45 protein-coding genes, 1 tRNA gene and 9 pseudogenes (2 of these 55 running past the window's edge) are annotated in these 57671 nt (G+C 63.9%); 29 read left to right on the top strand and 26 right to left on the bottom strand.

Features of this window, described 5'->3' with window-relative positions; genetic code table 11:
* The 7 genes and pseudogenes from murG to lpxC all read left to right on the top strand — a co-directional run.
* Positions 1 to 485, top strand: a pseudogene (murG, locus tag DRB87_RS20015) (undecaprenyldiphospho-muramoylpentapeptide beta-N-acetylglucosaminyltransferase) (it extends 597 nt beyond the left edge of the window).
* A 1-nt stretch (position 486) separates the two neighbouring features.
* Positions 487 to 1896 carry a UDP-N-acetylmuramate--L-alanine ligase gene (gene murC / locus DRB87_RS20010; RefSeq protein ID WP_130027184.1) on the top strand — a complete coding sequence of 470 codons (1410 nt, stop codon included), beginning with the start codon at positions 487 to 489 and terminating at the stop codon, positions 1894 to 1896.
* A 46-nt stretch (positions 1897 to 1942) separates the two neighbouring features.
* Complete coding sequence (locus tag DRB87_RS20005) at positions 1943 to 2881, top strand: D-alanine--D-alanine ligase (protein ID WP_240756339.1); 939 nt, start codon at positions 1943 to 1945, stop codon at positions 2879 to 2881.
* Between the two features lie 47 nt (positions 2882 to 2928).
* The gene (locus DRB87_RS20000; protein WP_130027181.1) at positions 2929 to 3765 is read left to right on the top strand and encodes a cell division protein FtsQ/DivIB; all 837 of its coding nucleotides are present in this window, start codon (positions 2929 to 2931) and stop codon (positions 3763 to 3765) included.
* A 22-nt stretch (positions 3766 to 3787) separates the two neighbouring features.
* A complete protein-coding gene (gene ftsA, locus DRB87_RS19995; RefSeq protein WP_017234751.1) occupies positions 3788 to 5020 on the top strand; it encodes a cell division protein FtsA in 1233 nt (410 codons plus the stop codon).
* Between the two features lie 106 nt (positions 5021 to 5126).
* Positions 5127 to 6317, top strand: a complete 1191-nt coding sequence (gene ftsZ, locus DRB87_RS19990) for a cell division protein FtsZ (RefSeq protein WP_017234750.1) — start codon at positions 5127 to 5129, stop codon at positions 6315 to 6317.
* A 538-nt stretch (positions 6318 to 6855) separates the two neighbouring features.
* Positions 6856 to 7770, top strand: a complete 915-nt coding sequence (gene lpxC, locus DRB87_RS19985) for a UDP-3-O-acyl-N-acetylglucosamine deacetylase (protein ID WP_130027179.1) — start codon at positions 6856 to 6858, stop codon at positions 7768 to 7770.
* 143 nt (positions 7771 to 7913) lie between these two features.
* Here lpxC and DRB87_RS19980 read toward each other — a convergent pair whose 3' ends face one another.
* Positions 7914 to 8381 (bottom strand): DciA family protein, encoded by a 468-nt coding sequence (locus tag DRB87_RS19980; protein ID WP_017234748.1) that lies wholly within the window; start codon positions 8379 to 8381, stop codon positions 7914 to 7916.
* A gap of 304 nt (positions 8382 to 8685) precedes the next feature.
* Between DRB87_RS19980 and secA the strand changes: the two genes are divergently transcribed.
* The 4 genes and pseudogenes from secA to DRB87_RS19960 all read left to right on the top strand — a co-directional run bounded on the left by secA (position 8686) and on the right by DRB87_RS19960 (position 14517).
* A complete protein-coding gene (gene secA / locus DRB87_RS19975) occupies positions 8686 to 11481 on the top strand; it encodes a preprotein translocase subunit SecA (protein ID WP_017234747.1) in 2796 nt (931 codons plus the stop codon).
* Between the two features lie 163 nt (positions 11482 to 11644).
* Positions 11645 to 12872, top strand: a pseudogene (gene argJ / locus DRB87_RS19970) (bifunctional glutamate N-acetyltransferase/amino-acid acetyltransferase ArgJ).
* Positions 12873 to 13079: 207 nt separating this feature from the next.
* Positions 13080 to 13959: pseudogene (locus DRB87_RS19965) on the top strand (ATP-binding protein).
* Positions 13960 to 14071: 112 nt separating this feature from the next.
* Positions 14072 to 14517: pseudogene (locus DRB87_RS19960) on the top strand (NUDIX domain-containing protein).
* Between the two features lie 155 nt (positions 14518 to 14672).
* On the opposite strand, the gene yacG reads toward DRB87_RS19960, so the two are convergent.
* The 9 genes from yacG to DRB87_RS19915 form a co-directional block, all read right to left on the bottom strand.
* Positions 14673 to 14867: a DNA gyrase inhibitor YacG gene (gene yacG, locus DRB87_RS19955; RefSeq protein WP_017234743.1), complete on the bottom strand. Its 195-nt coding sequence runs from the start codon at positions 14865 to 14867 to the stop codon at positions 14673 to 14675.
* Between the two features lie 4 nt (positions 14868 to 14871).
* Complete coding sequence (gene zapD, locus DRB87_RS19950) at positions 14872 to 15627, bottom strand: cell division protein ZapD (protein ID WP_130027177.1); 756 nt, start codon at positions 15625 to 15627, stop codon at positions 14872 to 14874.
* Positions 15628 to 15767: 140 nt separating this feature from the next.
* Entirely contained in the window at positions 15768 to 16382 is a 615-nt protein-coding gene (gene coaE, locus DRB87_RS19945) for a dephospho-CoA kinase (RefSeq protein WP_130027175.1), read from the bottom strand.
* Entirely contained in the window at positions 16379 to 17221 is an 843-nt protein-coding gene (locus DRB87_RS19940) for an A24 family peptidase (protein ID WP_130027173.1), read from the bottom strand. Before DRB87_RS19940 ends, coaE begins: the two co-directional genes overlap by 4 nt.
* Entirely contained in the window at positions 17218 to 18438 is a 1221-nt protein-coding gene (locus tag DRB87_RS19935; protein ID WP_130027171.1) for a type II secretion system F family protein, read from the bottom strand. The genes DRB87_RS19940 and DRB87_RS19935 overlap by 4 nt, the downstream gene beginning before the upstream one ends.
* A 117-nt stretch (positions 18439 to 18555) precedes the next feature.
* Positions 18556 to 19752: a GspE/PulE family protein gene (locus tag DRB87_RS19930; protein WP_130027169.1), complete on the bottom strand. Its 1197-nt coding sequence runs from the start codon at positions 19750 to 19752 to the stop codon at positions 18556 to 18558.
* A gap of 113 nt (positions 19753 to 19865) precedes the next feature.
* Complete coding sequence (locus DRB87_RS19925) at positions 19866 to 21158, bottom strand: HlyC/CorC family transporter (RefSeq protein WP_165385377.1); 1293 nt, start codon at positions 21156 to 21158, stop codon at positions 19866 to 19868.
* Between the two features lie 240 nt (positions 21159 to 21398).
* Positions 21399 to 21475 (bottom strand) — tRNA-Pro (locus tag DRB87_RS19920).
* A 23-nt stretch (positions 21476 to 21498) separates the two neighbouring features.
* Complete coding sequence (locus DRB87_RS19915) at positions 21499 to 22428, bottom strand: polyprenyl synthetase family protein (protein ID WP_083902357.1); 930 nt, start codon at positions 22426 to 22428, stop codon at positions 21499 to 21501.
* A gap of 328 nt (positions 22429 to 22756) precedes the next feature.
* On the opposite strand from DRB87_RS19915, the gene rplU reads away from it, so the two are divergent.
* From rplU to proB, 4 genes are all read left to right on the top strand, one after another.
* A complete protein-coding gene (rplU, locus tag DRB87_RS19910; RefSeq protein WP_010803930.1) occupies positions 22757 to 23068 on the top strand; it encodes a 50S ribosomal protein L21 in 312 nt (103 codons plus the stop codon).
* 28 nt (positions 23069 to 23096) lie between these two features.
* Positions 23097 to 23357, top strand: coding sequence for a 50S ribosomal protein L27 (gene rpmA, locus DRB87_RS19905; RefSeq protein WP_017234735.1), 261 nt, complete (start codon positions 23097 to 23099; stop codon positions 23355 to 23357).
* Positions 23358 to 23508: 151 nt separating this feature from the next.
* Positions 23509 to 24639, top strand: a complete 1131-nt coding sequence (gene cgtA, locus DRB87_RS19900) for an Obg family GTPase CgtA (protein WP_130027168.1) — start codon at positions 23509 to 23511, stop codon at positions 24637 to 24639.
* 112 nt (positions 24640 to 24751) lie between these two features.
* Positions 24752 to 25885, top strand: a complete 1134-nt coding sequence (proB, locus tag DRB87_RS19895; RefSeq protein WP_130027166.1) for a glutamate 5-kinase — start codon at positions 24752 to 24754, stop codon at positions 25883 to 25885.
* A 120-nt stretch (positions 25886 to 26005) separates the two neighbouring features.
* Here proB and DRB87_RS19890 read toward each other — a convergent pair whose 3' ends face one another.
* Complete coding sequence (locus DRB87_RS19890) at positions 26006 to 26584, bottom strand: CNP1-like family protein (protein ID WP_130027164.1); 579 nt, start codon at positions 26582 to 26584, stop codon at positions 26006 to 26008.
* 142 nt (positions 26585 to 26726) lie between these two features.
* A complete protein-coding gene (locus DRB87_RS19885) occupies positions 26727 to 27377 on the bottom strand; it encodes an RNA pyrophosphohydrolase (RefSeq protein WP_130027162.1) in 651 nt (216 codons plus the stop codon).
* A 213-nt stretch (positions 27378 to 27590) separates the two neighbouring features.
* Here DRB87_RS19885 and DRB87_RS19875 point away from each other — a divergent pair, with 213 nt between their 5' ends.
* Positions 27591 to 29330, top strand: coding sequence for a proline--tRNA ligase (locus DRB87_RS19875; protein ID WP_130027161.1), 1740 nt, complete (start codon positions 27591 to 27593; stop codon positions 29328 to 29330).
* Between the two features lie 111 nt (positions 29331 to 29441).
* Here the strand turns inward: DRB87_RS19875 and DRB87_RS19870 are convergent, their stop codons facing one another.
* Complete coding sequence (locus DRB87_RS19870; protein WP_130027159.1) at positions 29442 to 29990, bottom strand: hypoxanthine-guanine phosphoribosyltransferase; 549 nt, start codon at positions 29988 to 29990, stop codon at positions 29442 to 29444.
* A 109-nt stretch (positions 29991 to 30099) separates the two neighbouring features.
* Complete coding sequence (ffh, locus tag DRB87_RS19865; protein ID WP_130027157.1) at positions 30100 to 31464, bottom strand: signal recognition particle protein; 1365 nt, start codon at positions 31462 to 31464, stop codon at positions 30100 to 30102.
* A 112-nt stretch (positions 31465 to 31576) separates the two neighbouring features.
* Between ffh and DRB87_RS19860 the strand changes: the two genes are divergently transcribed.
* From DRB87_RS19860 to DRB87_RS19840, 5 genes and pseudogenes are all read left to right on the top strand, one after another.
* Positions 31577 to 32461 carry an inner membrane protein YpjD gene (locus DRB87_RS19860; protein WP_017234727.1) on the top strand — a complete coding sequence of 295 codons (885 nt, stop codon included), beginning with the start codon at positions 31577 to 31579 and terminating at the stop codon, positions 32459 to 32461.
* A 6-nt stretch (positions 32462 to 32467) separates the two neighbouring features.
* A complete protein-coding gene (locus DRB87_RS19855; protein WP_130027155.1) occupies positions 32468 to 32746 on the top strand; it encodes a PP0621 family protein in 279 nt (92 codons plus the stop codon).
* A gap of 178 nt (positions 32747 to 32924) precedes the next feature.
* On the top strand, positions 32925 to 33437 hold the full coding sequence (locus tag DRB87_RS19850; RefSeq protein ID WP_026132105.1) for a DUF1269 domain-containing protein: 513 nt from the start codon (positions 32925 to 32927) through the stop codon (positions 33435 to 33437).
* A 460-nt stretch (positions 33438 to 33897) separates the two neighbouring features.
* Positions 33898 to 34495, top strand: a pseudogene (gene ampD, locus DRB87_RS19845) (1,6-anhydro-N-acetylmuramyl-L-alanine amidase AmpD).
* Positions 34496 to 34870: 375 nt separating this feature from the next.
* Positions 34871 to 37824 (top strand): annotated as a pseudogene (locus DRB87_RS19840) (ribonucleoside-diphosphate reductase subunit alpha).
* 115 nt (positions 37825 to 37939) lie between these two features.
* On the opposite strand, the gene DRB87_RS19835 reads toward DRB87_RS19840, so the two are convergent.
* On the bottom strand, positions 37940 to 38902 hold the full coding sequence (locus DRB87_RS19835) for a hypothetical protein (RefSeq protein WP_165385376.1): 963 nt from the start codon (positions 38900 to 38902) through the stop codon (positions 37940 to 37942).
* A 533-nt stretch (positions 38903 to 39435) separates the two neighbouring features.
* Here DRB87_RS19835 and DRB87_RS19830 point away from each other — a divergent pair.
* Together DRB87_RS19830 and DRB87_RS19825 are read left to right on the top strand one after the other, a co-directional pair.
* Positions 39436 to 40587 (top strand): ribonucleotide-diphosphate reductase subunit beta, encoded by a 1152-nt coding sequence (locus DRB87_RS19830; RefSeq protein WP_240756338.1) that lies wholly within the window; start codon positions 39436 to 39438, stop codon positions 40585 to 40587.
* 705 nt (positions 40588 to 41292) lie between these two features.
* A complete protein-coding gene (locus DRB87_RS19825) occupies positions 41293 to 41904 on the top strand; it encodes a histone H1-like DNA-binding protein (protein ID WP_130027152.1) in 612 nt (203 codons plus the stop codon).
* Between the two features lie 114 nt (positions 41905 to 42018).
* On the opposite strand, the gene DRB87_RS19820 is transcribed toward DRB87_RS19825, so the two are convergent.
* From DRB87_RS19820 to DRB87_RS19775, 10 genes and pseudogenes are all read right to left on the bottom strand, one after another.
* The gene (locus DRB87_RS19820) at positions 42019 to 42498 is read right to left on the bottom strand and encodes a hypothetical protein (RefSeq protein WP_130027150.1); all 480 of its coding nucleotides are present in this window, start codon (positions 42496 to 42498) and stop codon (positions 42019 to 42021) included.
* A gap of 19 nt (positions 42499 to 42517) precedes the next feature.
* Entirely contained in the window at positions 42518 to 43453 is a 936-nt protein-coding gene (locus DRB87_RS19815) for a carbohydrate kinase family protein (RefSeq protein WP_130027148.1), read from the bottom strand.
* A gap of 176 nt (positions 43454 to 43629) precedes the next feature.
* A pseudogene (gene tpx, locus DRB87_RS19810) lies at positions 43630 to 44129 on the bottom strand (thiol peroxidase).
* Between the two features lie 32 nt (positions 44130 to 44161).
* Positions 44162 to 45133 carry a DUF3426 domain-containing protein gene (locus tag DRB87_RS19805; protein WP_130027144.1) on the bottom strand — a complete coding sequence of 324 codons (972 nt, stop codon included), beginning with the start codon at positions 45131 to 45133 and terminating at the stop codon, positions 44162 to 44164.
* Between the two features lie 64 nt (positions 45134 to 45197).
* Complete coding sequence (prmA, locus tag DRB87_RS19800) at positions 45198 to 46091, bottom strand: 50S ribosomal protein L11 methyltransferase (protein ID WP_130027142.1); 894 nt, start codon at positions 46089 to 46091, stop codon at positions 45198 to 45200.
* 39 nt (positions 46092 to 46130) lie between these two features.
* Positions 46131 to 47491: pseudogene (gene accC / locus DRB87_RS19795) on the bottom strand (acetyl-CoA carboxylase biotin carboxylase subunit).
* Between the two features lie 99 nt (positions 47492 to 47590).
* Positions 47591 to 48052, bottom strand: coding sequence for an acetyl-CoA carboxylase biotin carboxyl carrier protein (accB, locus tag DRB87_RS19790; protein ID WP_130027140.1), 462 nt, complete (start codon positions 48050 to 48052; stop codon positions 47591 to 47593).
* A gap of 67 nt (positions 48053 to 48119) precedes the next feature.
* Positions 48120 to 48566: a type II 3-dehydroquinate dehydratase gene (aroQ, locus tag DRB87_RS19785; protein WP_017231507.1), complete on the bottom strand. Its 447-nt coding sequence runs from the start codon at positions 48564 to 48566 to the stop codon at positions 48120 to 48122.
* A 132-nt stretch (positions 48567 to 48698) separates the two neighbouring features.
* The gene (locus tag DRB87_RS19780; protein ID WP_130027138.1) at positions 48699 to 49223 is read right to left on the bottom strand and encodes a TlpA disulfide reductase family protein; all 525 of its coding nucleotides are present in this window, start codon (positions 49221 to 49223) and stop codon (positions 48699 to 48701) included.
* A gap of 101 nt (positions 49224 to 49324) precedes the next feature.
* On the bottom strand, positions 49325 to 49981 hold the full coding sequence (locus tag DRB87_RS19775) for a UDP-N-acetylmuramate--alanine ligase (protein WP_130027986.1): 657 nt from the start codon (positions 49979 to 49981) through the stop codon (positions 49325 to 49327).
* Positions 49982 to 50101: 120 nt separating this feature from the next.
* Between DRB87_RS19775 and mpl the strand changes: the two genes are divergently transcribed.
* The 6 genes and pseudogenes from mpl to mtgA all read left to right on the top strand — a co-directional run bounded on the left by mpl (position 50102) and on the right by mtgA (position 57202).
* Positions 50102 to 51484: a UDP-N-acetylmuramate:L-alanyl-gamma-D-glutamyl-meso-diaminopimelate ligase gene (mpl, locus tag DRB87_RS19770; RefSeq protein WP_130027136.1), complete on the top strand. Its 1383-nt coding sequence runs from the start codon at positions 50102 to 50104 to the stop codon at positions 51482 to 51484.
* 49 nt (positions 51485 to 51533) lie between these two features.
* Complete coding sequence (locus DRB87_RS19765; protein WP_130027134.1) at positions 51534 to 52145, top strand: YqiA/YcfP family alpha/beta fold hydrolase; 612 nt, start codon at positions 51534 to 51536, stop codon at positions 52143 to 52145.
* A 77-nt stretch (positions 52146 to 52222) separates the two neighbouring features.
* The gene (locus DRB87_RS19760) at positions 52223 to 54301 is read left to right on the top strand and encodes a ribonuclease catalytic domain-containing protein (protein WP_130027133.1); all 2079 of its coding nucleotides are present in this window, start codon (positions 52223 to 52225) and stop codon (positions 54299 to 54301) included.
* 108 nt (positions 54302 to 54409) lie between these two features.
* Positions 54410 to 55369, top strand: coding sequence for an energy transducer TonB (locus tag DRB87_RS19755; protein WP_017231501.1), 960 nt, complete (start codon positions 54410 to 54412; stop codon positions 55367 to 55369).
* Between the two features lie 212 nt (positions 55370 to 55581).
* A pseudogene (gene aroE / locus DRB87_RS19750) lies at positions 55582 to 56453 on the top strand (shikimate dehydrogenase).
* Positions 56454 to 56461: 8 nt separating this feature from the next.
* Positions 56462 to 57202, top strand: a complete 741-nt coding sequence (mtgA, locus tag DRB87_RS19745; RefSeq protein ID WP_130027131.1) for a monofunctional biosynthetic peptidoglycan transglycosylase — start codon at positions 56462 to 56464, stop codon at positions 57200 to 57202.
* A gap of 58 nt (positions 57203 to 57260) precedes the next feature.
* Here the strand turns inward: mtgA and DRB87_RS19740 are convergent, their stop codons facing one another.
* Positions 57261 to 57671, bottom strand: partial view of a mechanosensitive ion channel family protein gene (locus DRB87_RS19740; protein WP_130027129.1) — the final stretch only. The gene runs 465 nt beyond the window's last position; the window shows 411 of its 876 coding nt (coding positions 466–876); the start codon falls outside the window, past its right edge; it ends in the stop codon at positions 57261 to 57263.

Genomic DNA, 57671 nt, shown 5'->3' with positions numbered 1-57671 from the left:
TCAACGAAATCGTGCCCAAGGCGCTGGCGAAGCTGGCGCGCGACGCGCGTCCGCAAGTCACGCACCAGGCGGGCGTTAAACATATTCAGACGCTGCAGGCCAATTACGCGGCAGCGGGCGTAACGGTCGATGCGGTGCCGTTCATCGATGACATGGTCGCGGCCTATGCGGCGGCGGATCTGGTGATCTGTCGGGCAGGGGCGATGACGGTGGCCGAAGTCGCGGCAGCGGGCGTGGCGGCGTTGTTCGTGCCGTTCCCCCATGCCGTCGACGACCATCAGACAACCAATGCGCGTTTCCTCGCCGACAAGGGCGCGGCAACGCTGATCGACCAGCGCGAGCTGTCGGTCGAGACCCTGGCCGAGTGGCTGCGCCGTCAGACGCGCGAATCGCTGCTCGCGATGGGAGAGAAAGCCAGGGCGCTCGCCAAGCCGGACGCCACCGAACAAGTGGCGCGCGTGTGCGCGGCTCTGGCCAAGGATTGAAATGAAACACATCGTCAAACACATTCACTTCGTCGGCATTGGCGGCTCGGGCATGAGCGGCATTGCCGAGGTATTGCTCAACCTGGGGTATCAGGTGAGCGGCTCCGATCTCGGCGACAACGCGGTGACGCAGCGCCTCGTCAGTCTTGGCGCGCGCGTCGCCCGCGGCCACGCGGCCGAGCACATCGAAGGGGCGGACGCCATCGTCGTGTCCACCGCCATCACGGCGGACAATCCGGAGGTGCTCGCCGGGCGTGCCCGCCAGATCCCCATCGTGCCGCGCGCGCTGATGCTCGCCGAACTCATGCGCCTGAAGCAGGGCATCGCCATCGCCGGCACGCACGGCAAGACAACCACGACGAGTCTCGTGGCGAGCGTGCTTGCGCAGGGCGGGCTCGATCCGACGTTCGTGATTGGCGGCCGACTGAACAGCGCCGGCGCGAACGCCAAGCTCGGCACGGGCGACTTCATCGTGGTCGAGGCCGACGAATCGGACGCCTCGTTCCTGAACCTGAATCCGGTCATCGAGGTCATCACGAACATCGATGCCGATCACATGGACACCTACGGACACGACTTCGCCCGTCTGAAGCAGTCGTTCGTGGCGTTCACGCAGCGCCTGCCGTTCTATGGCATCGCCGTGCTGTGCGTGGACGATTCGAACGTGCGCGAGATCCTGCCGTTCGTCTCCAAGCCGATCGTGCGTTACGGCCTGTCGGAAGACGCACAGGTGCGCGCCATCGATGTGCGTGCGGACGCCGGCCAGATGCGCTTCACCGTGCTGCGCCGGTTCGGTGCCGGTGCCGCACCCCTCGACATCACACTGAACCTGCCGGGCGAGCACAACGTGCGCAACGCGCTGGCGGCGATTGCGATCGCGACCGAACTTGAAGTGCCGGACGCTGCAATCCAGCAAGCGCTGGCCGAATTCAACGGCGTGGGCCGGCGCTTCCAGCGCTACGGCGACATCGCGCTGCCGAAGTCGAGCGGCGGCGGCACGTTCACGTTGATCGACGACTACGGACATCACCCGGTCGAGATGGCGGCAACGCTCGCGGCCGCCCGCGGCGCGTTCCCGGGACGTCGCATCGTGCTGGCCTTCCAGCCCCATCGATACACGCGTACGCGCGATTGCTTCGAAGACTTCGTGAAGGTGCTGTCCGACGCCGACGCCGTGGTACTCGGCGAAGTCTATTCGGCCGGTGAGGCGCCCATCGTGGCGGCCGACGGTCGCGCACTGTCGCGCGCCCTGCGCGTGGCGGGCAAGGTAGAGCCGGTTTTCGTGGAAGACGTTGCGCAACTGCCCGACGCCGTTCTGCAAGTCGCCCGTGCGGGCGACGTCGTTATCACCATGGGTGCCGGCTCCATCGGCGCGGTGCCCGGCAAGTTGCAAGTTCAGCAAGGAGTTTGAAGTGAGTGCTTTCGATCCGAAACGTTTCGGCAAGGTGGGCGTCCTGATGGGCGGGCGCTCGGCCGAGCGTCAGATCTCGCTGATTTCGGGCAATGGCGTGCTCGAAGCCCTGCGCTCGCGCGGGGTGAATGCGCATGCGTTCGATACCGGCATGCACGACCTCACGGCGCTCGCCGCGCAGAAGTTCGACCGGGTGTTCATCGCGCTGCATGGCCGCTATGGCGAAGACGGCACGCTGCAAGGCGTGCTCGAGCATCTGGGGGTTCCGTACACCGGCAGCGGCGTGTTGGCCTCCGCGCTGGCGATGGACAAGGAGATGACCAAACGCGTGTGGATCAACGAAGGGTTGCCGACGCCGCGCTTCGCGATGCTGAGCGCCGACAGCGACTTCGATGCCGTGGCCCGCGATCTCGGCCTGCCGCTTATCGTCAAGCCGTCGCGTGAAGGCTCGACGATTGGCCTGACAAAGGTCACCGAGGCGTCGCAACTGAAGGCGGCCTTCGAGAAGGCCGTCGCCCTGGATCCGGACGTCCTCGCCGAAGAGTTCATCGATGGCGACGAACTGACCGTGCCGGTGCTTGGCGTGGGCACGAAGGGCGCGGCGGCCGCGCGTGCGCTGCCGGTGATCCGCATCGTGGCGCCAGACGCGAACTACGACTACCAGAACAAGTATTTCAAGGACGACACGCGCTACGAATGCCCGCCGCCGCTATCGGTGTCGTTGCAGGAGGAGGTGCAGCGTCTGGTGCTGCGCGCCTATCTCGTGCTGGGCTGTCGCGGTTGGGCGCGCGCCGACGTGATGCTGCGCAAGCGTGACAACAAGCCGTTCCTGCTGGAGATCAATACCTCGCCGGGCATGACGGGCCATTCGCTGGTGCCGATGTCGGCACGAGCGGCGGGGCTGTCGTACGAAGACCTGGTTGTCGAAATCCTGGCCACCGCGACGCTCGATCTGCATCCGAACGCGCAGTGGAAACCCGAGTAAAACCTTGAACGCGTTGAAGAACGCCCCGATACGGAAAGCAAATCGCCATGTGGCAAAACGTACGCCTGCTCAACGCCATCGCGAGTGCGCTCGTCGCACTCGTCGTGCTGGCGGCGCTCGCTGCGGGCGGCCATTGGCTGATTCAGCGGCCGATCTTCACGCTGACGGCGGTGCAGATCGATGGGGACGTGTCTCACATCAACGGTCCGACCTTGCGCGCGAATGCCGTCTCGCGCCTGAAGGGCAATTTTTTCACGATCGATCTGGACGCCACGCGAGCGGCGTTCGAGGCCGTGCCGTGGGTGCGCCATGCAAGCGTGCGACGTGTGTGGCCGAACCAGCTCTCGGTCACGATCGAGGAATACAAGCCGCTGGCCACGTGGAACGACGGCCGTCTGGTGAGTGTGGACGGCGAGCTGTTCGCGGCGAATCTGGCCGAAGCCGAGGACGACGGCAAGCTGCCCGAGTTCGCCGGCCCGCCGGGCAGCGAAAAGGATGTGACGGCGCGGTACTACGACTTCGTAAGGTGGTTCGCGCCGCTGAAAATGAAACCCGAAGCGGTCACGCTGTCGAATCGTTACGCATGGAGCGTACGGCTCTCCGGGGGAGTGCAACTGGCGCTGGGACGAGAGCGTACCGCCGAGTCCCTCGCCACACGCAGCAGGCGTTTCGTACAAGCGTATCCGCAGGTAGCGGCGCGCTGGGGAAATCAGATCGAGTACGCCGATCTGCGTTACCCGAACGGTTTTGCCGTGCGTGCCGCGGGCATGCGTTTCTTGAGCGAAGAACAGGCCAAGAAGCTTGCCACGGCACCGGTGCAAAAGCGGGATTCGCAAAAGCCGGCAGTTGCGCAACCTGCCGCGCGGCAGAAGCGAAGCCAGTGAGACTTCAGGACTTACACACGCTATGAGCAAAGATTACAAGGATCTGTTGGTCGCCCTCGATATCGGCACGTCGAAAGTCGTGGCGGTGGTGGCCGAACTGCGCCCTGAAGGCCGCTATGAAGTGATTGGCCTCGGCCAGAGCGAATCGCGCGGGCTGAAAAAAGGTGTCGTGGTGAACATTGAGGCCACGGTGCAGTCCATTCAGCGTGCACTCGAAGAAGCCGAGCTGATGGCCGACTGCAAGATCACCAACGTGTTCACGGGCATTGCCGGTAGTCACATTCGCAGCTTCAATTCGAGCGGCATGGTGGCGATCAAGGACAAGGAGGTGACGCAGGCCGACGTGGCACGCGTCATCGAGACGGCCAAGGCGATCAACATCCCGACGGACCAGCAGGTGCTGCATATCCTCACGCAGGAATTCATCATCGACGGTCAGGAAGACGTGCGCGAGCCGATCGGCATGAGCGGCATCCGCCTTGAAGTGAAGGTGCACATCGTGACCGGCGCCGTCTCGGCGGCGCAGAACATCGTGAAGTGTGTGCGCCGGTGCGGTCTCGAAGTGAACGACCTGATTCTGCAACCGCTCGCGTCGAGCATTTCGGTGCTCACGGAAGACGAGAAGGAACTGGGCGTGGTGCTGATCGACATCGGCGGCGGCACGACCGATATCGCGATCTTCAGCGAAGGCGCGATTCGGCACACGGCCGTGATTCCGATCGCGGGCGATCAGATCACGAGCGACATCGCGATGGCGGTGCGCACGCCGACGCCGGATGCGGAAGACATCAAGATTCAGCACGGCATCGCCAAGCAGTCGCTGGCCGATCCGGACGAAATGATTGAAGTGCCGGGGCTGGGCGAGCGCGGTCCGCGCACGCTCTCGCGTCAGGCGCTGGCGGCGGTGATCGAGCCGCGCGTCGAAGAGCTGTTCTCGCTGGTGCAGCAGGTGGTGCGCGAGTCAGGATACGAAGAACTGCTGTCCTCGGGCATCGTGCTCACCGGCGGCGCGGCGATGATGCCGGGCATGGTCGAGCTGGGCGAGGACATCTTCCTCAAGCCGGTGCGCATTGGCGTGCCGGAGTATGCGGGCGGCCTGGCCGACGTGGTGCGCAGCCCGCGCTACGCGACCGCGATGGGGCTGCTGCTCGAAGGTCGTTCCCAACGCATGCGCGGGCGCAAGGTCGCGGTGCAGTCGGGGCAAGCGAATCAGGTCTGGTCGCGCATGCGCGACTGGTTCTTCAGCAATTTTTAATGGTGTTTTTTGAGGGGTGTGGATTCGGTGTTGAAAACACGCTTGGCTTACCCGAGCTGACCGTGACCCGCAATGCCGGATCTGCTTTTATATCACTGGAGGCGCTATGAACTTTGAAATGTTGGAAACGGAAACCAACGGCACCATCATCAAGGTGGTGGGTGTTGGTGGCGCTGGCGGCAATGCCGTCCAGCACATGATCAACCGGGGTGTGCAGGGCGTGGACTTCATCGCCATGAACACTGACGCTCAGGCACTCGGCCGCTCGCAGGCCAGCGTGAGCATCCAGCTCGGCAAGACCGGTCTGGGCGCAGGCGCCAAGCCGGAGATGGGACGTGCGGCGGCTGAGGAAGCCCGTGAGCGCGTGGCCGACGCCCTGCGTGGGGCGCACATGGTGTTCATCACCGCCGGTATGGGCGGCGGCACGGGCACGGGCGCGGCACCGGTGGTGGCGCAGATTGCCAAGGAAATGGGCATTCTGACCGTCGGCGTGGTGTCGAAGCCGTTCGAGTTCGAAGGCGGCAAGCGCATGCGCGTGGCGGAGACGGGGGCGCAGGAGCTGGAAGACAACGTCGATTCGCTGATCGTCGTGCTCAACGACAAGCTGTTCGAAGTCATGGGCGACGACGCCGAGATGGACAAGTGCTTCCAGTGCGCCGACGACGTGCTGCATAACGCCGTGGCCGGCATCGCCGAAATCATCAACGTCGACGGTTTGGTGAACGTCGACTTTGAAGACGTGAAGACGGTGATGGGCGAACAAGGCAAGGCCATGATGGGGACGGCGACGGTGGCAGGTGTCGATCGTGCGCGTCTGGCGGCCGAGCAAGCCGTGGCGAGCCCGCTGCTCGAGGGTGTGGACTTGTCGGGTGCGCGCGGCGTGCTGGTCAACATCACGGCATCGCGTTCGCTGCGTCTGTCGGAAACGCGTGAAGTGATGAACACCATCAAGAGCTACGCTGCCGAAGACGCGACCGTGATTTTCGGTACCGTCTACGACGACAAGATGGGCGATGCGCTGCGCGTGACTGTTGTGGCAACCGGCCTGGGCCGCGCCGTCGCGAAGAAGGCTGCCGCACCGATGACGTTGCTCAAGACCGGTACCGACAATATGCCGATCGCCACCGGCCACGTGCCGAATGTCGGTCAGGCGGGCGGTACGGACTACGGCGCGCTCGATACGCCGGCCGTGTGGCGCAGCACGCGCGAGACCGCGGCGTCGCACGTTGCGGCATTGCAGGAAAAGGGTGTCGACACGTACGACATTCCGGCCTTCCTGCGCAAGCAAGCCGACTGACAGGGTCGCGCGCGGACCAGGTGCCAGTGCCTGGTGCCGCCGCACCTTGGGAATCGCGAGACCTATGCAGGTCGTCGTGAGGATTCGTCGTCGCTCCAACGACCATGCCGTGTGGCGTGGGGATGGTGCGCCGCAGTACGAGTCCGCATGACGATACGGCGAGGTTGTGAAGACGCGAGATGCCGTATCGCTGCGACAACCAGCGTCGCAAGCGGTGTCTACGCTTCACAGGTCACGAACGTTACGGGTAAGCGTTCGGATCCCTGACCCGGTCTCGCGGATCTGTCCCCCGACCGCTGCGGCATGCCTCCGTCGCGGCGGCCGGGGTGCCCCGACGATGGGCGATGCCCGGGCTTCGGCCTGATGTCGATTTTTGAAACGGCCTATTTCGTTTCGCGATAGGGGTGTGGACCAATCGATGCGGCAGAATTCGGAATGTTTAGTAACGAAGCGTTGCGTTTGTGGCACAGCGATAAAGGCTTCCATCTGGTATAATTGCATCTATGGTCACTAGCGTCCGATAGTTTAAATAAATAGCATGCTCAAGCAGCGCACTCTCAAATCCATCGCCAAGACAGTCGGCATCGGCTTGCACTCCGGTCGCAAGGTCGAGTTGTCGCTGCGTCCGGCGCCGCCCAACACGGGCATCGTCTTCTGCCGTACCGATCTGAATCCTCCTGTCGAGATTCCGGCGTCGGCAATGGCGATTGGCGACACGCGTCTTGCGTCGGTGCTGCAGAAAGAGGGCGCGCGGGTCTCCACCGTGGAGCACCTGATGTCGGCATGCGCGGGGCTGGGCATCGACAATCTGTATGTCGATGTGACGGCCGAAGAAATTCCAATCATGGACGGCAGCGCGGCAACGTTCGTCTTCCTGATTCAGTCGGCGGGCATCGAAGAGCAGGCGGCCGCCAAGAAATTCATTCGTGTGACGAAGCCGGTCGAGATTCGCGAAGGCGACAAGTTCGCCCGTCTCGAGCCTTACGAAGGCTTCAAGCTCAAGTTCACCATCGATTTTCGTCACCCGGCGGTCGATCGCACCGGTCAGGCGCTGGAGATCGACTTTGCCGATACGTCCTACGCGAAGGAGATTGCGCGCGCCCGTACGTTCGGCTTTGCGCATGAGGTCGAGATGCTGCGCGAACTGGGCCTGGCGCGCGGCGGCAGCATGGACAACGCCATCGTGCTCGACGAGTACCGCATCCTGAACAACGACGGCCTGCGTTACGACGACGAGTTCGTGAAGCACAAGATGCTCGACGCCATCGGCGACCTGTACGTGATTGGCCATCCGCTGCTGGCGTCTTACACAGCGTACAAGTCGGGGCACGGACTGAACAACCAGCTCTTGCGCGAGCTTCTCGCACAAGAGGCGTACGAGATTGTCACGTTCGAGCACGCCGAAGACGCACCGCGCGGCTTCCAGTTCGAGCCGCAGACGCAGTTCGCGTAAATCACGCAGGCCATAGGAAGCGCCGGCGGGTGGGGCGCGGATGTAACAAAACGAAAGCGCCGACTCTGCGGCGCTTTTTTATTTGACGCGCGCGCCAAATCGGCGTTGCGCTTGAATGCATCGCGCCATGGCAACCGACGGATTCAAGGCTTGCGCGGACCGCCGTAGGAATGGCGGGCCACCAGGCGAGCCAGGGCGTCGCGAAGCGGAGATGGCTCCAGCGCGTCGCGCAGATCGCGCAGGCTGACGAGGCCCTGCCGGGACAGGCGGGCCTCCTTGGGCGGCTTCTGGGGTTCGGGTGCCGTGATGCTCACACGGATCCGGATCGTGCGAATCAGCCAACCGCGCGTCGCCAGACCCTCGATCAGCGACGGCGTTTGCTGGCGCAGCCGAGCCGCCAGCGCATTATTGGCGACAAGGAAGACCAGCGCGCCCTCGCGCGGCGGCGCTAGCCGGACGCTGCCGCTGAGCGCGGCGGGCAACAACGCGTGCACGTCTCGCTCGAGTCGACCCAGTTGTTCGGCGGCGGCCAGCAACGAGCCGGCGCCGTCGGAGGCGCACAGCAGATCGGTGAGCGGGCGGGCAACGCGGGGAGCTTTGGGTCGTTTCATATGATGAGACAGAGGTTGCCGCGTATTTTACCCCGCCATCGGGCGTCGCCTCGGTCCGAACGCCGAAAAGGCCGGACGGCCCGCGCCCGAGGCCAGCGGGACGCGCCATGACAGCATGCTAGAATCCTTTTTTTAGTATAGGTATCGAACCGGCGAGAGGCCTGAGTGCCAAACACCGGTGACCCGCAGCGCGCAGGCGCGTTGGGCGATTCGGCACGCGTGGGGCAAAACCCTGAAGCGTTGCGAAGTTTGCCGACCGACTGCACGATTGCGAACGACATTTGCCGCCCTAACCAGTGATCCGATGATTCCCGGTCTTCTTAAAAAAGTATTTGGCAGCCGTAACCAGCGGCTTATCAAGCAGTACCAGAAAACCGTCTCGGCGATCAACGCCCTCGAGCCGCAGATCGCCCAGCTGAGCGATGAGCAACTGCGCGGCAAGACCGAGGAATTCAAGCAGCGTATCGCCCAGGGGGCGAGCGTGGATTCGTTGCTGGTCGAAGCCTTTGCGGTGTGCCGCGAAGCCGGCAAGCGCGTCCTCAAGATGCGCCACTTCGACGTTCAGCTCATTGGCGGCATGGTGCTGCACTTCGGCAAGATCGCCGAAATGCGCACGGGCGAAGGCAAGACGCTCGTCGCGACATTGCCCGCCTATCTGAACGCGCTCTCGGGCAAGGGCGTGCACGTCGTGACCGTCAACGATTACCTGGCCCAGCGCGACGCCGAGTGGATGGCGCGTCTGTACAACTTCCTCGGCCTGTCGGTGGGTATCAACCTGTCGCAGATGCCGCATGACGAGAAGCAGACAGCGTACGCGGCCGACATCACGTACGGCACGAACAATGAGTTCGGCTTCGACTACCTGCGCGACAACATGGTCTACGAGACCGAGCAGCGGGTGCAACGCACACTGAACTACGCCATCGTCGACGAAGTGGACTCGATCCTGATCGACGAGGCACGCACGCCGCTCATCATCTCCGGCCAGGCCGAAGATCACACCGAGCTGTATGTGAAGATGGATCGCTTGCCGGCGATGCTCGAGCGTCAGATCGGTGAAGAGAAGTCGGACGGCACGGGCGTCGAAGTGCCGGGCGATTACACGCTCGACGAGAAGGCGCGTCAGGTCTTTCTGACCGAGCGCGGCCACGAGAAGGCTGAGCAACTGCTCGCCGAGTGGGGCATGATCGCCGAGGGCGACAGTCTTTATGCGCCGCAGAACATTACCCTCATGCACCATGTGTACGCCGCCCTGCGCGCGCACACGCTGTTCCACAAGGACCAGCATTACGTGGTGCAGAACGACGAGATCGTCATCGTCGACGAGTTCACCGGCCGTCTGATGGCCGGTCGCCGCTGGTCCGAAGGTCTGCACCAGGCGGTGGAAGCGAAGGAGCGCGTCTCGATCCAGCACGAGAACCAGACGCTGGCCTCCATCACGTTCCAGAACTACTTCCGCATGTACGCCAAGCTCTCGGGCATGACCGGGACGGCGGATACCGAAGCGTTCGAATTCAACGAGATCTATCGTCTCGAGACGGTGGTGATCCCGACCAACCGCCCGCCCAAGCGGATCGACCGTCAGGATCAGATCTACAAGACGGCCAAGGAAAAGTACGACGCGGTCATCAAGGACATTCGCGATTGCGTGGAGCGTGGCCAGCCGGTGCTGGTGGGCACGACGTCGATCGAGACGTCGGAGTACCTCTCGCAACTGCTCACGAGCGCGAAGCTGCCGCACCAGGTGCTCAACGCCAAGCAACACGCGCGCGAAGCCGAGATCGTCGCGCAGGCGGGGCGTCCGGGCGTCATCACCATCGCCACCAACATGGCCGGTCGTGGTACCGACATCGTGCTCGGTGGCAACGTCGAGAAGCAATCGGGTTTCATCGAAATGGATGCGAGCCTGTCCGACGCGGACAAGCAAGCCCGCATCCAGCAATTGCAGGACGAATGGCAGGGTCTGCATGAGCAGGTGAAGACGGCAGGCGGTTTGCACATCATTGGTACCGAACGCCACGAATCTCGCCGTATCGACAACCAGTTGCGCGGCCGTTCGGGCCGTCAGGGCGATCCGGGCTCGTCGCGTTTTTACCTGTCGCTGGAAGATCCGCTGCTGCGCATCTTCGCCGGCGACCGCGTTCGTTCGATCATGGATCGTCTGAAGATGCCGGAAGGCGAAGCCATCGAGGCGGGCATTGTCACGCGTTCGATCGAGTCGGCACAGCGCAAGGTCGAAGCACGCAACTTCGACGTGCGCAAGCAGCTGCTCGAATACGACGACGTGTCCAACGATCAGCGCAAGGTGATCTACCAGCAGCGGAATGAACTGCTCGAAGCGCAAGACGTCTCGGACACCATCGCAGGCATGCGTCAGAGCGTGTTCCAGGATCTGGTGCGCACCTGCGTGCCGGCCGGTACGGTCGAAGAGCAGTGGGACCTCAAGGGGCTGGAGACGGTGCTGCGCGAAGAGTGGCAGCTCGATTTGCCGCTGCAGTCGCGTATCGAAGGCTCGGAAGAAATCGACGACGAGGACATCCTCAAGGAAGTGATGGACGCCGCCGAAGCGTCATATCAGGCCAAGGTCGAACTGGTGGGACGCGAGTCGTTCTCGGGGTTCGAGCGCTCGGTCATGCTTCAGAGCGTGGATTCCAACTGGCGCGAGCATCTGGCCGCGTTGGATCACCTGCGTCAAGGCATCCATCTGCGCGGTTACGCGCAGAAGAATCCGAAGCAGGAATACAAGCGCGAAGCGTTCGAATTGTTCGCCCAACTGCTTGAGACCATCAAGCTCGAAGTCACGCGCGTCATCATGAACGTGCGTATCCAGTCGCAGGAAGAGCTCGAACAGGCAACGGAAGCGCTCGACGACAGCGCGGGCGGTCTGATCAACGTCGAGTTCAAGCACGACGAACTCGAGACGGTGGGCGGCGACGGAGAGATCGACGAAGACGCGGGGCGTCCGGTGGTGTCGGCGCTGGCCCAGGCGGCCAGCGCGGCGATGGCCGGCGGCGACTTGTTGCCGAAGGTTGGCCGCAACGATGCCTGCCCGTGCGGCAGCGGCAAGAAATTCAAGCACTGCCACGGCAAACTGTCTTAAGATGTGAACCGATCGACGCGGCGCCGACTCAGGATCGGCGCCGCGTCGTTTGTAGCGCCGGTTTTTCGACCGGCCGCACCGATCAACCGCCGCCCCGGCGGAGTGTCGTGCCGACATCGCCAGGGCGGGAGCTGTAACGCTCATCTCTCGCGGGCGAACCCACATGGCCGTCAATTTCCCCTCGATCGAAGCCTCCCAACTGCGCGCCGTGCCCGGCGTCGAACTGGGCTGGGCCGAAGCCAATATCCGCAAGCCGAACCGTAAGGACGTGCTGGTCATGCGACTGGCCCCGGTAGCACGGTGTCAGGCGTTTTCACGACGAACCGCTTCTGCGCGGCGCCGGTGACGGTCTGCAAGACCCATCTGGCCGCGCAGGCGGGCATTCGTGCGCTTGTTGTCAACACGGGCAACGCCAACGCGGGCACCGGCGAACCGGGCATGGTCGCCACGCGGGCAACGTGCGACGCGCTCGCTAAGCTGCTGTCGGTCAATCCGAACCAGATTCTGCCGTTCTCGACCGGCGTGATCCTCGAACCGCTCCCGGTTGACCGTCTGGTCGCCGGTCTGCCGCAAGCCATTGCCAATCTGGCGCCCGCACACTGGTACGAGGCAGCGCAATCGATCATGACGACCGATACGCTGCCGAAAGCCGCCTCGCGTGAGGTCGTGATCGAAGGCAAGACCCTCGTCCTCACCGGCATCAGCAAGGGGCGGGCATGATCAAGCCGAACATGGCAACCATGCTCGGCTTCGTGGGCACCAATGCGCGCGTGGCGCAGCCGGTGCTCGACGCGCTCGTCAAGTACGTGGCGGATCGTTCGTTCAACGCCATCACCATCGACGGCGATACGTCGACCAACGATTCGTTTATCGTCGCGGCCACGGGCCAGACCGATCTGCCGGAAATCGCCAGCACGGACACGCCCGCCTTTGCCGCGTTCCGCGACGCCTTGCTGTCGATCTCGCAGGAATTGGCGCAATTGATCGTGCGTGACGGCGAAGGCGCGACCAAATTCATCACCGTGACGGTCGAGGGCGGCCGTGATGTGGCGGAGTGCCGTCAGATCGCCTATGCCATCGGGCATTCGCCGCTGGTGAAGACGGCGTTTTACGCGTCCGATCCGAATCTGGGCCGCATTCTGGCCGCCATCGGTTATGCGGGGGTGAACGACCTCGACGTCAGCAAGGTCGACCTCTATCTCGACGACGTGCTGGTCGCCCGCGCGGGCGGCCGCAATGCCGACTATCGCGAGGAAGAGGGACAGCGCGTGATGAAGCAAAGCGAAATCACGGTCCGCGTGGTGCTCGGCCGCGGCGCCGCCGCCGCCACGTTGTGGACTTGCGACCTCTCGCACGACTACGTGAGCATCAACGCGGATTACCGTTCCTAAGCCCTGACGCGAGCGCCGCGCGCCTCCCACCGGGGGCGCCGCGTGTCGATGCCCGATCGGCGTCGGCCCTGCGTTAGCGGCACTGGCCGGCAGTATCGGCCCATCGCCGGCAGGTGGCAAAAGCACCGCGGCGGGCAGCGAAAGGAAACGACAACACGACGAAGCATCGACACAAGCGCCTGTGAGCGGCGCGGGGGATTTCGAAGCATGGACAAGTTGGAGCAGTTCCTCACGCGCGCCGAAGGCGTGCTGGCCCGGTTGGAGGTCATGTTGCCGCCGGCCGCTCCCGAGATCGACTGGCGCGCCGCGGTGGCCTTTCGCTGGCGCAAGAAGCAGGGGCGCGGATTTCTGCAGCCCGTGGCGCATGTATCGACGATCACGCTGGGCGATCTGCAGAATATCGAGCGCCAGAAAGGGCTGATCGAACAGAATACGCGTCAGTTTGTGCGTGGCGAACCGGCCAACAACGTGTTGCTCACCGGTGCGCGCGGCACGGGCAAGTCGTCACTGATCAAGGCTTGCCTGAATCAGTACGCCTCGGAAGGCCTGCGTCTGATCGAAGTCGACAAAGATGACCTGGTCGATCTGGGCGATATCGTCGATTTGATTTCGCAGCGCCCCGAGCGCTTCGTCGTGTTCTGCGACGACCTGTCGTTTGAAGATGGTGAGTCGGGTTACAAGGCGCTCAAGGTCGCGCTCGACGGCTCGGTGGCGGCCCAGTCGGACAATGTACTGATCTACGCGACGTCGAATCGCCGTCATCTGTTGCCCGAGTACATGAAGGACAACGAAAGCTATCGCCACACCGATGACGGTGAGATTCATCCGGGGAAGTGATCGAAGAGAAGATCTCGTTGTCCGAGCGATTCGGGCTGTGGGTGAGCTTCTACCCGTTCAAGCAGGACGACTACCTGACGATCGTCGGTCACTGGTTGCAGCATTTTGGCGTGCCGGCGGATCAAACGGAATCGGCGCGTCATGAGGCCCTGATCTGGGCGCTCGAGCGCGGTTCGCGTTCGGGCGCGTGGCTTTCCAGTTCGCTCGCGACTGGGCGGGCAAGCTTCGGAGCGCGTCACACGCCGCGTGATGTGCGGGTGAGCGGGGCGCCGTGGCCCATCGGCCATGAGCCATGCACCGCTCGACCGGGAAATTCGCAGGCAGCGCAGATGGCGCAGATGGCGCAAGGATGGCGAAGGATTATGACAGTGTCGAAACGATATGCGCCCGACGGGCGTCCCATCACGGAAGTGGCCGTCGGCGTGATGGTGCGCGCGGATGGCTCGGTGCTCCTCGGTCAGCGCCCGGCGGGCAAACCGTACGCGGGTTATTGGGAGTTTCCGGGGGCAAGCTGGAGGCGGGCGAGTCGGTCGCCGCGGCGCTCGCGCGTGAACTGCACGAGGAACTGGGGGTGACGGTGGAGCGTTGCGCGCCGTGGCGCGTCCTCGAACACGATTACCCCCATGCCTATGTGCGTCTGCATTTCTGCAAAGTCACCGCATGGCAGGGCGAGCCGCACGGCAAGGAAGGGCAGGCACTGGCATGGCAGCGCCCGCCGGTGAGCGTGGAGCCGTTGCTGCCGGCGGCTCTGCCGCCGCTGAGCTGGCTCTCGGAGGAGCTCGCCACGAAGTCGTCGGGACGGCCGTAGCGGCGGATCGCGACGCTGCCGATTGACCGAATGACCGGTTGACTGGTTGCGGCGCTTCCGAGCGCGCTCCCAGACGCACAAAAGGCACCCGCGAGGGTGCCTTTTGCGTTGGGTGGGATGATGGTCGTCCGTGCGCGCTGTGCGGCATCAGCGCATCAGCGCTGCGTCGGATCGAGCGGGGCGTCTTGCGAGGGATCGTCGGGCGAGTCGGCGGGGATCGTGTACTTCTCTGCCGCCCAAGCGCCGATGTCGATCTGCTTGCAACGCTCCGAGCAGAACGGGCGGAATTTCGCCTCGGGTCCCCAAACCACTTTCTTGCCGCAGGTCGGGCAGTTGACGACGGTCGTCATGGATTTAGAGATTGCAGAGCGTGAGCAGGAACGGCACGTCGCTGTCGACCGGACGCGGTTTGAGATCGCCGTCCTGTGTGGTGAAGCGCACCCACAGCATGTACTTGTTGGCGCTGGCTTCGGGAATGACCCGCAACTCGGGCGCCACTCTCACCTGCATCAGTTGATAGACACGGCCGGTCAGCATCTGCTGGTAGCTGCCTTGCTGCGCCATCGCCTTGCTGGCGTGACCGGACTCCCGGGCGAGCCCCAGCACGATGCCAAGGGCGTCGCGTATCGGAAACAGCGGGCCGATCCATTTATCGATGTCCTGACGGCGCTGCTCGGCATCGTTGTGACGCCAGGCGTAATACGACGGAAGGTCGAAGCGGCACGTGCCGCCGGGGATCACCGAGCGGCTGCGAATGCTGGCTAGCCATTCGTTGTCGTTCAGATGCTGGCCGGGCTTGCCGGGAATCTGGTTGAGGTTCGCAATCGCCACCTCGACTTCGCCGATGAACTGTTCGAGCGCGTCGGAGGCGATATCGGGATTGCCGCGATAGGTGGTCAGCGTCTGACGTTGCCGGTCGAGTTCCTTGACCAGTTCGTTCTTCAGGTCGGTGCGTCCGGCGATGTCGGCAATCTCGAACATCGTGATCAGCGCCGCGTGATGATCGAGCGGCTGATCCTGCCCGACGAAAAAGGCAAAGCGCCCGAACAGCTCTTCCAGCCGAAGCAGCGTGCGAATGCGTTCGTTGAGCGGATATTCGTACAGGATCAAGCGCGGTGGCCCAGAAGTTGGCGCTTTTCAGCGTAATGGCGACATTCTAATGCCGGAATCTGTCGAGGCGCAACGCGCGTGGGCGCTCATTCGAAGGCGGGGCGTGCGAGCGGCGCTGTTCATGCGAACGCCGGCGTCGATCAACGCCCTTCGGCCTGCGCCGCAAACTTCAGATACGCCGCATGCAAACGGTCGACCTGTGGGGCGAGTGGGGCATGCTGGACATCGTTGTCGATGACGTCGTCGGCGGCGGCGAGCCGCTGCGCCCGACTTGCCTGACGCGCCATGATCGCCTGCACCTGGTCGCGCGTGAAGCCGTTACGGGACATGACGCGCGCGATCTGCGTCTGCTCAGTGCAATCGACGACGAGCACGCGCTGCACGCGCTCTCGCCACTTCCCGGATTCCACCAGCAGGGGCACGACGAAAATCAGATAGGGCCCTTTGGCGTCGCTGGCGGCACGCTCGCACTCCGTGCGAATCAACGGGTGGGTAATGGCCTCCAAACGTGCTCTGGCCGCATCGTCCGTGAAGACGGCGTCGCGCATGCGTGCGCGGTCGAGCGCCCCGTCCGGGGCAACAAAGGCGTCGCCGAACTCGCGCCGGATCGCGGGCATGGCCGCGCCGCCCGGAGCGGTGATGCTGTGCGCGATGGCATCGGTGTCGATGATGGCGATGCCGTGCGTGGCGAACAGGTTGGCGACCGTCGTCTTGCCGCTACCGATGCCGCCGGTCAGGCCGATGGCGTAAGTCATGGCGTTCCTCCAATCCAGATCAACAGGCCATTGCCGCCAAACAGCGTGGCGATGCCCGCGGCGGCGAGAAAGGCGCCGAAAGGAAACATTTGATCGCTGCGCAGTCGTCCGGTGAGCCAGGCGGTGCCGGCGATCACGATGGCGAGCACACAGGCGAGCAGCAGGATCTGTAGCAGGGCGGTCCAACCGAACCACGCACCCAGCGCCGCGTAGAGCTTGAAGTCGCCGAAGCCCATGCCCTCGCGCCGACGCAGCCACCAGTACACCCAATACAACGCCCACAGGCTCAGGTAGCCGGTCGCGGCCCCGACGACCGCCGCCGGGAGCGCGGCGAACCAGTGCCCGAGGTTGCACAGCAGGCCTGCCCACAACAGCGGCAGCGTGAGGATGTCAGGCAGGAGTTGCGTATCGTGATCGATGTATGCGAGCGCAATGAGTGTCCAGACGAGTCCGAGTGCGCCGAGGCTCTGCCAGGTCGGGCCGAAGCGCCAAGCCACGGCGACGCTCAGCGCGCCGCTGAGGAGCGAGAGTTGCCAGCGGCGAGGCGCTGCAGCGTCCGCCAACGGGGCGGGAGGTGCTGCGAGTGGGGCGCTGAGCGCCATCGAGGCGGATGGCGGGGCAGCTTGATGAAAAGGAGCGCGCAGGGCCGATGCGTTCGTGGCATCGACCGCCTGCATCTCTTCCAGCCACGCCCGTTCGATCGCCGCGGGCACGCGCCGCACGACGGCATCGAGACCGAGCCCGGCGACGACGCCCAAGGCGGCGAACAGCACAAAGCGCCAGTGAGGTGCCAGTTGCGCCAGCCAATCGACCGGTAGCAGCTCTGCGTAACCGTTCATGCGACACCGTATCCGAGTTGGAACATCGGCAGGTACATGGCGAGGACCATGCCGCCGATCAGCAGGCCAAGAAACGTAATCATGATGGGTTCGAGCGCCGCACAGGCACTGACCAGCGCGTGCGAAGCGTCTTCGTCGAGCAGGCCGGCGGCCTGATTGAGCATGCGCCCGAGTGTACCCGATTCCTCCCCGATCACGGTCAGTTGCGCGATGATCAGGGGCCAGTGTGCATCGGCCTCGAGCGAGGTCGCCAGACGCGCACCTCGGGCGACTTCCCGGTGCACGTCGTGCGCCGCGCGCTGCATGACGAGGTTGCCGCATGCGCTCGCGGCGGCGTCCATCGCGTCGGGAAGCGCGACGCCCGCGTCGAGCAACGTGCCAAGGGTTCTGGCCCACCGGGCAGCGCTCAGCATGCACAGGATGCGTCCGGCGCCGGGCAGTTGCAAGAGCAGGCGATCCCGGAGACGCCGCGTTCGGGGACTGCGGCGCAATGCCGCCGCGACGACCAGCCCGGCGATGCCCAGGCCGACCAGCAGCCACGGGCCGTTTGTCAGCGACGCTCGCGAGAGGTCGATGAGCCATCGCGTGAGCGGCGGCAGGGGCATGCCGCCACCGGCGGCGCTGGCGAACAGTCGCTCGAACTCCGGGATCACCCACTGCAGCAGCGCCATCACGACGGCCAGTGCGACGACCAGCACCGTCAGCGGATAGGCAAGCGCGCGCTGGAGCTTCTCTCGCACCGTTCGCGTGTGATCGTAATGCGCACTCAGACGTGCCAGCGTTGGGCCGAGCTGACCGCTCAGTTCGGCGGCGGCAATCAATTGACAGTCGACGCCGCTGAAACGGTGGCTGGCCTGCGCCATAGCGTGCGCCAACGGATGCCCGCGCCCGACGTCCAGTCCGATATCGGACGCGAGCCGCTTGAGCCCTCGCGTATGGGCGCCACGCGCGAGTACGTCGAGGGCTGACGTGAGCGGCACCCCCGCACCGAGCAACGTGGCGAGGCGCCGAACCAGATCGGTGGCATCGGCGGTTCCGACGCGTCTGGAGGGCGTATGCCGGCGACCCGGCCGCAAATGCGTGATCGTCACGGGCTGGCCGCGCAGCAGCAAACGCGCGGCGGCTTCGCCGTGGGCGAGCACCTCGCCGCGCCGGCATTGCCCCTGGGCATCGCGACCTTGCCAGTGCCAGCGGCGGGGCTGCGCTATACGCGACATGGTTCACCCCTGCGCACTGTGACGCGCGGCGATCGGTGGTTCGACCCTACTGCGGCCTGGCGCGCGGCATGTGCCGATGGAATCGACGCGTTATGCCGCGCGCGCGGTAGCTGAGCATCAGGCGGGCGTGGTCGCATCGACATCCTCCTCGCTTACGGTGCCTGTTGCGCAATGCCAGAGACCGGCTTCGCGCAGGGTCATCACACCTTCGCGCTGCGCTTGCGCCGCGAGTGCGTGAGGGCTTCGGGCCTGTGCAATGTTGGTCGCTTGCACCGCGCTGATCGGCATGACCTGGAACGCACCGATGCGCCCGGCGAAGCCCGTGCCGTGACAGCGCATGCAGGGCGGGCCGGCCCGGACGATGTCCTCTGGCGCACGACCGGGTTCGCAACCCGCCGGACACCGACGCCTGAGCAAGCGCTGTGCGCTGATGAGCAGCAGCGTCGACGACAGATTGAACGGTGCGACCCCGAGATCGAACAGTCGGGCGAGTGTGCTCGTCGCGTCGTTCGCATGGACGGTTGCGAATACGAGGTGTCCGGTCTGCGCCGCCTGCACGGCGATCTCGGCGGTTTGGGTATCGCGAATCTCGCCGACGACGAGCACGTCCGGATCCTGTCGAAGAAACGCGCGCAAGGCGGTCGCGAAGTCGAGCCCGGCGCGCTCGTTGAGATTGACCTGCGTGACCCCTGGCAAGCGGATTTCGACCGGGTCTTCGATGGTGACGATATTGCGCGAGGTGTCGTTGAGCCGCTTGAGGCAACTGTAAAGTGAGACGGTCTTGCCGCTGCCGGTTGGGCCGGTCAGCAGAATCATGCCGTGTGGCCGAGCAATGGCGCGCGTGAGCGCGAGGTACTGCTTTGGCGTGTAGCCGAGTCCTTCCAGCGAGAGCGGAACCTTCGCGCCATCGAGCAGACGCACGACAAGCTTCTCGCCGTGCAGCGTGGGCAATGCGCTGACGCGGCACTCCACGGGTTCGCCCGCTTCGCGCCACACCATGCGCCCGTCCTGCGGCAGACGCTTCTGGGCGATATCCAGATTGGCGAGCACCTTCAGGCGTGAGACGAGCATGTCGCGCCACGGCAGCGGCACATCGCAGTGCTCGTAAAGATGGCCGTCGATCCGCAGTCGAATGCGAAAGCGTTGTGCCATCGGTTCGAAGTGCACATCGGACGCGCCAGCCCGAACCGCCTCGCCCAGCATCTGTTCGAGAAACTGCAAGGGGGTGGTGGCGTCGAGCGATGCGCGCGACGTTGACGCGAGCGGCTCGGTGGTTGTCGCCGTGGCGGAGACTTCAGAGGAATGAAATGACATGACAGGGTCTGACGAGTGCTGCGTGAAACGTCAGTCTCGTCAAAACCCTGGAGCGGCTCAATCGGAATTGCCCGAAAAATGGGCGGGTGTCACGTGCAGTGAACGAGGGCGACTCAATCCTGCGACGGCGTTCGTGTGCCGGGCTTGAACAGGCGCACCATTTTGATCGCCTGATTGTCGATTTGCACGATTTCCATACGAACACCGCTGATCTCGAGGCTGACGGTGGCCTCGGGGATCTCGCGCAGCACTTCGAGGATCAGTCCATTGAGCGTCTTCGGACCGTCGGTCGGCAAATGCAGGTTCAACCGGCGATTCAGGTCGCGCAGCCCTACGCCGCCGCTGACCAGGCAATCGTCATCCGAGGTCCAGCCTGACCGGCTCCCGCCCGTACCCGGCGTGCTCGTCGTGAACTCGCCGATGAGTTCCTCGATGATGTCCTCGGTGGTGAGCAGTCCTTCGACTTCGCCGTATTCGTTGACGACCAGCCCGATGCGCCGATGGTTCTCCTGGAAATACTGCAGTTGCCGTAACGCGGGCGTGTCGCTCGGGATGAAATACGGCTCGACGAGCAACGCGCGCAACGTGTCGGCCGAGAGATCGTCCGGGTGTTGCAGGGCGGCCAGCGTGCGGCGCACCGGCAGAATGCCGATGACGCGATCGATGTCGCCGTCGTAGACCGGCAGCTTGTTGTGATAGCAGGTCGCGAGCTGCGAGAGCAGCGTGTCGAGCGGTGCCGAGATGTCGAGTGCCTCGATGCGCGCGCGCGGCACCATCACGTCGTCGACCGCGATGTTTTCTAGATCGAGCAGATTGAGCAGCACACTGCGCGGCTTGGTCGGCATGTAGTTGCTGGCCTCGAGCACGATGGTGCGCAGTTCTTCCGTCGTGAGACGAACTTCGCCGGCTGCGCGACGTGTGTCGATGCGCAGCACGCGCAGCATGCCGCGCACGAAGCCGTTGAGCACCCACACGAGCGGCGCGGCCAGCGTCACGATCGGCTTGAGCAATCGGCTCGTCGGCAGTGCAATGCGTTCGGGATACGTCGCACCGACAATCTTTGGCCCGATCTCGGCGAAGATGATGATGAGCAGCGCAATGAGTGCCGTCGCGACCGAGAGCGTGATGGCGTCGTTGCCAAAGTAGCGCACCGCGATCGATGTGGTGAGCACGGGGACGACGGTATTGATGACGTTATTGCCGACGAGAATCGTCGAGAGCAGGTCTTCGGTGCGAGCGAGCAGGCCTTGCGTTGTCCTGGCACCGTGCGCGTTCATCCGGACGAGATGTTTCAGGCGATGGCGGTTGAGCGCCATCATGCTCGTTTCGGAAATGGAGAAGAATCCCGAGCAGATGATCAGGAGGGCGACGGCGCAAATCTGCGCCCACAAGGGCAGGGCTTCCAAGCGTTTGGGTGCGCAAATGGCACGGGCGGGTGGCAATGAGTTGCCACTATAGCAGAGGGGATGCGGCGGTCGGCCGCGTCGGGCACCGGGTGCGCTGTGCAAGCCTGATGTGTTGCACGCCAAGCGATTCGATGCCTGGACGCATCGCGATGATGCGTCGATGACGTGTGCAACAGGCATAAAAAAACCGCCGGACACGTCCGGCGGTTTTTTTGCTTTGCTCGCGAGCAAAGGTCATTCTGGTCGGGGTGAGAGGATTCGAACCTCCGGCCTCTACGTCCCGAACGTAGCGCTCTACCAGGCTAAGCTACACCCCGCTTTCGATACTGCTACTTCGCCGTTAAGTGCGTCGCGCTATCGAGTAAGAACACAATTCTAGCAGGCTATTTTTGTATTGGGAAGAGGGTAGCGCTGAAATTGTTTGTGCCGCAGCGTCGGCTTCTTCCTTGGCACGTGCCAGCGTGTAATCGAGCGCGCCCGTGCGCGTGATCGCAGCGAGGATCGGTTCGAACTTGTCGGTGCCGCCATTCTCGATGGCTTCACGCACGAGTGCGCGCTCGTCGTCGGTGCCATGTTGCAGCACGTGAATGAGCGGTAGCGTCGGCTTGCCCTCGCGCAGATCGTCGCCAGCGTTCTTGCCCATCGCGTCGGTGTCGCCTGCGTAGTCGAGCCAATCGTCCATCAACTGGAATGCGGTGCCGAGACGTCCGCCGTATTCGCGCACGGCCGCTTCGGTTTGCGCGTCGGCGTTGGCGAGCACGGCAGCGAGTTGCGTTGCCGCTTCGAACAGCGTGGCCGTCTTGTACTGGATGACCTGCAGATAGCGCGCTTCGTCGACGTCCGGGTCGTGCATGTTCAGCAACTGCAACACTTCGCCTTCGGCAATCACGTTGGTGGCGCGCGCGAGAATTTGCATCACGCGCATGTTGTCCACGCTCACCATCATTTCGAAGGAGCGTGAATACAGGAAGTCGCCCACCAATACCGATGCCGCGTTGCCGAACAGCGCATTCGCCGTTTGCTTGCCGCGACGCAGGTCGGATTCGTCGACGACGTCGTCGTGAAGCAGTGTCGAGGTATGAATGAACTCGATGACCGCGGCCAACTCGAAGCGATGCGGCGAGCTCACGCCAAGCGCACCGGACACAAGCAGCAGCAACGCCGGGCGCAGCCGTTTGCCGCCCGAATTGATGATGTATTCCGAGATCTGATTGATCAGGACCACCTCGGAGGCCAGCCGGTGGCGGATAAGCTGGTCGACGGCACGCATGTCGTCGGCGATGGCGGCCAGTACGTTCTGGGAAGAAGTCGAAGCAGTCAAGACAAGGCTCGGGTGAGGAAAATTTCGCCCCAAATTATATAGTGGGCGCGGCGACTTTCGGGGACCAGCCCCGCGGTTTGACAGGTTTCACGGAAGTCTTTGACGCAAAAGGAGAAAGTCTGTATAATTCCCGCTTTTCGTGCGCGCATTCGTTGCGTCAAGTCCGAGAATACCTAGGTATGACGGTCTGCGGCGGTGCGATGGGCTGGTAAGTCGAGTCCTTTCGGGACCCTCGGCCTGCGCGGAAAATTCTCTTGTTTATGAGTGAGGTTCAACAATGTACGCGGTCATAAAAACCGGCGGCAAGCAATATAAGGTTGCTGCTGGCGAAAAACTTAAAGTAGAACAGATACCGGCTGACATTGGCGCTGAAATCACCATCGACCAGGTTCTCGCCGTAGGCGAGGGCGAATCGATTAAGTTCGGTGCGCCGTTGGTCAGTGGGGCTTCCGTCAAGGCTACCGTTATCGCCCAGGGTCGTCACCCCAAGGTGAAGATTTTCAAGATGCGCCGTCGCAAGCACTACCAAAAGCGTCAAGGCCATCGCCAAAACTACACCGAGCTGCGTATCGACAGCATCAACGGCTAATCGATCGAGCTAGGTAAGGAGTTAAGTCATGGCACACAAAAAAGCAGGCGGATCGTCCCGTAACGGCCGCGATTCAGAGTCGAAGCGCCTCGGCGTGAAGGTGTACGGCGGTCAGGCGATCCTGGCTGGCGGCATCATCGTTCGCCAACGTGGTACTCGTATGCATGCCGGCGAAAATGTCGGTATTGGTAAGGACCACACGCTGTTTGCACTGGCCGACGGCCACGTGCAATTCGCCATCAAGGGCGCAGCGAAGAAGCAAGTGGTTAGCGTGGTGCCGGCAGCGTAAGCTAAGCCTTTTGCCACCAAAAGGCTCCGCTTCCATGCGGAGCCTTTTTTGTTTTTCCCGCCGGTGCGCGGCGAGCATTTTGCGCGTCGGTCGGGCCATTACACAGAGTTAGGATCGTCTGCGGACGGTCAATTGAGCGGAACGGACCCCCATGAAATTCATTGACGCAGCGCGTATCGAGGTGATCGCCGGGAACGGCGGCAACGGCTCGGCATCGATGCGCCGCGAGAAATTCGTGCCGTTCGGCGGACCCGACGGCGGCGACGGCGGTCGCGGCGGCAGCGTGTTTGCCGTGGCGGATCGCAATATCAACACCCTGATCGATTACCGCTACGCGAGGAAGCACCTCGCAAAGCACGGGGAATCCGGTCGAGGCGCAGATTGCTATGGCAAGGGGGGCGAGGATGTCTACCTGCGCATGCCGGTCGGCACCATCATCAGCGACATGGACACCGGCGAGACCATCGCCGACCTGACCGAGCACGGTCAGGAAGTCGTGCTCGCACAAGGCGGCGCGGGTGGTCTGGGCAACCTCCATTTCAAGTCGAGCACGAACCGCGCGCCCCGTCAGAAGACGGACGGCAAGCCGGGCGAGCGTCGCATGCTCCAGCTCGAGCTGAAGGTGCTCGCGGACGTCGGTCTGCTCGGCATGCCCAATGCGGGCAAGTCGACGTTCATCGCTTCGGTGTCGAACGCGCGCCCGAAGATCGCCGATTATCCGTTCACGACGCTGCACCCGAATCTGGGGGTCGTGCGCACCGCGCCGGGCAAGAGCTTCGTGATTGCGGATATTCCCGGCCTGATCGAAGGCGCGGCCGATGGGGCCGGCCTCGGTCACCAGTTCCTGCGTCACTTGCAACGCACGGGCCTGTTGCTTCACATCGTGGACATTGCGCCGTTCGACGAGGGTGTCGATCCGGTGGCCGATGCCAAGGCCATCATCCTTGAGCTCCAGAAGTACGACGAGGAACTGTTCCAGAAGCCGCGTTGGCTGGTACTCAACAAGGTCGACATGGTGCCGGAAGCGGAACGCGCCGAGCGCGTTGCCGACTTCCAGAAGCGCTTCGCCTGGGACGGCCCGACGTTCGAGATTTCCGCCTTGACCGGCGAAGGTTGCGAGAAGCTGTGTCTGGCCGTGCAAGAGTATTTGTATCAACAACGCGGCGCCGTGGAAGAAGCGATGGAAGACGCTGCGCAGGATCCGCGTTTTCGTGCGGGCAGTGCCGCCCCGGTGGCCGACGTCGCCCCGCAGGCGCCCCCGGACGACGCGCCAAAGGCGTAAACTCCTTCTCACTCAAACGCTGGCGATGGCGCTGCCTGTCATCGCGCCAATGCCAGCGATCCGGCTGCGGTAGCGCCGACTTCCCAATACATTCGCAGGAGAATCCAGTTCCATGCGTTCGGTCATCGCCGATGCCAAGCGGCTCGTGGTGAAAGTGGGATCCAGTCTCGTGACCAACGACGGTCGCGGGCTGGACGATGTCGCGATTGCGCGATGGGCGCAACAGATCGCCGCGCTGCGGCATGGTGGCGACGCTCGCCCGCCAAAGCAGGTGGTGCTCGTCAGCTCGGGTGCCATTGCCGAGGGCATGCAGCGCCTCGGCTGGGTGCGCCGTCCGACCGCCATCGACGAATTACAGGCGGCGGCGGCCGTGGGACAAATGGGCCTCGCGCAGGTCTATGAGACGCGCTTCGCCGAACACGGCGTGCGCACCGCGCAGATTCTGCTCACGCACGCCGATCTGGCCGACCGCGAACGCTATCTGAACGCGCGAACGACCTTGCTCACGTTGCTCCGTCTGGGCGTGGTGCCGATCATCAACGAGAACGACACGGTCGTGACCGACGAAATCAAGTTCGGCGATAACGACACGTTGGGTGCACTCGTGACGAATCTGATCGACGGCGACGCACTGGTCATCCTGACCGATCAATCGGGCCTGTACACGGCCGATCCGCGCAAGGACCCCAAGGCCGAGTTCGTCCACGAGGCCGAAGCGGGTGACGAGCGTCTCGAAGCGATGGCCGGTGGCGCGGGCACCAATATCGGACGTGGCGGCATGCTGACGAAAATCCTGGCGGCCAAGCGCGCAGCGACCAGCGGCGCGCATACCGTGATCGCGTCGGGGCGCGAGGACGACGTGCTTGTGCGTCTGGCGAGCGGCGAGGCCATCGGCACGCAGTTGGTCGCGCGCACGGCCGTGCTCACCGCCCGCAAGCAATGGATGGCCGATCATTTGCAGGTGCGCGGTCGCGTGGTCATCGATGCGGGCGCGTGCAAGAAGCTGACGCAAGAGGGCAAGAGCCTGCTGCCGATCGGTGTGATCGATGTCGAAGGCACGTTTGCCCGCGGCGAAGTGATTGCTTGCGTGGACGAGGGCGGCCTTGAAGTCGCGCGCGGGCTGTCGAATTACAGCGCCTCGGAGGCGCGTCTGATTCGGCGTCACCCGAGCAGCGACATCGAACAGGTGCTGGGCTTTGCGAACGAGCCCGAGCTGATCCATCGCGACAATCTGATCTTGCGCTGAGCCCCACGGCGGGGCGATGGCCTCGCGCCTGACAGGCAAAAACGCCGGCACGCAATGCGAACTGCGTGACCGGCGTTTTTCATCTCGACGGTCAATCGTTATCGACCGTGCGTCGGCGGCTTAACGATAGTTCTGGTTCTGATCGAACTTCGGGTAGCGCAGGTTCTGCACGATTTCCTTGGCATCCCCCAATGGGGCCTTGTCCCGACAGAGATAGTCGCGGTACAGGATGCCCTGATAGGCCGTTGCACCATAAGGACGAATCGGACGCCATTCGCTGTTGCGCGCCGCAACCCATGTGCCATCCGGTCGGCCCGTTGCGTACAGACGCGACTCGAACGACGAGCAATGAATGCCTTCGAACGAGACGTTGCGCGCCCCCTGTTTGCTGCGGATCACAGCGACGTAGCGGACCACGCCATCCGTTGTCACCTGCACCGACTTCGTGTCGATGGCGTAGTCGAGCGTGGCGCTCGGCAGGGTGGGGAAGCTCACGAGATCGGCGTCTTGCGGGGCCTTGGCCGGCAGGGCGAATTCAGCTTCCTTCCACTTGCCCTTGGAGGCTTCCTGCTGGGCGACGTATTCGTCGTAGTCCTGGACGGGCTGCATCATGCTGCTACAGGCGGTCATCAGCGCCAGTGCGGCCAAAGGGGCCAGGGCGGTCAGGCGCGGGGCGCGGCGAGCGAGGGAAAGACGCATGGAATGGGATCGAGAAGTCGGTTGGGCGGCGGATCAGCGATAGCGGACGATCCGCGCGGCATCCCGGAGGATGCCAGGTCAAAAGGAGGGCGCGGGCATGACGCCCGCGACCGATGATGGGACAAGCCGGCGGCGGCTCGGATCAGTGCTCCCGAGGCGGTGTGCCGACACTGGCGGCACCTGCCATTTCGCCGGCCTCGTCGACACAACTGCCGCCGTCGCAGGTGTCGTCATCCGCAATGCTCGCGCCCGGCGGCAATTCGCCGACCCGGGCCCCGGCGCGCGGAAAGCGTCGCCGATCCTGCTGCGCGCGCGCCGCCGAGCGTCGCAGATAGCGCGAGAGTTCGTTCAGCGCGAGTTGGTAGACCTCGCGCTTGAACTCGATCACGGCGTCGAGCGGCACCCAATATTCGTTCCAGCGCCAGGCATCGAACTCCGGATGCTCGGTCGCGCGCAGGCAGATATCGCAGTCGCGACCGACCATGCGCAGCAGGAACCAGATTTGCTTCTGGCCCCGGTAATGTCCGCGCACTTCGCGCTTGATGAATTTGTCCGGCACCTCATAACGCAGCCAGTCGCGCGTGCGACCGATGATTTTGACGTGTTCTGGCTTTAGCCCGGTTTCTTCGTGCAATTCTCGGAACATGGCTTGTTCGGGCGTTTCGCCGTACTTGATGCCGCCTTGCGGGAACTGCCAGGAGTGCTCGCCCAGCCGCTTGCCCCAGAACACTTCATTGCGTGCGTTTAAGAGGATGATGCCGACGTTCGGGCGAAAGCCTTCACGGTCAAGCATACAACCACCCTTGAATCCTTTAAAATTGCTTCGATTATAAACAGATAATCACCGGCGCGGCGGCCGGCGGCGGCTCGGGTGACCGGGGCGGCGCGTACGGCCGGCGGGTGTCTTGGGCGCCGTCGCGACGTCGGGGCGTGCCCCGGCCCCGTTCCCGGCAACACCCCGAACCGCTGTGCGCGCCGTTGACCCTCATTTTTCCCGGAAATCTGCATGAAAGCCTCTCGTTTCTTCATCGGCACCCTCAAGGAAGCGCCCGCCGACGCCGAGATCGTCAGCCACAAGCTGATGGTGCGCGCCGGCATGATTCGCCGCGTGGCCGGCGGTATCTATGATTACCTGCCGATCGGCCTGCGTTCGATTCGCAAGGTTGAAGCCATCGTCCGCGAAGAAATGAACCGCGCCGGCGCGCTCGAACTCCTTATGCCGGCCGTGCAGCCCGCCGAACTGTGGCAGGAGTCGGGGCGTTGGAAGCAGTACGGTCCGGAATTGCTGCGACTGAAGGATCGCCACGATCGCGATTTCGTCGTCGGCCCGACCCACGAGGAAGTGGTGACGGACATCGCGCGCCGCGAGATCAAGAGCTATCGCCAACTGCCCGTGAATTTCTATCAGGTACAGGCGAAGTTCCGCGACGAGATTCGTCCGCGTTTCGGCGTGATGCGCGGGCGCGAGTTCATCATGAAGGACGCCTACTCCTTCGATAAGGACCGTGCCGGCCTGCAGGTTTCCTATCAGAAGATGTTCGATGCCTATGTGCGCATCTTCACGCGTCTGGGTCTGGCATTTCGCGCCGTGGTGGCCGACAACGGCTCGATTGGCGGGTCCGGCTCGCACGAATTCCACGTGATCGCAGATACCGGTGAAGACGCCATCGCCTACTGTCCGGCGTCTGACTATGCGGCCAACGTCGAAATGGCCGAGGCGCTTGCCCCGCAGGGCGAGCGCGCCGCGCCCGCCGAGGCGTTGGCCAAGACGGCCACACCGGGCAAGGCCAAGTGCGAAGCCGTCGCGGAACTGCTCTCGATCCCGCTGGCGCGCACGGTCAAGTCGATTGTGCTCGCCACCGACAGTGAAGAGGCCGGCACGACGGTCTGGCTGCTGTTGCTGCGCGGCGATCACGAACTGAACGAGATCAAGGCGAGCAAGGTGCCGGGACTGGCGGACTTCCGCTTCGCGAGCGAGGCCGAGATCATCGATCGGTTCGGCACACCGCCGGGCTACCTGGGCCCCATCGGTACGAAGCAGCCGGTCAAGCTCGTGGTCGATCGCACGGTCGCAAAGATGAGCGACTTCGTGGTTGGCGCGAACGAGGTCGACTTCCATATCACCGGTGTGAACTGGGGGCGCGATCTGCCCGAGCCGGAAGTCGTGGCCGATCTGCGCAACGTCGTGCCTGGCGACATGTCGCCGGATGGCAAGGGCGAGATTGCCCTGTGCCGTGGTATCGAAGTGGGGCACGTGTTCCAGTTGGGGACCAAGTATTCGGATGCCATGAATGCCACCTTCCTCGACGAGACCGGCAAGCCTGCGCCGATGGAAATGGGCTGCTACGGCATTGGCATCACGCGAATTCTTGGCGCGGCCATCGAACAGAACTTCGACGATCGCGGCATCATCTGGCCGGAATCGATTGCGCCGTTCGAAGTTGTGCTTTGCCCGATGGGCTATGACCGCAGCGACGCCGTGCGTGCGACGGCCGATAAGCTTTATGACGACCTGGTGGCTGCTGGCGTCGACGTGATTCTCGATGACCGTGGCGAGCGTCCCGGCGTGATGTTCGCGGATTGGGAGCTGATCGGCGTGCCGCATCGCGTGGTGATCGGCGACCGGGGGCTGAAGGAAGGCAAGCTCGAGTATCAGGGCCGCCGCGACGCACAAGCGCAGTTGCTCGACGTCGCCGCCGTGGCGGATGTCGTCGTCGACAAGGTGCGCGTCGCCAAGACGATCTGATCAGGTGTCATGCCGGTGGGCGAGGGCTCGCCGGCGCACCCAAACGACAAAGGGGCCTCGCAGGCCCCTTTGTCGTATGGTGGATACGGAACGTTGTCCCGCCGGCGGCGCTCAGCGCGGCGTGGTCAAGGCGCGGATCGCCGGCAGGTTGCGCCAGTAGCCCTTGGCATCCATGCCGCAGCCAAAGACGTAGCGGTCCGGCACCGTAAAGCCGCAGAAATCCGGATGCGAGGGCTTGTCCTTCGTCAGGATCTTCTCGCACAGCACGGCGCTGTAGAACTTCGAGGCGCCCATCTCCAGGATCCGATCGCGAATCGCCGCCATGGTGGCGCCTTCGTCGAGAATGTCGTCGAGCACGAGCACCACGCGATCGCGCACCGAGTCGCGCGGCGCCACGCGCCATTGCATCGCGCCGCCCGTCGTGGTGTTGTTGTAGCGCGAGAGGTGGATGTAGTCGAACTCCAGCGGGAAGTCCAGGCGCGGCAGCAGCATGCCGGTAAAGACGGCCGCGCCGCCCATGACCGAGAGCACCATCGGGAATTCGTCGCCAACGGCCTCCTTGATGGCCTTGGCCATCGTGTCGACGGACTGGCTCACCTCGTCGGCCGAGACGATCTCTTCGGAATTACGGAAAACTTCGAGGGCTTCTTCGCGGTTCATATGGGGCGACCCTGGGGAACGTGTTGCGGGGAGATGTCGCTATGTGCGGCCCGGAGTATATACGGAATGCCCGCCCGCGTGACGAGGGGCAACCGGGCATCGGATCCGATCAGCGCATCCCGGGCATCATGCCTTTCATGCTGCGCATCATCTTCATCATGCCGCCGCCCTTGAGCTTCTTCATCATGGTACGCATCTGGTCGTACTGATTGAGCATGCGATTGACCTCCTGCACCTGAACGCCCGCACCGGCGGCGATGCGGCGCTTGCGGCTCGCCTTGATCAGTTCCGGCTTGGCGCGCTCGGACGGCGTCATCGCGTTGATGATGCCCTCCATGCGGCGCACCTGCTTCTCCGCCTGATCCATATTGGTCTGGCTGGCGGCGGCCTGGAATTGCGCGGGGAGCTTGTCCATGAGCGACGACAGGCCGCCCATGTTCTTCATCTGGCCGATTTGCGCCTTGAAGTCGTTCAGGTCGAAGTCGCCGCCCTTTTTGACCTTATCGGCGAGCTTCTGCGCAGCCTGCACGTCGACACCGCGTTGCGCTTCCTCGACGAGCGCGAGAATGTCGCCCATGCCGAGAATGCGGTTCGCCATGCGATCCGGGTAGAAGACCTCGAGGCCGTCGAGCTTTTCGCCCACACCGACGAACTTGATCGGCTTGCCGGTGATGTGACGCACCGACAGCGCCGCACCGCCGCGCGAGTCGCCGTCGAGTTTGGTGAGCACCACGCCGGTGAGCGGCAGCGCGTCGTTGAAGGCGCGGGCCGTGTTGACGGCGTCCTGGCCGAGCATGGCGTCGACGACGAACAGCGTTTCGATCGGTTTCAGCTCAGCGTGCAGGGCGCTGATTTCCTGCATCATCGCTTCGTCGATGCCCAGACGGCCGGCCGTATCGACGAGCAGCACGTCATGGTGATGGCGTCGCGCCCAGTCGACGGCCGCACGGGCGATGTCGACCGGCTTCTGATCGGGTTGCGACGGGAAGAAGTCGGCGTCGACCTGCTTCGTCACTGTCTCCAACTGCGCAATGGCGGCGGGGCGATAGACATCGGTCGAGACCGTGAGGACCTTCTTTTTCTGCGCGCGCAGCAGCTTGGCGAGCTTGCCGACGGTGGTGGTCTTGCCGGCGCCCTGCAGACCGGCCATCAGGATGATGGCGGGCGGCGTGGTCGCGAGATTGAGTTCTGCGGCGCGGCCTTCGTAGTCGCCGCCCATGAGCGCGGTCAGTTCGCGTTGCACCACGCCGACAAGTGCCTGGCCCGGCGAGAGGCTGGAAATGACTTCCTCGCCGAGCGCCTTTTCCTTGACCTTGGCGACGAAATCGCGCACCACGGGCAGGGCGACGTCGGCCTCGAGCAGCGCGAGACGCACTTCACGCAGCATTTCCTGCGTGTTGGCCTCGGTCAGGCGGGCTTCGCCGCGCAGCGTCTTGACGACCTTGGCGAGGCGCGTAGTGAGATTGTCGAGCATGAAACGTATCCTGTAAGACCTGCAGCGGCCCCGTTCGCCCTGCCGTTCGGCCCCGGAGGGGCGGTGGCGGGGACGGCAGCGCGCCCGTCATGGGCTGGTGTAAACTTCAAACATGACTATTTTACTGTATGCGCTGACCGCCATCCTCTATGCCGGATTGGCGGTTTGTTCGTGGCAAGGCTACCGACGCAACGCTGCGCTCGCACTGGCGGGCGGGCAGGTCGCGCCTGCGCCGGTCGCGGGCACGCCGTCGCGCTGGCCGATGCAGCTTTCGCTGTTCGTCACGCTCGTGCTGCACGGGGTGTTGCTGCATCAAACGATCTTCCGCTCGGACAGTATGCACTTCGGTTTCGCGTACATGCTCTCGGCCATGTTGTGGCTCTCGGTCGGCATCTACTGGATCGAGAGTTTCTTCTTTCCGCTGGACAGCCTGCGGCTGATGGTCACCCCCGTGGCCGCGGTGACCTGTGTGCTGCCGATGATTTTTCCGGATGTGCGCATTCTCGGCTTTGCGGCGGAACCGATTTTCAAGGCGCACTTCATCATCGCCAACATGGCCTACGGGCTGTTCGCGCTGGCGGCGCTGCACGCGCTGCTGATGCTCTATGCCGAGCGGCAACTGCATCCGTCGCGACGCGGCGAGACGACCGGCTGGCTGGCGCACTGGCTCGAGACGCTGCCGCCGCTGCTCACGATGGAAAAACTGTTGTTCCGGCTGATCGGCGCCGGGTTTGTGCTGCTGACCCTGACGTTGATTTCCGGCGTGATGTTCTCCGAGGCGCTGTTCGGGCGCGCGGTGCGCATCGATCACAAGACCGTGTTCGCGGGGGTGTCGTGGCTGATGTTCGGCGCGGTGCTGCTGGGTCGGCATTTTTATGGGTGGCGCGGCAAGGTCGCGCTGCGTTGGGTTCTGGCGTCGTTCGTGGCGCTTTTGTTGGCGTATGTCGGTTCTCGCTTCGTGCTTGAGGTGGTGCTGCATCGCATGACGGAGACTTGAAGCGCGATGCGCAATATCCTGTTGTTACTGGTGCTCCTGATCGTTGGCACGTGGTGGATGCGAAGCAACGAGCGCAAGCGCAATACCGAGCGCATGCGCCCGCCAGGCGCAAACGATGCGCGCACGACGGCGCGTCAGGCGTTGCCGCCCGCCGAACGCATGGTGCGATGCAGCGAGTGCGATACCTACCTTCCCGAGAGTGAATCCGTCGCTGGCGCGGGCGGCCAGCATTTTTGCAGCGGTGAACACCGCGACGCCTATCGGATGCGCGAACACCGCATCTGAGTCGCGCTGCGCAGCCACGCTGCGCAGCGATGACCCCGTTCTCCCGTCCTTCGCGCCGTAGCACTTGCACGTGCCGGCTTGCGCATGCCTGCTGCATGCACTAAAACACAGTAACCGGCCCCGCTCATAAACAGAATAATCATCGAGGGGCGCGACGACAGGAGGGCGCAATATGCTAATGCGCAGACGGATGTATTTTCTGCTTCCCGATCTGGCGAGTGCCCAGCGCACGATGAGCGATTTACTGCTCGCCCGGGTCGAGGAGCGTCACATCCACTTTATGGCACGTGACGAAATGGACCTGGAGGGACTGCACGAGGCTAACCTGCTACAGACTTCCGATATCGTGCACGGCGCCGAAGCCGGGCTCGTCATCGGCGGGTTCTGTGGTCTGGCAGTCGGTGCAGTCGCCGCGTTTTTCCCCATCGTGGGCACACGTCCCCAGTGGGAGTTGATGATTGTGACGGCACCACTCGGTGCGCTCTTTGGCGCCTGGGTGTCGAGCATGATCGGCGTTTCGGTGCCGAACTCGCGACTCAAGACGTTTCGTGAGCCGCTCGAGCGCGGCATGATTCTGCTGATGGTGGATGTGCGCGACGGTCGCGTCGATGAGATTCGCGAGATGCTCAAGGCCCATCACCCTGAAGCGCACATGGAAGGGGTGGAATCCGCCATTCCTGCCTTTCCTTGATCGATGGCGATCATGGCAATAAGCGAGGGCACCGTATCGAAAGCGATGGCAGCGTTGGCGAAGACGATAAGTGTCACCGGCCGGGAACGGCCAAGAGCGTCGCACCTGTGAGCGGCGCGGGATGGTGAGCGTGTCGATCGACGCGCGAGCGACATCATCCCTGGGCGTGGTCACGCCTACAGAAGCCTCTCGGCCAGGCAAGGCGGGAGGCTTCTTCATTGGGCACTCCCTTTCACCGCATGACGACGGTTGACGAAACGCCGGCGACTTGCGAACGGGCCGAGCGTTGCCCGCGCCGGACATGCCGCCGACGGCGTCACGCCAAGTGGGCTACAATGGCGCCCCTCGCTCTACGGGAGCCCGCTGTGCCCGTCATGCCCCAGTCATTCGCGTGCGCCAACATTGCGCTCCGGTCGTGTCATCGCGTCACGACGTGTGCCTTGCCGCGGCGAGGTGACGCATGAGCGCGCCGACCCATGTCCCGATGCTCACGCTCGATGCCGACGGCTGGGTAAGCGAAGCCGAGCGACTGCCGTCACCCAACTTCGATGCGCGTCCGGCGGACACGCCGACCGACCTGCTCGTGGTGCACAACATTTCGTTGCCGCCAGGACAATTCGGGGCGGCGAGATCGCGGCGTTCTTCCAGAACCGGCTCGATCACGATGCGCATCCCTTCTTCGATGAGATTCGCGGTGTGCGGGTCTCGTCGCACTTCCTGGTGCGACGCGATGGTGCGTTGCAGCAGTTCGTGTCGTGCAACGCGCGGGCCTGGCACGCGGGGCATCGTCGTTCGAAGGGCGAACGCGCTGCAACGATTTTTCGATCGGCGTGGAGCTCGAGGGCACGGACGACCTCCCGTATACGGAAGCGCAATACGTCACGCTGGCGGCGCTCACGCGAGCGTTGCGTGAGCATTATCCGATTCAAGCCGTGGTCGGACATGCCGATATCGCACCGGGCCGCAAGACGGATCCGGGACCGTACTTCGAGTGGCCGCGATTGCGTCGGATGGCGTCGCTGAGTCCCCAGGCATTGCCGTTTCAGCCGGCCGACTAATCCCCATCCGGGGACAGGTTTTGCTTGACACGGCGATGCCACGGGCCTCCCCGGCGAGAGAAATTTTTGGGTTTGCGGAGTGCGTCATCTCCACTATACTTAGTGAAAATTCAGGTGCCGACCACTACATCTAGTGGTTGATGTCAGGTTCGGCACGGAATGTAATCGCCATCAATACCGTGCTTTTCCTGCGGCGTTTTTGCGGGGCGGCACAGCAGCAAAGCCGTGCAGCGGACACCTGAACCCTTGGCCGTCCGTCGGTCGTGCGGTATCCAGCACTTCGCTCCATCGGCGTCCCTAGGGCGCATTTTTGCCGGCCGTAACCCTGGTAAGAACGCGCTAACAGCACCATCTCATTGGAACGGGAGTTTTTACATGCAGACTAACGAAAACCTCACCCGCCCGACCCCGACGCCTGCCGCGACCGCCGGCAATGGTGCGGGTGCGTCGGCGCCCCAGACGACGGGCGCCTTCGAGCCGGCGACCAACGCCGACTTCAAAGTGATTCGACGCAACGGCGCGGTGGTGGGTTTCGAGCCGTCGAAGATCGCGATCGCCGTGACCAAGGCGTTCCTCGCCGTGAACGGCGGCCAGGGCGCGGCGTCGGCCCGCGTACGCGAACTCGTGGAGCAGTTGACGGGGCACGTCGTGCGCGCCCTGATGCGCAGCCGCCCGAATGGCGGCACGTTCCACATCGAAGACATCCAGGATCAGGTCGAACTCGCGCTGATGCGTGAAGGCGAGCACAACGTGGCGCGCGCCTACGTGCTGTACCGCGAGAAGCGTTCGCAAGAGCGCGCGCACGCGGTCGAGACCACGCAAGAAGCGGCTACACACGATGGCCCGGTGCTCAATGTCACCGACAACGGCGTGGTGCGTACGCTCGATATGTCGGTGTTGCGCGGCGTGGTGCAGGCTGCCTGCGAAAATCTCGGCGACGAAGTCGTGGCCGAGCCGATCGTGACCGAGACCCTCAAGAACCTGTACGACGGCGTGCCGCTGTCGCAGGTCTACGACTCGGCGATCCTCGCCTCGCGGACCCTCATCGAGAAGGAACCGGCGTACAGCCAGGTCACGGCGCGAATTCTGATGCACACGATCCGCCGCGAGATTCTCGGCGAAGAAGTGCTGCAGGGCGAAATGGCCGCGCGCTACATCGAGTACTTCCCGCGCTTCATCAAGCAGGGAGTCGACGCCGAACTGCTCGACGAGCAACTGCTCTCGTTCGACCTGGCCAAGCTGAGCGCCGCGCTCGACGCATCGCGCGATCTGCAATTCAACTATCTGGGCCTGCAGACGCTCTACGATCGCTACTTCCTGCATATCGACGGTCACCGCATCGAAATGCCGCAGGCGTTCTACATGCGCGTGGCGATGGGGCTGGCGCTCAATGAAGTCGAGCGCGAAGCGCGTGCGATCGAGTTCTACCAGATTCTGTCGAGCTTCGACTTCATGAGTTCGACGCCGACGCTGTTCAACTCGGGCACGCGTCGCTCGCAACTCTCGTCGTGCTACCTGACGACGGTCTCGGACGACCTGGAAGGCATCTACGAAGCGCTCAAGGAAAATGCACTGCTCTCGAAGTTTGCCGGTGGTCTGGGCAACGACTGGACGCAGGTGCGCGCGCTCGGCTCGCACATCAAGGGCACGAACGGCAAGAGCCAGGGCGTGGTGCCGTTCCTGAAGGTGGTCAACGACACGGCCGTGGCCGTGAACCAGGGCGGCAAGCGCAAGGGCGCGGTGTGCGCCTACCTGGAAACGTGGCACCTGGACATCGAGGAATTCCTCGAGTTGCGCAAGAACACGGGCGACGACCGTCGCCGCACGCACGACATGAACACGGCGAACTGGATTCCCGATCTGTTCATGAAGCGCGTGATGGAAGGCGCCGAGTGGACGCTGTTCTCGCCGGCGACCTGCCCGGACCTGCACGACAAGTACGGCAAGGCTTTCGAACAGGCTTACACGGCCTACGAAGACAAGGCCGCACGCGGCGAAATCAAGCTGTTCAAGAAGGTGCCGGCGCAAGCGCTCTGGCGCAAGATGCTGGGCATGCTGTTCGAAACCGGCCATCCGTGGATCACGTTCAAGGATCCGTGCAACATTCGCTCGCCGCAGCAACACGTGGGCGTAGTGCACTCCTCGAACCTGTGCACGGAAATCACGCTCAACACGAGCGAGACGGAAATCGCGGTGTGCAACCTCGGCTCGGTGAACCTCGTGGCTCACCTGAAGCAGACCGCGAACGGCTACGAACTCGATCACGACAAGCTGCAACGTACCGTGCGCGTGGCGATGCGCATGCTCGACAACGTCATCGACATCAACTACTACGCGGTGGCGAAGGCGCGCAATTCGAACCTGCATCACCGTCCGGTGGGCATGGGTATCATGGGCTTCCAGGACTGTCTGCACCTGCTGCGCACGCCTTATGCCTCGAACGCTGCCGTCGAGTTCGCCGACCGTTCGATGGAAGCGGTGTGCTACTACGCTTACTGGGCGTCGTCCGAGCTGGCCAAGGAACGCGGTCAGTATTCGTCGTACAAGGGCTCGCTGTGGGATCGCGGCATCCTGCCGCAAGACTCCCTCAAGTTGCTGGCCGAAGAGCGCGGCGGCTACATCGACGTCGACATGTCGGCAACGCTCGACTGGGACAGCCTGCGCAAGCACATCGCTTCGCACGGCATGCGCAACTCGAACTGCGTGGCGATCGCCCCGACCGCCACGATCTCGAACATCATCGGCGTCTCGGCCTGTATCGAGCCGACGTTCCAGAACCTGTACGTGAAGTCGAACCTCTCGGGCGAATTCACGGTGGTCAACGAGTATCTGGTGCGTGACCTGAAGGCGCGTGGCCTGTGGGACGAAGTGATGGTCGCCGACCTAAAGTACTTCGACGGCACGCTGGCCCGCATCGACCGCGTGCCGGCCGACCTGCGCGAGATCTACGCCACGGCGTTCGAAGTCGAGCCGAAGTGGCTGGTCGAGGCGGCGTCGCGTCGTCAGAAGTGGATTGATCAGGCGCAGTCGCTCAACATCTACATGGCGGGCGCTTCGGGCAAGAAGCTCGACGAGACGTACAAGCTGGCCTGGACGCGTGGCCTGAAGACCACGTACTACCTCCGTACGATGGCCGCGACGCACGTCGAGAAATCGACGGTGAGCCACGGTGCGCTGAATGCGGTGAGCTCGGGGGCGTGACGCCGAGCGGAAGCTTCTCGGCAGAACCCTCCTCGCCGCTGGCGCAGCCGATGCCGGACGCTGAAGGCGCGGTGTGCACGATGCGTCCGGGCGATCCGGGGTTCGACGAGTGCGAGGCTTGCCAGTAAGCTTGCGCTTGCGGTGAGATTGGGGCCAGTCCCGAGGTTTGCGCCTCGGCACTGGCCCCAAGCTTTTTTGGGCGCCGTGGTAGGGGGGGAGGGCGGCGCACCCGCCGCCTGGCTCTCAGGTCAGATCGATCCGCATCGACAGATCGAGCGTTTGCCCGTGCGTCACGACCACGTGATCGTCGTCGAACGCGCCGACCCGATGCGTCGACGGTTCCAGACAGAGGTAGGGACGTCCGGCGGGAGAGTGCACCACGAGCCAGCTGGCGTCGCTGCTGCGCACCGTGGCCGAGCGCAGGCCGCCGGCGTAGTCGAGGCGCGCGTCGAATCGCCCCGACTCGACCGGCGCTTCGGCGAACCAGGTGGACCGCCCCTCGGTATCGAGTCCGCCGCCGACAGACACGACCTCGATCTCGCCGACGTGCACGCGTTGCTCGCTCGGCCATCGGATGTCCTCCGACGGCGAACGCCAGATCGCCTCCGCTTCGAACGTCAGGCGCGCGCCGGCAGGCCACTGAAAGTAGGGATGTAGCCCGAGCCCGGCGGGCATGTCCTGCGTCGAGAGATTGGTGATCGACAGTTGCATGTCGACACCGTGCTCGTCGAGCGTCACCGAGAGATACGCCTGATAGTGCCACGGCCATTCGGGTTGAGCGGGACTGTCGAGTTGGAGCACGCAACAGTGCGGGCTCTCGTCGACGACATCCCACGCGCGACGCAGCCCCCAGCCGTGCAGCGAACTCGATGCGGCCGGCGCCTCGCGAGCGACGATCGCGCGGTCGCGCCAATGCAGCGTGTCGTCGCGCAGCATGTTGGTATACGGCAGCATCGGAAAGGCGCCGGCCTTCGGCCATTCGTCCGACGAGAACGGGTCGTTGCCGAGCGGCACAAGGTAGTCGAAAACGTCGCCGCGCGTGTCGCGCCGAGCGAGTCGTGCGAGCCGCGCCCCGCAGCCCGGTTGAACCTCGGCCACGAGTGCGCCCGCCGCGAGGCGGATCGGTTTGCCGGGGGTGAGCGTGAGCGGTGTCGGGCCTGACGAACCGGCCGACGCCGGTGCGCCGTCGGCGCCTGGGAATGTCATCGTCGGTATCTCCTTCATCGACGTTCAGAAGTGGCGTGCGCCGGAATCTGTCGTTCCGGTTCGCCGTCGCGACAGGATACGCCAATGCGACGCAGCGCTCCCCCTCGACGCACCATCATCGCTGTCGTGCGGCACCGTTTCATGGCAAGATGCCGGTCCCGCAAGCCCGGCCGCCCGGCACTCGGGGGATGTTGCCAAACACTAGGTATAGTGGTCATCGTGCAGCGCGGCACTAGATATAGTGTTACATGCTGGAACGAGTGACGTAATTGTGCTAAATTGGAGGCATTCCATTCGACGTCGGGAGGTCAGGATGTTGTTGCAGCTCTCGCGTCGGCGTTGTTGTTCAAAACTGCGCAATTGCGCATCTGCATCACCCCGAAATATGGCAATGCTCCCGGTGGACTTCGTGCTCCCGGTGATCGCTTGCCGGCCGCCGGATCGCAAATTTTTTGTCAGCCTTCGCACGCGAACGGCTGATCTGTCACTTCGGCGATGTGCGCGCGTGTGTGCATCGCATCAACCTGAACGGACTGAGACCCTATGCTGAACTGGGAAGAAGACACCACCACGGCCAAATCGGCTGCCCCACCGCTGCTCCGGTTGCCGCGTCGAACGTGCTGGGCACGCAAGGGGAAACCCCGACTGTGATCGCCTCGCAGTCGACGCGTCGCGTGAGCGCCTCCGACAAGCGCGTGATCAACGGCACGACGGATGTGAATCAACTGGTGCCCTTCAAATACAAGTGGGCCTGGGAGAAGTATCTGGCCGGTTGCGCGAACCACTGGATGCCGCAGGAAATCAACATGTCGCGCGACATTGCCCTGTGGAAAGATCCGAACGGTCTGACCGAGGACGAGCGCCGCATCATCAAGCGCAATCTCGGCTTCTTCGTGACGGCCGACTCGCTCGCGGCGAACAACATCGTGCTCGGCACCTATCGCCACATCACGGCACCGGAGTGCCGCCAGTTCCTGCTGCGTCAGGCCTTCGAAGAGGCGATCCACACGCACGCCTATCAGTACATCGTCGAGAGCCTGGGGTTGGACGAAGGCGAGATCTTCAACGCGTATCACGAAGTGCCGTCGATTCGCGACAAGGACGAATTCCTGCTCCCGTTCATCGAAGTGGTGGCGGATCCGTCGTTCCAGACCGGCACGCAGGAAGCCGACCAGAAGCTGCTGCGCTCGCTCATCGTGTTCGCCTGCATCATGGAAGGGCTGTTCTTCTACGTCGGCTTCACGCAGATTCTCGCGCTGGGTCGGCAGAACAAGATGACCGGTGCTGCAGAGCAATATCAATACATCCTGCGCGACGAGTCGATGCACTGCAACTTCGGCATCGATCTGATCAACCAGGTGAAGCTGGAAAACCCGAACCTGTGGACGCCGGAGTTCCGCGAAGAGATTCGCGAGCTGTTCAAGAAAGCGGTCGAGCTGGAGTATCGCTACGCTGAAGATACGATGCCGCGCGGCGTGCTCGGTCTGAACGCGGGCATGTTCAAGAGCTATCTGCGCTTCATCGCGAACCGTCGCTGTTCCCAAATTGGTCTCGAGGCGCTCTATCCGAACGAAGAAAATCCGTTCCCGTGGATGAGCGAGATGATCGATCTGAAGAAGGAGCGCAACTTCTTCGAAACGCGAGTGATCGAATACCAGACCGGTGGCGCGCTGAGCTGGGACTAAGCAGGAAGTGAAATTTGGATGCTGGCTGCAAAGCCAGTATCCATGCGGGTTTCGAGAGGATGGTGTGAGCGCGCGTGGCGCGTGTGAGCGCCAGCAAGAGAAGCAAAAGAGAAGGCGCAGATCACGCACATCATCCTCACTCGCGCGTCGTCACGCTCGCTTCGCACGCGTCGACATGCGAACGCCATGTGCATCAAATACAACAGATTGACTTCTTCGTTGCGAACGTTGTGCGATTTTTTACGCGCAAAGTATTAACATCGCATCACAAAAGAATTATGATTCGCTCAAATAAATTGCAGTCTCGATGAACACACGAAAGCACATTGCTTTCCTCCCGCGACAGAGAGCTGGTAGTTACGGAGCGTAAAAACCTTGGTGCATAGCAAGCAGTATCGCTTATCCGCTATCGCAATCTCCTCCCTCCCGATGACGGGACAGGCAAGCTACCCCCGAAGAATCTGGCGAACCCCCTTTCTCAAGACAATCGAATTGCTGGCGGCAATGTCGCCGGCAATTTTTTTGCGCGCGTGACCACTCACGGTCAGCGTCATGCGCGCAGCGCCGAATTCATTAGCGTAAGCCGTCGAAGTCCGATGCGTACGCCGATGAATAGCCCGCTCGCCGGCGGTTCGCCGCATGGTGGTCGGGTTTCCTTCTCAGGTGGTTTTGTTTGAGTGATCTCTCACGTTAAGGAGCAAAGTGATGGCTACTACTGCTAAGAAAAAACCCGCAGCCAAGAAGGCTGTTGCCAAGAAGCCGGTAGCGAAGAAGGCTGCCGCCGCCAAGAAGCCTGTCGCGAAGAAGGCTGTCGCTGCCAAGAAGCCGGTAGCGAAGAAGGCTGTCGCCGCCAAGAAGCCGGCAGCGAAGAAGGTTGCCGCCAAGAAGCCGGCCGCCAAGAAGGTTGCGGTGAAGAAGGTTGCCGCCAAGAAGCCGGTCGCCAAGAAGGCAGCGGTGAAGAAGGTTGCCGCCAAGAAGCCGGTCGCCAAGAAGGCAGCGGTGAAGAAGGTTGCCGCCAAGAAGCCGGTCGCCAAGAAGGCAGCAGTGAAGAAGGTTGCCGCCAAGAAGCCGGCTGCGAAGAAGGCAGCGGTGAAGAAGGTTGCCGCCAAGAAGCCGGCTGCGAAGAAGGCCGCCGTGAAGAAGGTTGCTGCGAAGAAGCCGGCTGCGAAGAAGCCTGCTGCGGCGGCGAAGAAGCCGGCCGTCAAGAAGGTTGCCGCCAAGCCTGCTGCGGCCCCGGCTGCGGCCCCGGCAGCAGCACCGAAGACGGCACTGAATCCGGCAGCGGCATGGCCGTTCCCGACCGGCAGCCGTCCGTAATTCGAGTGCCGAAGCAGGAACCAAGGCACTTAGGTGTCTTTTGATCGAGTAGGCCTACTCGATCCGAAACCCGCTGTGATGAGCGATCGTCGCAGCGGGTTTTTTCATGCGGCCTTAGTGCGTCACACGCGTGACGCCGCCGCTCGAGAGCAGACGCACGCGCTGACCCGGCTGGAATGCTTCGTCCGCATCCTGTGTGATGGCGCGCAGCTCGCCGTTGTCGAGTCGCACGGTAATCTCCAGGCCCGCCTTCTTGCTCATGCGGTTTTCGACGGCTTGCCCCGCAACGGCACCCAACAGACCGCCGATGATGCCCGTCGCGATCGAGCCGCGACCGCCACCAATGGCGCTGCCGCCGACGGCGCCCAGCGCACCGCCGCCCACCACGCCGAGAATCCCCGGATCGCCATTGCTGCTGTCGATCGTGACCGGGCGCACCGATTCGACGGTGCCCATGCGCACAACCTGCTCGCGTTGCGCTTGGCGGCTGTCGTAGACGCTCGCGGAATTGCTCGGACCGAACGCCGTGCAGGCGGACAGGGAGAGCGACGCCGCGGCGGTGAGAATAAGGAATGGTGTGGTCAGTCGTGCCATCGTTGTGTTTGTCCTGGAATCATACGAAGCGGTGGCCGAACGCGGCTTCATATTGCGCCTCGATCTCGGCGCGCGTCGGCGCGTAAGTCTGCGGGCCTTGCTCGGCAATCTTGAGCGAACCCATCAGGCTGGCCAGGCGGCCGGCGGTGGGCCAGTCGAGACCCTTTTCGATACCGTACAGCAACCCGCCACGGAAGGCGTCGCCGCACCCGGTGGGGTCGACGACTCGCTTGGCTTTGACGGCAGGAATGTCGTGTTGCTTGCCGCCGGCGAAGATCAGCGCGCCGTGTTCTCCGCGCGTCACGACCAGCGCCTCGACACGCGACTGGAGGTCGTCCATCGACCAGCCGGTCTTCGTGCAGAGGAGCTTGGCTTCGTAGTCGTTGACCGCAAGGTATGTGGCGAGTTCCACCATGCGACGCAGGGCCTCAGGCGAGAGCAACGGCAGGCCCTGACCCGGATCGAACAGGAACGGTACCCCGGCGGCAGCGAAGCCTTCGGCGTGAGTGAGCATGGCGTCGGGGGCGTCGGGGGCAACGATGCCGAGCGTCGCGCCGTTGACATCGGCCACGCGGTTGCGCGACGAGAACATCATCGCCCCAGGGTGGAAGGCGGTGATCTGGTTGTTGTCCAGATCGGTCGTGATCATCGCATTGGCGGTCATGCTGTCCGCGACCACGCGAACGAATTCCGTCGTCATGCCGAGCGACTGGAAGCGCTCGACGTAGGGCGCACCATCTTCGCCGACGGTGGCCATGACGACCGGCGAGCCGCCCAGCAGATGCAGGCTGTAGCCAATGTTGCCGGCGCAGCCGCCGAAGTTGCGGCGCATCGTCGGCACGAGGAAGCTGACGTTCAGGATGTGTACCTGATCGGGCAGGATGTGCTCGCCGAAGCGGCCTTCGAACGTCATGATGTTGTCGTAGGCGAGCGAGCCGCAGATCACGGTAGTCACGGGGAGATCCTTGCGAAAGGTAAGCGGGCCAATCTGGGAGGGCAGACGGTTGGCCAGTCGCACTGCCGGGTCATGCTAAAAACGGGCCGGTGCATTTGCCGCACCGGCACGGGAACTGCCATCTGGCGCGCACCGGCTTTACCGGGCGGGCCAGCGATACGCCGAGGGGCGATGGCTTACGACAATGCGGCCAGCGCGGCGTCGTAGTTCGGCTCGTTCTTGATCTCGGGCACGAGTTCGGCGTGGACGACGCGGTTATCGGCGTCGAGCACGACAACGGCACGGGCCGACACTCCGGCGAGCGGGCCGGTGGTGATTGCTACGCCGTAATGCTTGAGGAACTCGCGGCCACGCATGGTCGAGAGCGTGACCACGTTGTTCAGTCCTTCGGTCGCGCAGAAGCGGCTCATGGCGAACGGCAGGTCAGCCGAGATCACGAGCACGACCGTGTTCTCGAGCTTGCCCGCGGCTTCGTTGAACTTGCGGGTCGACGTGGCGCAGGTCGGCGTGTCGAGGCTCGGCACGATGTTGAGCACCTTGCGCTTGCCAGCGAAATCGTCGAGCGAGACGTCCTGCAACTTGGCATTGACCAGCGAAAAAGCCGGAGCGGTCTGCCCCTTTTGCGGGAACTGGCCGTCGACTTCGATGGGGTTGCCCCGAGTGTGACTTGGGACATCAATATCTCCTAGGTTGAGTGCAACAGCGCTATCACGGATAGAACGCGAGCACCCGATAGTTACTGGCTAGCGCTGCCTGCGCCGTCAATCGTAACCGAATCGTGCGTTCGTTGTGTGGCGCCAGACCGGCGTCATGCTGCGCGGTATCGGTGACGTAGTCGCTCGCCGAAAACACGCGTCGCACGACCGGCTTGCCGTCGATGTCCGACAGCGTGAGTTCGAGCGACGGCCAGGCCACGGCATAGTCGGCTTGATTGCGCATGAACACGGTGAGCGTCATTGGCACGGCGTCGTCTGGGGCCGGGGCGCTCGCCGGTGTACCGGTTGTCGCGCCACTCGCGCCACTCGCGTCGCTCGCGTCGCTCGTGCCGGGCGCGTCGGTGACCAGCGTCACGCTCGAAATCTGCACCTTGTCGGGCTGACGCGGCGGCGCGACCGTCACATGCATCGGGTGTCCTAGCGTCGTGAACACGCTGCGCAACGCCGGCACGCGATCGACGAGTGCGGCGCGCTCGACCCACGCCCACTGGGCGATCAGACCGACGACGGCCAGCGCGATCAGCGCACGCCAGATCACGCGACCGACGCCGGGGCGACGTGCCTGTCCGGCAAGAGCCACGGACGTCGGCGAGTCGGCAGACGCGACGGAAGCTGACGACGTCATGGACGCGGTGGGCGCCAGAAGCACCGTGGCATCGTCGTCATCGATGTAGCGACCCGGGCCATGTCGCATCTGCGCCAGGCTCTCGTCCGGTGTGCCCAGCAGTGCAGCGATCGCCGTGGGCGTGAGCATCTCGGGCACCGGGGGGCGTTCGGCGGGCGCGGTCTCCGCCTCGTTCTCTTCGCCGGGCGGCTCGCACAGGTAGGCATGTCCGTCGAATACTTCACGACAGTTGCCGCAGCGCACGAGACCGTCGCGCAGCTTGAGCTGATCCGCCACGACGCGGAAGACGGTATGGCAGTGAGGGCAGCGGGTAGCGAGAACGCGCGAGGACTGAGCCATGGGAGTCGGGGGCATCGGGGGATTCGAGGGCGAGGTCCCGGAGACTCGGCGCGTCGCGGGCGACTTAGCCGGCGGCCTGCCCGTGCAGGCAGACCCAGCCATCGTGAGCACGCCAGACCGACATCTTCATATAGGGGGCGTAGGCGGCGATCACCTCGTCCGCCTGCCGCTCCAACACGCCAGACAGCGCGAGCCGTCCGCCCGGTGCCACGCGCGATGTCAGCATCGACGCGAGCAGTTTGAGCGGATTCGACAGGATGTTGGCGACCACGATATTGAATTGACCGTCGCGCAGGTCGGCGGGCAGTCCGTATTCGACGGTCGCGTGATTGCGCTCACTGTTGTAGCGGGCAGACTCGACGGCCTGCGGATCGATGTCGATACCGACGACCGGATCGGCGCCGCACTTGCGCGCCAGGATGGCCAGAATGCCCGAGCCGCAGCCGTAGTCGAGCAACGACTGACCCGCCTCAACGTGCTGTTCGAGCCACTCCATGCACAGCCGCGTGGTCGGGTGGCTGCCGGTCCCGAACGCGAGGCCCGGATCGAGTTCGAGGATAAGCGCATCGGCGTCCGGGGCGTCGTGCCACGACGGCACGACCCAGATGCGCTGGCCGATCTGTATGGGCTCAAACTGCGATTGCGTCAGGCGCACCCAGTCCTGTTCTTCCACGTCGCGCAACGTGAACGCGGGCGACTCGGTGAGCCCCAATTCGTTGACGGCCGCCGCGAGCAGCACGGCGGCGTCCTGGTCTTCCCCCACCAGCGCGACCACGCGCGAGTGTTGCCACGCGGTGTCGGGCGGGGTCAGGCCGGGCTCGCCGAACATCGGTTGCTCGTCGGGCGTGTCGGCATCCGCGTCTTCCACGGAGACCGACAGCACGCCCAGATCGAGCAGGGCGTCCGACAGGGCCTCGGCTTGGGCGCGGGCAACTTCTACGACGAGTTCGCGATACATGGCGAGTGATTTCCTGCTGATAAACGGCTGATGAACAGCTCAGTTGCCGCCGACGGCAGATTTCTGCGCCAGCTTGTGTTCCAGATAATGGATGCTCGTGCCGCCTTCGACAAACTTCGCGTCGAGCATCAGTTCCCGGTGCAGCGGAATGTTCGTCTGGATACCTTCGATCACGATTTCCGACAGCGCGACACGCATGCGGCGGATGGCCTGATCGCGCGTTGCTCCGTAGGCGATCAGCTTGCCGATCATCGAATCGTAATTCGGCGGCACGAAGTAGCCGTTATAGGCGTGCGAGTCGACGCGGATGCCGGGGCCCCCGGCATGTGCCAGGCGGTAATGCGACCCGGCGACGGCGTGAACTTGAACGGATCTTCGGCGTTGATACGGCACTCGATCGCGTGACCCTGGAACTGGATGTCGCGCTGACGGAAGGCGAGCTTCTCGCCAGCCGCAATGCGAATCTGTTCCTGCACGATATCGATACCGGTGATCATTTCCGTGACAGGGTGTTCGACCTGCACGCGCGTGTTCATTTCGATGAAGTAGAACTCACCGTTCTCGAACAGGAATTCGAACGTGCCGGCGCCGACGTAGCCCATCTTCTTGCAGGCGTCGGCGCAGCGATCGCCGATGCGCTCGATCAGGCGACGCGGAATCAGCGGTGCGGTCGCCTCTTCGATCACCTTCTGGTGACGGCGCTGCATCGAGCAGTCGCGCTCGCCCAGCCAGACGGCGTTCTTGTGCTTGTCGGCGAGGATCTGGATTTCGATATGGCGCGGGTTCTCGAGGAACTTCTCCATATAGACTTCCGGATTGCCGAAGGCGCGGCCGGCTTCTTCACGGGTCATGTTGACCGCGTTCACCAGCGCCGCTTCCGTGTGCACCACGCGCATGCCGCGACCGCCGCCGCCGCCGGCGGCCTTGATGATCACCGGATAGCCGACCTGGCGTGCAACACGCACGATTTCCTTCGGATCGTCGGGCAACGCGCCTTCCGAACCCGGCACGCACGGCACGCCGGTCTTGATCATCGTCTGCTTGGCCGAGACCTTGTCGCCCATCAGACGAATGGTGTCGGGGCGTGGGCCGATAAACGTGAAGCCCGATTGCTCGACGCGTTCGGCGAAGTCGGCGTTCTCGGAGAGGAAGCCGTAACCCGGGTGGATGGCCTGGGCGTCAGTGACTTCCGCCGCGCTGATGAGCGCCGGCATGTTCAGGTAGCTCAGCGGCGAGGGTGCCGGTCCGATACAGACGGCTTCGTCCGCAAGCTTGACGTACTTCGCTTCCTTGTCGGCTTCGGAGTAGACGACCACGGTCTTGATGCCCATCTCGCGGCACGCGCGCTGAACGCGCAGAGCGATTTCGCCGCGGTTGGCGATGAGGATTTTTTCAAACATTATGTGCAGTCCTGCCCGTAGGGGGAGAGGAGCGGGGCCGGACGCCTCGTGTCGCCGGGCGGCATTTGGCCGCGCGGGCGGGGCGTCCGACAACCGGCATTAGCCGATCACGAACAGCGGTTGACCGTATTCCACGGCCTGACCGTTCTCGACGAGGATTTCCTTGATCACGCCGGTCTTGTCCGACTCGATCTCGTTGAGCAGCTTCATCGCTTCGATGATGCACAGCGTCTGGCCTTCCTTGACCGAGTCGCCGACCTGCGCAAACGGATCGGCGCCCGGCGACGGGGCGCGGTAGAAGGTACCGACCATCGGCGACGTGACGATGTGACCTTGCGGCACGACCGGGGCTGCCGGTGCCGGTGCGGCGGGCGTTGCCGTCGGCGCTTGCGCGGCAACCTGCGGGTAGGCCGCCGGCATGGCCATCTGCATCGGGGCGGCGATCAGTTGGGGCGGCGCCTTGACGATGCGGACCTTGCCTTCGCCTTCGGTGACTTCGAGTTCGGAAATACCCGATTCGGCCACGAGGTCGATCAACGTCTTGAGTTTGCGCAAATCCATGAAGGAAGCTCCTTAATTCGGTATCGACGCGGGGCACCCCCGCGAGGGGAAATAGGGGATGAGACGGCTACCCGCCGGCGAGTCGCCGCAGGGCAAATTCGAGTGCGAAGGTGTAGCCGCGCCAGCCCAGGCCGCAGATCACGCCTTGCGCAATATCGGAAAAGTACGAGTGATGCCGGAAGGCCTCACGGGCATGGACGTTCGAGAGATGCACCTCAACAAACGGAATGCCCACGCCGGCCAGCGCGTCACGCATCGCCACGCTGGTATGCGTGTAGGCGGCAGGGTTGATGACGATGAAGTCGATCGACGCGTCGCGTGCCGCCTGAATCCGGTCAACCAGCGCGCCTTCGTGATTGCTCTGGAATGTCGTGACCTCGGCACCTGCCGCCTTGGCTTGCGCCTCGAGCGCCGCGTCGATGTCGGCCAGCGTCGTACGACCGTACACCGCCGGCTCGCGAGTACCGAGCAGGTTGAGATTGGGACCGTGGAGCACAAGAATGCGGTGAGGCATCGGCGAATCAAATTTCACGAAATTGGGCGCAATTAAACGCCAGTTGGTGGATTTTGTCCAGTGGGGTGAAAATGAAACCCCGTCGGTCACGTCTGGCGGGACTTCCCGCGCGACCGGCTGGCCGGCGCGATGTCAGCGCGCCGGCTTGAGGGCTGAACGCACTTCATCCGACGTAATACGGCCGAGCTTCTGGTAGTACAAGCGGCCTTGAGGATCAACCACGACGGTATACGGTAGCGCGCCGGCCTTGTTGCCCAGTGCGCGGGCAAGGTCGGTGCCTGCGTAGCCCGCCACGAGGAGCGGGTAATCAACCTTCACCTTTTGCTCGAACGCGATCATGTTCGGGGCAGTATCAATGCCGATTCCTACGAATTGGACGTTTTTTCCCTTGAATTCGATGGAAAGTGCCTGGAGATCGGGCATTTCCTCCACGCAGGGCCCACACCATGGAGCCCAGAAGTTGATGACCAGCGTTTTGCCACGCCATTGCGAGATGGCCTGCTCGTTGCCCGCCAAGTCGGGAAGCCGCGTGGCGAGCAGTTGGGCGACAGCGGCATCGGGCGCGTTCGCGGGCGCCTGGTTTCGATGGCCGAACCAAAAGCCGGCCGCCAGGCCCGCGAGCGCCAGAATCAGCAGAGGAACGATGCGTTTTACCATGATGGATGGGGCCGAAGCGGCGGGGATTAGACGTTAGACGGATGGCAATTGCGGAGAATGGCGACAGGCTGATGGCCATGTTGCCGCCATTCGGGCGCCGGTCAGTGGTTGGATGCCTGCTCCATGGCCTCGGCGCTGTCGATCAGTGTGCTCAGGCCGTGCGCATCGACGCGCACGGGGCGGCCATTCCCGTCGGTGGCCTTGAGTGCGCCGCGCATGTCGTCGAGGGAATACAAGGACAGGTGCACGCCCGCGGGTTCGCCGCGCTGCCCCCGCTCGCGCCACAGGAAACTCAGCGTCTCGACCATGCCGCGACCATTGAAGTGGCGACTTTCCGAGACCTCGTAGTCGATGCCCCGGTTCAACAGATCGATGGCGACTTCCTTTGGATTGTCGCAAAATGCCTGCAAATAGATATCAGATAGTGACGTTGCCGTGCCGTTGTAGACGGCGCCGGTAATATAAGGCCGGTAGCGCGCCAGTGCGGTCATGACCGTCAGCGCGACCTGACGCAAATGCGCCAGCTCAGCCGGCTGCGTGTCCGAGAGGAACGTCTGCACGTACTCGCGGACTTCCGCTTCGATTTGGTCGTTATCCGGCAGCAACTCACCCGCAATCCGCGCCTCGCCGGTCACTTGCTTGGCCGCCTTGCGTTTCGCGGTGGCGTAGTCGGCGCCCTCCTCGGCGATGAGGCGGGCGGCCACCAGAGCGATTTCCTCGCGCAGGCGTTGGGCGTCGGACCAGGATTTGCGTGTCATGCGCACGATGATACCCGAAAGGCATTGCGCTTCCCGCCGCAGGTACAATGGTGATTCTGGCTGTTCGGCCTCCCCCATTTCCCGCACGGGCTCGGCCCGTCCTCACCTCGCTCCCCATCCATGCATATTCATATTCTTGGCATCTGCGGCACGTTCATGGGCGGTCTCGCGGTGCTCGCACGTCAGGCCGGTCACACCGTGACCGGTTGCGACGCGAACGTCTATCCCCCGATGAGCACCCAGCTCGAGGCGCAGGGTATTCGGCTGATCGAAGGGTTTGACGCCGATCAGGTCTCGCTCAAACCCGACCTGTTCGTTATCGGTAACGTGGTGTCGCGCGGCAACCCCCTGATGGAAGAGATCCTCAACCGGAATCTGCCGTACACGTCGGGCCCGCAATGGCTCGGCGAGCATGTGCTGTCGAAGAAGTGGGTGCTGGCCGTGGCGGGAACGCACGGGAAGACGACGACGACATCGATGCTCGCCTGGATTCTCGAAGATGCGGGCTACCAACCGGGCTTCCTCGTCGGTGGTGTGCCGATGAACTTCGGCGTTTCGGCGCGACTGACCGACAGCGACTTCTTCGTGATCGAGGCCGATGAATACGATACGGCGTTCTTCGACAAGCGCTCCAAGTTCGTTCATTACCATCCGCGCACCGCGATCCTGAACAATCTTGAGTTCGATCACGCCGACATCTTCCCCGATCTGACGGCGATCGAGACGCAATTCCATCATCTGGTACGCACCGTGCCGGGCCAGGGCCGCCTCATCGTCAACGGTCGCGAGGCCGCGCTGGAGCGCGTGCTGACGCGCGGCTGCTGGAGCGAGGTGGAGCGCTTCGGTGTGGCCGACGGCTGGCATGTCGCCCAAGCCAACGACACGCTTGCGGCGGGACAGGAGGCATTCTGGGTCCACCATGGGGCGATGGCCGCCGGGGAAGTGAAGTGGTCGCTGCAGGGCGAGCACAACCGGATGAACGCGCTGGCGGCGTTGGCTGCCGCACGGCACGTGGGTGTGCCGCCGGAGCAGGGGGCGGCGTCGCTGGGCAAGTTCCAGAATGTGAAACGTCGTATGGAGGTGCGCGGCGAAGCGGCCGGCGTCACCGTTTACGACGATTTTGCGCACCATCCGACCGCCATTCAGACGACGCTGGCCGGACTGCGTCGCCGCGCCGGCACCGCCCGCATTCTGGCGGTGCTCGAGCCGCGCTCGAATACGATGAAGCTGGGCGTGATGAAGGCGCAACTGCCGGCCAGCCTTGCCGATGCCGACCTGGTGTTCGGCTACGGCGCGCCGTCCGGGAAGGACGCCCTCGGCTGGAATCTGACCGAGGCGCTTGCTCCGCTCGGCGCGCGTGCGCAGGCGTTCAGCGACATCGACGGACTGGTGCGCGCAGTGAGCGCGGCAGCGCGTCCGGGCGACCAGATCGTGGTGATGAGCAACGGCGGCTTCGGCGGCATTCACCAGAAATTGCTCGATGCACTGGCGGCGCGCGCCTGATTCGCGCGCCTTGGCGTCCGGGTACTGACCAGCTTTTATCGGGGCTCACATGATTCTCTATTTGCACGGCTTCCGTTCGTCGCCGCGCTCCTTCAAGGCGCAATTGATGGCCGCCCGCATGCACCGCCTCGGCCTGGGGCGCGAGTGGGCCTGCCCGCAATTGCCGCCCTCGCCGCTGGCCGCGGTCGTCGACGCGCAGCGTCTGCTCACCGGTGTGAAGGCCGACGAGTTGACCCTCGTGGGCAGTTCGTTGGGCGGCTATTACGCCACGTATCTGGCCGAGAAGCTCGGTTGCCGCGCGGTGTTGCTCAACCCGGCCACGCGCCCGTACGACGATCTGGGCAAATGGCTGGGCGAGCAGCCGATGTGGCATGGCGGCGGCACTATCGTCGTCGAGCCGCGTCACCTGGACGAGCTGCGCATGATCGACGTGGCCCGGATCACGCGTCCCGAGCGCTACTACCTCGTGGCCGCGACCGGCGACCAGACCCTCGACTACCGAGACATGGTGGCAAAGTTTCCGGGGGCGAAGCTCACGGTGATCGACGGCAGCGACCACGGCATTTCCGATTTCGCCGACTATATGGACGACGTGCTGCGCTTCGCCGGCATCGACGTTCCCCCTTCGCCCGGTGGCGCCGGCCCGTTCGCGGGCGAATAGCGCGTTTGCCCCTTCCGCCCTAAACCGCCGCACGTTGGCGGGCTACAATGTCGCCTATTGCGATCGATGGCTGTTTCATGAATATTTTTTTTGAGGAATCCGGCGGCTTCAAGGCTGGCACGGTGTTGTCGCAGCAAGGTGAGTCGTACCAGGTGGAGCTGCCCGGTGGACGCCGCAGCAAGATCAAGGGGCGCGACGTGCTGCTGCGTTTCGAGTCGCCGTCGCCCGCGGAGCTGATGACGCAGGCGCACGCCGCCGCACAGGACATCGACATGAGTTTCCTGTGGGAATGCGCGCCTGCCGAGGAGTTCGCGTTCCCGGTGCTCGCTGCCGAGTACTTCGGCGAAGGCGCCGGCGTTGCGCAACAGGCCGGACTCGCGCTGGCGCTGCAGGCCTCGCCGGTGTACTTCCGGCGAAAAGGCCGCGGTCAGTACCAACGCGCGCCGGAGGAACAACTGCAGGCCGCGCTCGCGGGACTCGCCCGCAAGCAGCAGCAGGCGGAATTGCAGGCCGTGTATGCCGATCAACTGATCGCCGGCACGCTGCCCGACGCGCTCAGGGGCAAGGAACTGCAGTTGTTGTTCCGTCCCGACAAGAACACCATCGAGTGGAAGGCGCTCGACGCCGCCGCCATGGCGCTGGGCAAGACGCACGCCGAGGTGATGCTCGCCTGCGGCGGCATTTCGTCGCCGCGCGCGTATCACGAGGCGGCGTTCCTCTACGAACACTTCCCGCGCGGCACAGGCTTCCCGGAACTCGGGCCGACCCCGGTGCCCGGCGACGATTTGCCGCTGGCCGACGTGCAGGCGTTCTCCATCGACGATTCGACGACGACCGAGATCGACGACGCCCTCTCGGTACAGGTACTGCCCGATGGGCTGTTGCGTGTGGGCATCCACATTGCGGCGCCGGCACTCGGCATTACGCGGGGTGATGCCATTGATGAGATCGCGCGCGTGCGTCTGTCGACGGTCTATGCGCCGGGCGAAAAGATTACGATGCTCCCGGATGCGGTGGTCGAGGCGTACACGCTTGCCGAGGGCGGCGCGCGTCCGGCACTGTCGCTGTACGTCGTGGTCAAGGCCGACACGTACGAGATCGTGGCGACGGAAACGCATGCCGAGCGGGTGCCGATCTCGGCAAACCTGCGTCACAACGAACTCGACGCGATCATCACGGCCGAGACGCTGGCCGATGGCAGCGGCGAGTATCCGCACAAGGAAGCGCTGCGGCTGTTGTGGCCGTTCGCGCAGTCGCTCTACGAGAAACGTCAGGCCGCGCGCGTGGGTTATGGCCTGCGCCCGGAAGTGCAGAACAAGACCGACTTCAATTTCTACGTCGAAGGCGAGCAGGTCACGATCAAGCAGCGTATGCGCGGTGCGCCGCTGGATCTGATCGTCGCCGAGATGGCGATTCTCGCGAACAGCCGGTGGGGACGCCTGCTGGCCGAATGCGGCGTGCCCGGCATCTACCGCGCTCAGCGTGCTTACGGCGTGAATCGCACGCGCATGCAGACTTCGCCGGCGCCGCACGAGGGCCTGGGCGTCGAGCAGTACGCATGGAGCACTTCTCCGCTGCGTCGCTATGTGGATCTGGTCAACCAGTGGCAGTTGCTTGCGTGTGTGCGTCACGGCGTGACGGCCAAGCTGGCGGCGCCCTTCAAGCCAAAGGATGCCGACCTGTACGTGACCGTGTCGAGCTTCGAAGCCGCCTATGCGGCTTACGCCGAGCACCAGAGCCGGATGGAGCGCTACTGGTGCCTGCGCTGGTTGATTCAGGAGAACAAGTCGCAGGTGCAGGCGAGCGTGCTCAAGGGCGACACCGTGCGGCTGAACGACATTCCGCTGACGCTGATCGTTCTGGGGCTTGGCCCGCACGCGCGCGGTACGCAGATCATGCTCGACGTGCTCTCGCTCGATGTCGTCACGCTCAGCATCTCGGTACGTGTCGCGCAGGTGCTGGGCGCCAGCCAGAGCGGACTGGGCGAAGACGATGACGAAGGCGCCGGCGGTGCAGGCGAAGGCGGTGGGGGCACGATGGAGGCGATGGGGCCGCAGGTGGCGACGACGCGGGGGGGACGACGATGCCGATGGCGCCAACGATGCGGAGGGGGCGAGCGACACGGTAAGCGACGACCGCGGCGAAAGCCAGGGTGACGACGACGTCGCCTCGGCGTCGCAAACCGTTGATGTGGCGTCCGGCACTTCGTCGCTTGCTGCCGCGCTGATGGTGGCGGGGGGGCGCGACGCGTCTCCCGGTCCGGCGTGCTGAAACCTGCTCTCGCGGCAGGCAACCTGCGCGCGGCGCGCCGCCGCGGCGGGTCGCTGATGCGCGAGCATCCGCTTGCCACGGGCCTGGCATTTTCCGCGCTGGTCCACCTGCTCGCGCTGGCGGTGCATTTCGTCGCGCCGGACAGTTTCCGGCTGCATAGCGCGGACACGCCGCTCGATGTCGTCCTCGTCAACGCGAAGTCGGCCAACGCCCCCGACAAGGCGACGGCGCTCGCGCAGGCCAACCTCGTGGGCGGCGGCGAGCACGACGGCGAGCGTGCGACATCACCGCTGCCGTCGCGCGCGCTCGATCGCGACGGCGCGCCCATCGCGCAAATCCAGCGCAACGTGAGCGAACTGGAAGCGACGCAGGAAAAGCTGCTGACGCAACTGCGCAATCAATACGCTGCCACGCCGGCGTCGCAGCGGCATCGCGCCGACGCGCCGCAGCGCGGGCAAGGACTCGACGATCAGAACGTCGACCAGAAGATCGCCCGTCTGCAGGCGGAAATCGACAAGCAGTTGCGCGCCTATCAGACCCGCCCGAAACGCGGCCAGGTCACAGCCAATACCCGTGAAGTGGCGTATGCGCGCTATTTCGACACGCTGCGTCATCGCGTCGAACGCTACGGCACGGAGCATTTTCCCCAGATCGGCAACGAGCGTCTCTATGGCGAGCTGATCGTCACGCTCAACGTCAATCAGCGGGGCGGGCTCGGCTATCACAAAGACGGCTGGAATGTCGCGGGCGTGGAAGTCACGCGAAGCTCCGGCAATCGCGATCTGGACCGCCGAGCGGTGGCGATCGTACAGGCCAGTGCGCCGTTTGGTGACTTCTCGCCCGAGATGCGGCAGCGCTATGACATTCTCGAGATCGTGACGCGGATGACCTTCTCGCGTCAGGGGGTGCAGGCCGAGACGCTTGCGTCACCGTCGGTCGCCGCGGCGCGGTAGCACGCCACGGGCGAATCGTCGCTAAACGCCCGAAGCCACGGGGCCGCTGCGTGTACTATTCGATGACATTGGCGCGGTTTGCCGGCAACGTGATGTGACGGTTTCCGGCGACCGATGCCTGCCGAGTCACGGCCAAACACCGTATCTGATGCACGTGGACGCAAGTAATTGCGGCGCCTGGGCGAAAGCCAGGCGCCGCGTCTTTGACAACGATGACAAACCAAACGCCCTCCGGGGAACTGCAGGCCGATCGCTACGCCGTGATCGGTCATCCCGTCGAACACAGCCAGTCGCCGTTCATTCACGCCGAGTTCGCGCGCGAAACCGGCCAGCATCTCACCTATGAGCGCTTGCTCGCGCCGCTCGATGCGTTTGCCGCCACCGTGCGCACCTTTATCGACAACGGTGCTCGCGGGGCCAACGTCACCGTCCCGTTCAAGCTCGAGGCCCACGCGTTGGCGGATCGTCTGACCGAACGCGCGCAGGCGGCGGGCGCCGTCAACACGCTGGTGTTCGACGCGCGGGGCATCACCGGCGACAACACCGACGGCGTGGGGCTCGTGCGCGACATCGAGGGACCGCTGGGCGTATCGCTCAAGGGCCGGCGCGTGTTGCTGCTCGGCGCCGGCGGTGCGTCGCGCGGGCAATGTTGCCGTTGATCGAGGCGGGGCCGGCGGCGCTGTTTGTCGCCAATCGCACGGCCGCGCGCGCCGACGAACTCGTCGCACGTTTCGCGAACGCGGCCGAGCGCCATGGCGTGGCGCTTGCCGGTGGCGGCTGGGACGCGGTCCCCGCGGCGTTCGATGTCGTCATCAACGCCACGGCCGGTAGCCTTCAAGGCGACGTACCGCCGCTGCCTGCGGGCGTCTATGCGGAAGGGGCGCTTGCCTACGACATGATGTACGGCGCGCAGCCAACGGTGTTCATGACTCACGCATTGGCGGCCGGGGCGACGCGCGCGGCCGACGGTCTCGGCATGCTCGTCGAGCAGGCGGCCGAAGCGTTCGCGGTGTGGCGCGGCGTGCGGCCGTCGACCGATGCCGTGCGCACGGCGTTGCGCGCCCGGCTCGCAGCGAAAGGTTGACATTGCCGATGGCTGCACCGCGACGCGCTTCGCGCACGACCCGCCATCGCCGCTGGGGACCGTGGCAGTGGACGGCCTACGTCGTCACGTTGGTCTTCGTGGGCGTGCTTGCCACGCAGCTCTATTACTTCGTGCAGATTGGCTGGTGGGTGCGTTTCGATCCGTCGTCGACGGCGTTTATGCGCGCGGCCGCCGCGCGATTGCATGAAACGGATCCGACGGCGACGCTCAAGCACCAATGGGTGCCTTACGACCAGATTTCGCGACATCTGAAGCGCGCCATCATCGCGAGCGAGGACGCGAACTTTGTCAATCACGATGGCTTCGAGATCGACGCGATGCTCGGCGCGTGGGAGAAGAATCAGAAGAAGGGGCGCATCGTCGCGGGCGGCTCGACCCTCTCGCAGCAACTGGCGAAGAATCTGTTCCTGTCGAGCGAGCGAAGTTACCTGCGCAAGGCCGAAGAATTGAGCATCACGTGGATGCTCGAGTTCTGGATGACAAAGCAGCGGATCTTCGAGATCTATCTCAATTCGGTGGAGTGGGGCGAGGGTGTGTTCGGTGCCGAGGCCGCGGCACGCCACTACTACGGCATTCCGGCCTCGAAGCTCTCCGCTTGGCAGGCGGCGCGGCTGGCGGTGATGTTGCCGCGCCCGCGCTACTTCGATGCCCATCGCAATTCGCCGTACCTTGCGCAACGCGCCGGCGTGATCGCGCGTCGCATGGGCGCGGCGGAGTTGCCACAGTAGGTCGATAGCCCCCGCGCGCAGACTTTCGCCCGACGGGCGAGCTCGGGCGTGTGTGGGGCTAGTGTCGCGAGGGGGCCGCGTCCGGCATCGGCTGTGCTGGCACGTGCATGACAGTGCGCGTCGGATACGGGAGCGAGCAACCCACGGCCTCGACCGTGTCCTTGACGCCGCGCTGCAGATCCCAATAGAGGCCCCAGTAGTTACCCAGTAACGACCATACCCGTACGTTCACAATCACCGCGCTGTCGCTGACCTGCTTGACCATGACTTCCGGTGCCGGTTTGTCGAGCACTCGCGCGTCCTCTGCCACGTGGGCACGCAGTGCCGTCATGGCGGTATCGAGATCGTCGTCGAGCGCGATGCCCACGGTGACCTCCATGCGACGCGTGGCATTGCGGCTGTAGTTCGTGATCGGCTGGCCCCAGATTTGGTTGTTCGGCACACAGACGTAGATGCCGTCGGCATTCGT

Origin of the sequence: Pandoraea sp. XY-2, assembly GCF_004193915.1 — a bacterium.
Taxonomy (GTDB): Bacteria; Pseudomonadota; Gammaproteobacteria; order Burkholderiales; family Burkholderiaceae; genus Pandoraea; species Pandoraea cepalis.
This window is presented reverse-complemented; position numbering and strand designations above follow the sequence as displayed.

Bases quoted from the DNA above. Each gene is read 5' to 3' on its own strand.
- DRB87_RS19930 (WP_130027169.1), bottom strand. From the start codon at position 19,752: ATGTCATTTCATTCCTCTGAAGTCTCCGCCACGGCGACAACCACCGAG.
- DRB87_RS19775 (WP_130027986.1), bottom strand. From the start codon at position 49,981: ATGACACGCAAATCCTGGTCCGACGCCCAACGCCTGCGCGAGGAAATC.
- rpmA (WP_017234735.1), top strand. From the start codon at position 23,097: ATGGCACACAAAAAAGCAGGCGGATCGTCCCGTAACGGCCGCGATTCA.
- DRB87_RS19850 (WP_026132105.1), top strand. From the start codon at position 32,925: ATGCGCAGACGGATGTATTTTCTGCTTCCCGATCTGGCGAGTGCCCAG.
- yacG (WP_017234743.1), bottom strand. From the start codon at position 14,867: ATGACGACCGTCGTCAACTGCCCGACCTGCGGCAAGAAAGTGGTTTGG.
- DRB87_RS19835 (WP_165385376.1), bottom strand. From the start codon at position 38,902: ATGACATTCCCAGGCGCCGACGGCGCACCGGCGTCGGCCGGTTCGTCA.
- ftsZ (WP_017234750.1), top strand. From the start codon at position 5,127: ATGAACTTTGAAATGTTGGAAACGGAAACCAACGGCACCATCATCAAG.
- mpl (WP_130027136.1), top strand. From the start codon at position 50,102: ATGCATATTCATATTCTTGGCATCTGCGGCACGTTCATGGGCGGTCTC.
- DRB87_RS19855 (WP_130027155.1), top strand. From the start codon at position 32,468: ATGCGCAATATCCTGTTGTTACTGGTGCTCCTGATCGTTGGCACGTGG.
- DRB87_RS19915 (WP_083902357.1), bottom strand. From the start codon at position 22,428: ATGCGTGCCGTCGACCAGCTTATCCGCCACCGGCTGGCCTCCGAGGTG.
- accB (WP_130027140.1), bottom strand. From the start codon at position 48,052: ATGGATTTGCGCAAACTCAAGACGTTGATCGACCTCGTGGCCGAATCG.
- secA (WP_017234747.1), top strand. From the start codon at position 8,686: ATGATTCCCGGTCTTCTTAAAAAAGTATTTGGCAGCCGTAACCAGCGG.
- DRB87_RS19935 (WP_130027171.1), bottom strand. From the start codon at position 18,438: ATGTCGCGTATAGCGCAGCCCCGCCGCTGGCACTGGCAAGGTCGCGAT.
- lpxC (WP_130027179.1), top strand. From the start codon at position 6,856: ATGCTCAAGCAGCGCACTCTCAAATCCATCGCCAAGACAGTCGGCATC.
- DRB87_RS19765 (WP_130027134.1), top strand. From the start codon at position 51,534: ATGATTCTCTATTTGCACGGCTTCCGTTCGTCGCCGCGCTCCTTCAAG.
- DRB87_RS19870 (WP_130027159.1), bottom strand. From the start codon at position 29,990: ATGAACCGCGAAGAAGCCCTCGAAGTTTTCCGTAATTCCGAAGAGATC.
- prmA (WP_130027142.1), bottom strand. From the start codon at position 46,091: ATGTATCGCGAACTCGTCGTAGAAGTTGCCCGCGCCCAAGCCGAGGCC.
- DRB87_RS19875 (WP_130027161.1), top strand. From the start codon at position 27,591: ATGAAAGCCTCTCGTTTCTTCATCGGCACCCTCAAGGAAGCGCCCGCC.
- mtgA (WP_130027131.1), top strand. From the start codon at position 56,462: ATGGCTGCACCGCGACGCGCTTCGCGCACGACCCGCCATCGCCGCTGG.
- DRB87_RS19780 (WP_130027138.1), bottom strand. From the start codon at position 49,223: ATGGTAAAACGCATCGTTCCTCTGCTGATTCTGGCGCTCGCGGGCCTG.
- proB (WP_130027166.1), top strand. From the start codon at position 24,752: ATGCGTTCGGTCATCGCCGATGCCAAGCGGCTCGTGGTGAAAGTGGGA.
- DRB87_RS19805 (WP_130027144.1), bottom strand. From the start codon at position 45,133: ATGGCTCAGTCCTCGCGCGTTCTCGCTACCCGCTGCCCTCACTGCCAT.
- DRB87_RS19940 (WP_130027173.1), bottom strand. From the start codon at position 17,221: ATGAACGGTTACGCAGAGCTGCTACCGGTCGATTGGCTGGCGCAACTG.
- ftsA (WP_017234751.1), top strand. From the start codon at position 3,788: ATGAGCAAAGATTACAAGGATCTGTTGGTCGCCCTCGATATCGGCACG.
- murC (WP_130027184.1), top strand. From the start codon at position 487: ATGAAACACATCGTCAAACACATTCACTTCGTCGGCATTGGCGGCTCG.
- DRB87_RS19860 (WP_017234727.1), top strand. From the start codon at position 31,577: ATGACTATTTTACTGTATGCGCTGACCGCCATCCTCTATGCCGGATTG.
- DRB87_RS19980 (WP_017234748.1), bottom strand. From the start codon at position 8,381: ATGAAACGACCCAAAGCTCCCCGCGTTGCCCGCCCGCTCACCGATCTG.
- rplU (WP_010803930.1), top strand. From the start codon at position 22,757: ATGTACGCGGTCATAAAAACCGGCGGCAAGCAATATAAGGTTGCTGCT.
- DRB87_RS20000 (WP_130027181.1), top strand. From the start codon at position 2,929: ATGTGGCAAAACGTACGCCTGCTCAACGCCATCGCGAGTGCGCTCGTC.
- coaE (WP_130027175.1), bottom strand. From the start codon at position 16,382: ATGACTTACGCCATCGGCCTGACCGGCGGCATCGGTAGCGGCAAGACG.
- cgtA (WP_130027168.1), top strand. From the start codon at position 23,509: ATGAAATTCATTGACGCAGCGCGTATCGAGGTGATCGCCGGGAACGGC.
- ffh (WP_130027157.1), bottom strand. From the start codon at position 31,464: ATGCTCGACAATCTCACTACGCGCCTCGCCAAGGTCGTCAAGACGCTG.
- DRB87_RS19890 (WP_130027164.1), bottom strand. From the start codon at position 26,584: ATGCGTCTTTCCCTCGCTCGCCGCGCCCCGCGCCTGACCGCCCTGGCC.
- DRB87_RS19825 (WP_130027152.1), top strand. From the start codon at position 41,293: ATGGCTACTACTGCTAAGAAAAAACCCGCAGCCAAGAAGGCTGTTGCC.
- DRB87_RS19820 (WP_130027150.1), bottom strand. From the start codon at position 42,498: ATGGCACGACTGACCACACCATTCCTTATTCTCACCGCCGCGGCGTCG.
- DRB87_RS19760 (WP_130027133.1), top strand. From the start codon at position 52,223: ATGAATATTTTTTTTGAGGAATCCGGCGGCTTCAAGGCTGGCACGGTG.
- aroQ (WP_017231507.1), bottom strand. From the start codon at position 48,566: ATGCCTCACCGCATTCTTGTGCTCCACGGTCCCAATCTCAACCTGCTC.
- DRB87_RS20005 (WP_240756339.1), top strand. From the start codon at position 1,943: ATGGGCGGGCGCTCGGCCGAGCGTCAGATCTCGCTGATTTCGGGCAAT.
- DRB87_RS19885 (WP_130027162.1), bottom strand. From the start codon at position 27,377: ATGCTTGACCGTGAAGGCTTTCGCCCGAACGTCGGCATCATCCTCTTA.